This is a genomic window from Flavobacterium sp. SP2 (assembly GCF_057626655.1).
The window spans coordinates 1-57,671 of the sequence record NZ_JBVHBT010000002.1; the positions used below are offsets into that span (position 1 = coordinate 1).

Here is a 57,671-nt window from a genome sequence, read left to right on the forward strand (position 1 = left end):
CAATTCAATATGTCTAGGAACGTGTCTTCTATTGTTTTCGCTTGTCTCTCAAAGCGGGTGCAAAAGTACAACTATTTTTTAATCTCGCAAGTAAATCGAAAAAAATTTTATTTCTTTTTTTTTACTCTTTTAAACTAAATTTTCTTGAACGTTTTGCGGATGGCAAAGGTAAAACCTTTTTTATTATCTCGCAAAATTATTTTTAAAAAATTTTGTCTAAATTATCAAGCTTTATATGAACGTTGCCCTTAAATGCGAGTGCAAAAGTAATACTCTTTTTTAATCTCACAAGCCTTTTTTATCCCTTTTTTTAAAAGATTTTTTAAGAGCCTGAAATCAAGATATTTGAGAGAGAAAGTTTTTTTAGACATACTTAGAAAAGTTTAATAAACCTATTTAGAATAAAGCAAGATTACAAAATGACGCATCTATTTGTTGTAAAACATTAATGGCATTTAAACTTATATCCATAAAATCATATTTAAAAGTGTATTGGATTTAACTATTATAAAACTAAAACAATAATATCTTAAAAAAATAGCTCAATCAATTTTTTCTCACAGCAAAAGCAATAATAATATAATGTGAACCAACAGAATCATTTTTGAAATCAACGACTTTCATTTTAATATAATAATAAGTATAGTTTCAGCATTAATTACGTATCCTTTATATAGTCAAACTATTTGCTCTAATTTAACTTCAAATTGACATTCCTTAATCAATAAATAATCATACATGTTACTAATCTATGCATAAACCATACTGACTTTCTATCTTAATATTATACATGCACTTGTGAAGTAAAACAAAAGAACTACCTTTGCAAAATATTAAAAAAATCTTATGAACAACATTGTTGCTATCGTCGGAAGACCAAATGTAGGGAAATCAACTCTTTTTAACAGATTGATTCAGAGAAGAGAAGCTATTGTAGATTCTGTATCTGGCGTTACCCGTGACAGAAATTATGGTAAAAGTGAGTGGAATGGAAAAGAGTTTTCTGTGATAGATACTGGTGGATATGTTCGCGGTTCTGATGATGTTTTTGAAGGTGAAATTCGTAAACAAGTTGAATTAGCAATTGACGAAGCCGATGTTATCATATTTGTTGTAGATGTTGAAGAAGGCATTACACCTATGGATGACGCTGTAGCTAAATTATTACGAAAAGTCACAAAACCAGTATTATTAGCCGTTAATAAAGTTGACAATGCAATGCGCGAAAAGGACGCGGTTGAATTTTATAATTTAGGTCTTGGCGAATACTATACTTTCGCAAGTATATCTGGTAGTGGAACTGGTGAGTTACTTGATGCACTTATCGATGCTTTTCCTATAAAGCCAGAACCTACTCAAGAAGAAATTTTACTTCCGCGATTTGCAGTCGTAGGTCGACCAAACGCAGGGAAATCTAGTTTTATTAATGCTCTTATTGGGCAAGATAGATATATAGTAACTGATATTGCAGGTACAACTCGTGACGCTATCGATACTAAATTTGACCGTTTTGGGTTTGAATTCAACTTAGTGGACACAGCAGGAATTCGTCGTAAGGCAAAAGTTAAGGAGGATTTGGAATTTTATTCGGTAATGCGATCTGTAAGAGCTATTGAACATGCAGATGTGTGCATACTTATAATAGATGCAACACGCGGTTTTGAAGGACAAGATCAAAGTATTTTCTGGCTAGCCGAAAAGAACCGAAAAGGCGTAGTAATTCTAGTAAATAAATGGGACTTAGTAGAAAAAGACACCATGTCAACTCGTGACTATGAAACCAAAATTCGCGAACAATTGCAACCCTTTGTTGATGTTCCAATATTATTCATATCAGCTTTAACAAAACAACGACTACTAAAAGCCCTAGAAGCAACCGTTAAAGTTCATGAAAACAGAAGTCAACGAATTTCAACATCTAAATTTAACGATTACATGTTGAAAATAATCGAAAACCATCCGCCACCAGCACTTAAAGGTAAATATGTAAAAATTAAATATTGCATGCAATTGCCAACTCCTACACCGCAATTTGTGTTTTTTGCTAATCTTCCTCAATATGTTAAAGAAGCATACAAACGATTTTTAGAAAATAAAATACGAGAAAACTGGGATTTTTCTGGAGTTCCAATAGACATATATATAAGAGAAAAATAATTAAATTGTTAAATTTTGTAAGAAATTTTAACTATTTATAATATTTTAAAAAATTAGCTGTTATTATTGCAACCAATAAAAACAGCTAATTTTTTTTTATGAAAAAAACCCTCCTCACAATCCTTATTTTATTTTCATTTTCAACAGTATTTTCACAAAATATTGTTTCATTAAAAGGTAAAATCTTAGATGAAAGTACAAAATTACCTATCGAGTCAGCAACCGTTTACATCTCATCTGCAAAAGACTCTACCGTTATAGATTATACTATAACAAACAAATTAGGAGATTTCGACATCAAGATTAAAAAAAATAATCAACCCGTATTTTTAAAAGTTTCTTTTGTTGGTTTTGATAGCTATAAAATCGCACTCGAATCGATTTCAGAAAATAAAGATTTTAAAACTATAGAGCTAAAAGAAACGGTTAATAATCTTAACGAAGTTGTTGTTAAAAACGATGCGCCGCCAATAAGAATAAAAAAAGATACTCTCGAATTTAATGCCTCATCATTTAAAGTACGACCTGATGCTAATGTTGAAACGTTACTCAAACAGCTTCCAGGTGTAGAAATTGATGCCGAAGGAAAAATAACAGTCAATGGTAAAGAAGTAAATCAAATACTTGTAAACGGAAAACCATTTTTTGACAAAGACGGAAAAATTGCATTACAAAATTTACCATCAGACATAATTAATAAGGTACAGGTTACCGAAACCAAAACTAAAAAAGAAGAATTATCAGGACAAGCCGCTAGTTCCAACAACGCAAGTATAAATCTGACCATAGACGAGAAAAAGAATAAAGGCCTTTTCGGAAAATTTATGGCAGGAACTGGAACAGACAAACGGTATGAAAGTAGCGCTCTTGTAAATTACTTCAAAGACAAGCAAAAAATTAGTATCCTTGCTTCCTCCAATAACATTAATGCTACAGGATTTTCGATGGACGAAATTTTTGATAACATGCAAGGAAGTCGAAACAACTCCTTTTACACAAGTTCTGACGGTTCGTTTGGAATAAATGGAATGCGCTTTGGTGGTGGAAAAGGAATAACCCATTCAAATTTAATAGGTATAAATTATGCCGATGAATACGGAAAAAACTTTCAATCAACAGGAAGCTATTTCTTTGCAAGTGCAGATTCTAATAACACGAACAGAACGAATCAAACCAATTTATTACCTAGCGGAAATTTTACCACAAATTCTAATTCGACCACAGATGATCAAAAATACAGTCACAATTTAAATCTTGAATTTGAATATAAAATTGATTCAACTGCTACAATTTCTGTAATTCCAAAATTTTCAAAAGCTAATAACACTTCTCGAAGTAGCTCTTTCGAATCTTCATTTGATGAAAACAATCAGTTATTGAATGAAAGCACATCAACATCTTCTAACGATAATGATACTGGCAGCTTTAACAACAATGTAAATTTCAATAAATCATTTAAGAAAAAAGGTCGCAATTTATCGGCTTACTTTTCGAATAATAATAGTGTTTCTAAAACGACCAATTTAAGTAACTCAGCAACCGTTTTCTATCAAAGCACCGAACCTGATGATATTCGTAATCAGCTCCGGTCAAACAGAAATTTATCGGACAATTACAACGCTGGAGTAGAATATTCTGAACCAGTAACCGATTCATTAAATCTTAATTTTGAATTGAACATCAATCGTGATAGCAATTCTGAAGATAGAAAAACATTTGATTATGATGCTGTAACAGACAATTATACAATTGAAAATCCTTTTCTGACCAATTATCTAACTTCTACTACTAATACAGTAACTCCTAAGGTAGGAATTGCAACACGAAGAAGCAAGTACAACTTATACATGAACTTTGGTACTGCAATAACCTCTTTCAATAATCATTCTTTGTATTTAAACAATACGACCGATTTAAACAAAAATTATGTGCTTCCTGCGATTAACTTCTATGGTGGATATAATTTTACAAAATCAAAATCGATATGGATTAACTATAACTACAATGTAGATTTTCCATCGGCAAGTCAAGTACTACCAGTAGAAAATCTTGCCAATCCATTGAATACATTTATTGGAAACCCAAATCTCGATCCTAATAAATACCATCAAGGATATTTTAGCTTCAGAGATTATGACTATGCAACACGATCTGGATACAGTGTTTATCTTGGTGGAAGTTATTATGACAGCCAAATTGTTTCTTCAACCACATTCGATGACAACCGAAAAAGAACTACTACTTATGATAATATTTCGGGCACGTACGAAACTTGGTTTGGTGGAAACTGGAATCGATCTATAAAAAAAGGAGCTCACAATTTTAAATTTGGCTTCGGTTTTAATGCCAATTATGATTTATCAAGAGGTTTTACTGACGGTCAATTGTATGATGCCAAAGTGCTCGACCTTACACCGAGAGTAAACTTTACTTATGAATATGGTGAACTTTTTACAGTAAATCCTACTTATAGATACACCCTAAATAGTACCGACTTTACCAATTATACCGTAAACTCAGCTTCATCATTTGTACATAAATTCAATGTACAAACAACCAACTATTGGCCAAAGAATTGGGTTTTCGGAAACGACTTTGGTTATACTTACAACTCCAACATAGCAGATGGATTTAAGAAAGATTTCTATTTACTCAATACAAGTTTATCGTATAGTTTTTACAAGAAAAAGTTTACTGCTAAAGTGAAAGTGTATGACTTGCTTAATCAAAATCAAAATGCGACTAGAACGATAACACCAACTACCATTAGAGATGAAGAAAATATTGTACTTAAAAGGTATGCTATGTTTTCTTTAACTTACAAACTAGAAAAATTTGGTGCAAAAGAAAAACCAGCTAGAAACAGATTTAATATGTATTAATTTTTGGCTTTCAGAAACAGTCAAATAATATTTGTTGGTTTAAAAATTTATGCTATTTTTATAAAATATTTAACTCAAAAAAACTTATGAAAAAAATTATCTTAACATTAGGATTAGTTTTAGCGGCACAATTATCTTTTTCTCAAGTAGACGAAGCATTCAAAAAAGATGTTTTAAAAGTAATTGAAAATAGTGGATCTGCTAATCAAATGAAATCAGTAAAAAATCAAATTATTGGTCAAATACCTGAAGACAAACAAGCTGCTTTCAGTGTAGATTTCGATGCAACCTTACCAGCTTTATACGATAGCCTTGCCAAAGTTTATATGGAAACGTATACTAAAGAAGACATCAAAGCAATGTTGGCTTTTTACAACAGTCCAGTTGGAAAAAAAATGGCTGAAAAATCGGGAGAGATTCTTCAAAAATCACAAGCTGCAGGACAAGAATGGGGTCAAGGATTACAAAGCATCATGATGAAATACATGCCAGAATAATTTATGAAATTCAGGTTTTTACTACTTTTTTTTGCTTGTTTTCAAATAAGTTTTTCTCAAACGAAAGAAACTGAAGTAAATGAAAGTTCAGATAGTAAAATTTATAATTTAGCTGGATTAGAAATTAAACCCGAATTTCCGGGCGGAATGAGTGAATTTTACAAATTTATTGGTAAAAATTTTAATCTTACTAGTGATAAAAATTTTAAAGGAGGAAAACTTTTAGTAGCTTTTATTATTGATGTTGACGGAAGTATAACCAATATTGAGGTTGTGCGTCATGCAGGATTTAACACTGCCGATGAAGCAATAAGAATTCTAAAAAAATCACCGAAATGGATACCTGGAGAAAAAGAGGGTAAAAAAGTACGAGTATTATATACTTTACCTATTCAACTTTCATCATCTTAAAACTTAAACCACCAGAAAAACTGGTGGTTTTTTTACTTTCCACCATTTGCTTGTAAATCCAAAATACAATTAGCATCCAATTGTGGAATAGTTCCAGCAGTCATCATTCCTACCACATTATTGTTTTCTATTTGCCAAAACATCAAACAATCTGGATTTTCACAATGTTTTCCATGCGCTTCGTCAATATGATCATTTTGCATGTTAGAACCCAAATCAACCAAACCTAACAAGTGCGCAATTTCATGAGTAATAACTGTAGTTTCAAGGTCTACTCTATTTGGTTCTGTAAGTTGATCACTTAAACTTTGTATAGAATTTTCGAATAATACACACGATGTATTTCTGTAAGCAACACCAAGAGTTCTGGACGTAGTTGTATCTCCAGTAAAACTGCCATTCAAAAACAACAAATGAAGCGCAAGAACTCCAACATTGTTGTACTTAGTTCTAAATTGATCTTCAATTTTACTTATCTCTTGTATGGTAAATGGATCACCCGATTGACCCGCAATTTGTTGTTCTACAATTGTTATTCCGTTTGGCTTATTTAATCTAGCTTCTAGAAAATTTTTAAGATTAACCAATGTTTGAGGATTTGGACGCAAACTTTGTACATAAGTAACCTCGACCATAAGTGACTGGTATTTGGTTGCTGCTAAAAAGTCATTAGCACTTTTCCCAGTATTTTTTAAATTACCAGATCTATTTATTCCGTTCTCAGCAGAAGCATTTTCTTCATTTGAGCAACCCCAAAACAGCAAAAACAATAAACTGTAACTAACCACTTTTAGCATTTTCATAATCTACTTTTTAAGTATTAACGATTTTAGTCTAGTTTTAGTTTTTAATGTGGAGTAATTAATCAAAATATTTTGGCCAAATAATCATAATGATCTCCTTCTTGAAGCAATTCAATATTCATATCATGCGCTACAACTACATTTTGTAATGTATTATAATCCAAATACAACCACGGAAATGGACTTTCTGTTTCATTCTTATAACTAATTGTAAAGGTAAGTTCTCCATAGTACGTATCAGATGGAACCCATTTTCCACCGTCGTCACTTTCATCATACATATATATAATATCCGAAGAATCAATCAAAATCTGACCACCAGGATTCAATAAACTTTTTAACTTTAAAAGATATTTTGAAACTTCGGCAAGGGTTTGAAATATACCAGTACCATTCATTAATAACAAAATTGTATCAAAATTAGCGTTCTCTAAATCAAGAATATTCTTTACATAGGCGTTTTTAACTCCGCGTAAAATACAAGTTTCGATTGCTTTTTCTGAAATGTCAATTGCGGTAACGTCTAATTTTTTACTATTTTGAAGGTACAAACTATGGCTTCCTGCTCCACAACCAACGTCTAAAACTTTACCATAACTTCTATTTAAAGCAACTTGTTCTAAAATCGGCATGTCATCAAAATCTCTAAAAAGATACGAAACACTCATTTCGTCGGCTTCAGAAATCGATGTTTCGGTAATAATATCTTCTGGAGCATTGTTCGTTTGAAAATCAAACATGGCTTTTCCAAATAGGTCTTTCATAATTAAGTACGTATTATATGTGTAAAGTTGCTTAAATTTGCAATAGAAATAACAATTATGGTAAAGCCAAATTTAAACGAACTTGTAAAACTAGCCAAAGATAGTCATCTAGAGAACAAAAAGTATTTTGACAAGCTCAAAAAGAAAACTCCAAAAAATATTGACTACATAATGCAAGATTTACACGATGCAGAATTTAAAAAAACGGATTGTTTGTCTTGTGCCAATTGCTGTAAAACAACTGGTCCATTATTTACCTTGGCAGATATCGAGCGAATATCCAAACACTTTAAGCAAAAACCGCAGCAATTTATAGATCAGCATTTACGAATTGATGAAGACAAAGATTATGTTTTAAAATCGGTTCCCTGTACTTTTTTAGATTCAGAAAATTATTGTATGATTTATGATGTGCGTCCAAAAGCCTGTAGAGAATTTCCGCATACCGATCGTAAAAAATTTCAACAGATTTCAGATTTAACATTAAAAAACGTTGCTATTTGTCCAGCGGCTTACAATATTGTTGAGAAAATGAAAAACAAAATGCCCTTATAAAATGACTAAATTCAAATCGAAAATAGATTGGTGGTTGGTACTCATAGTCATTGCTATACTAGGATTTCCAGTGGTAGATGGAATTTTATCTAAAAAATATTGGCTATCACTTATACTACTAGCAATTGTGATTGCCCTTATTATTGTAGTCAAAAAATTAAAATATGCCATTCAAGACAATAGTTTAACAATCTTTTGGACTTGTAAAATCGACATTCACACGATCCGTAAAGTTTACAAAACTAGAAACCCAATTAGTTCGCCGGCACTTTCACTAGATCGACTGGCACTAGTTTACAATAAATATGACGAAATTCTAATTTCTCCTGAATTTCAAAAAGAATTTATAGATGAGTTATTGAAAATAAATCCGAATATCGAAGTTAAAAATTAAGGATAAATCAAATACTTTTTACGCATTTTTAAGAACTCTTGAATTCCTTTTTCCCAAGATTTTCTTATATCCTCTTCAGATATTCCGCTTTCTATTTGTTCTTGAAGTTTTTTGGTACCAGCTAATTTTGTAAAAAAAGGCGTGAAAAATTTAGATTTATCACCAGTTGTTGCATACGCTTTTATTAGCCATTTTAGTTCCAACTGCTCTACCTTAGGAATTTCTGATAAATCTTCGCCATAACACAAGATGTTTTTATTCATCGGTTCCTTTGAACCAGCATTAGGAATAGGAGTAAAACTAAAATTACTTGCTGGCAAAAATGGCGAACCATAAATTTGAAACTGCTTTTCAGTACCTCTTCCCGAACTAACATTGGTACCTTCAAACAAACAAAGACTTGCATAGAGATTTATAGCTTGATCGTTTGGTAAGTTGGGTGACGGTTTAATAGGCAAGCTATAACTCATAGCTCTTTTATAATTAAGGCAAGGAATTATTTTTAAATCGCAATGCAACTCATTTTTCAACCATTTTTCACCATTAATCATTTTTGCATATTCTCCTATTGTCATGCCATGCAGGATTGGTACAGCATGCATTCCTATAAAACTTGTGAATTCTTTTTCTAGGATTGGACCATCTACAATACTTCCGTTGGGGTTTGGTCTATCTAAAACAATAAGCGGAATATTATTTTCAGCACACGCTTCCATTACATAATGCAACGATGAAATATAGGTGTAAAAGCGTGCTCCAACATCTTGCAAATCAAAAACCAAAACTTCTATACCAGCAAGCTGCTCGGGTTTTGGTTTTTTGTTTTCGCCGTATAATGATATTATTGGCAATCCAGTTTTAGTATCTTTTCCATCAACAATAACTTCACCAGCATCAGCCGTTCCTCTAAAACCGTGTTCAGGAGCAAAAATAGTTTGCACATTTAAATCTAATTCGATGAATAAATCTACAATACTCTGCTGACTTTCAAACCAACCGCCGCTATCTTTAGAATTTGGCGGTACAATTTTCAACTTTTGAACACTACCAGTTTGGTTAGTTACAATTCCAATTTTTTTATCTTTTAAAAATGATACGTAGGCATTTATATTTTCAGCTCCAGTAAAATTGTTTTTCCCAAATGAATTTTTAAAAACTTCATTTTTAGATCTATTGTCCAAGCGTTTGGTCATTTTTGAATTTGCAACAGTTGTATTTGTACTATTTTTTTTAGCACTACCGCAAGAAAATAAAATTAGTGATACAAGAAAAAGAAAAGAAATAGTATAAAATGAATGTTTCATTGAAGTGTTAAATTAAATAATCTAAATTGGTGTAATTCGTGTATAAACTGTACTTTTGAAGATAATAACTCTATAACTAACGCTTTTGAAATTAGAATATTTTATTGCCAAACGTCTTATTACTTCTAAAAACAATAAAAGTAGTATATCTGCACCAATAATAAAAATTGCTATTGCAGCAATTGCACTTGGAATTATCATGATGATAGTTTCGGTAGCAACGGGTACCGGTTTACAACAAAAAATTAGACAGAAAATTGCAGCATTTAATGGGCATGTCATTATTTCTAATTACAACAACAATGAGTCGGATGTAAGTACCGAACCCATAAGTATAAACCAAAAATTTTATCCAAAATTCAAAAACATTGACGGCATCAAACACATTCAAGCCGTTGGTAGTAAAGCCGGCATGATTCGGACTGAAAATGCTTTTGAAGGAATCGTTTTTAAAGGTGTTGGAAAAGATTATCGTTGGGATGATATTGAGGAATATTTACTGTCTGGAAGAATCCCTGATCTTAAAAGCGACTTGAATCAGGAAATTGTAATTTCACAATATTTGTCCAACCGATTACAACTTAAATTAGGCGATTCTTTCAATACTTTTTTCATGAAAGAAGAGGCGAATAAAGTTCCCAATTCTCGAAGATTCAAAATTGTTGGGATATATAATTCGGGTTTTCAAGAATTTGACTCCAGCTACATTATTGGCGATATTAGACATTTGCAACGTATTAATAAATGGACACCCGATGAAGTTGGTTCTTTTGAAATCTTTATAAACGACTTTTCTAAAATTGAGGAAAAAGGTGCCGAAATATATGCTCAAACATCTTCTACATTAGATTCAAAAACAATCATCGAAAAGTATTATTATATTTTTGATTGGTTAAAACTTTTTGATTTCAACATCATCATCATATTAATTGTCATGATAACGGTCTCTACGATTAATATGGTAGTTGCCTTGTTGGTCCTAATTTTGGAACGTACTCAAATGATCGGAATTCTAAAATCTTTAGGTGCTAACAATTGGACCATAAGAAAAATATTTCTTTACAATGCTTTTTACTTAATTGTTCGCGGCCTTTTTTGGGGAAATTTAATCGGTATCGGATTGCTGGTATTGCAGAAATGCTTTGGTATTATAAAATTAAATCCCGAAAGTTATTATGTAAACCAAGCACCAGTAGAAATAAATTTATTCTATATTCTTGCTTTGAATTTAGGAACTATAGCAATTTGTATTATAATTTTGCTAATTCCATCATACATAATCACTAAAATATCTCCTTCAAAAACGATACGATTCGACTAACATAAGTTGAAAATCTTTCAGTGTTTCAAAATCAAACAAAATAATTATTGGTTGTATCCGAAACGCTTTAACATATTAGAATTACTGCGCCAATTTTTATTGACTTTTACGTACATTTCAATATGAATTTGTTTTCCGAAAAACTTTTCGAGATCAGCTCTAGATTCAATACCAACGCGCTTTAAAGCTTCGCCTTTATGGCCAATGATAATGCCTTTTTGAGTATCACGTTCCACCATAATTAATGCTCTTATCCTGATGATTTTCTCGTCTTCAATGAACTCTTCAGTTTCTATTTCGACTGAATACGGAATTTCCTTATTATAATGTAATAAGATTTTTTCGCGAATGGTTTCATTTACAAAAAATCGTTCTGGTTTATCAGTTAAGGTATCTTTAGGATAATAAGCAGGAGATTCAGGCAACAACTCAATAATTCTAGAAAACACCTCAGGAACATTAAAGTTTTTTAATGCCGATATTGGAAAAATCTCTGCATTAGGAACTTTCTCGGTCCAAAAAGCAACTTGCTCTTCTAGTTGTGCTTGATTGGAATTGTCAATTTTATTCAGTAATAATAACACCGGAATTTTAGCATGAATAATTTTATTAAAAAAAGATTCATCTTTTAATTCTTGCTCACCAATTTCTACCATATAAATAAGCACATCTGCATCTTCAAAAGCTGATTTTACAAAATTCATCATCGATTCCTGCATTTCATAAGCAGGCTTAATGATACCAGGAGTATCTGATAAAATCAATTGAAAATCTTCTCCATTCACAATCCCTAGAATACGATGACGAGTTGTTTGTGCTTTAGAAGTAATTATAGATAAACGTTCACCTACAAACGCATTCATCAATGTGGATTTCCCTACATTTGGATTACCAATAATATTTACAAAACCTGATTTGTGCGACATAATAATATAATAAAAAAGCCATTCATTGCTGAATGGCTTGTAATTAGTAGCGGGAACAGGACTCGAACCTGTGACCTTCGGGTTATGAGCCCGACGAGCTGCCTACTGCTCTATCCCGCGATGTTTCGAGTGCAAATATACAACCAATATCTATATAATCAAGTATTTTTTGGTAAAAAAATATATTTTTATTAACAGTCTAAAAAACAGTGAATTACATCAAAATACATAAAAAATAAAAAATGTTTTGTAGAAAACAATTTGTATTCATCTAAAAATACAACCCATTTATTCTAAAATAACTCCGTACATATCTTGAAAAAAGTATACTTTATGATTTATTTTTTCTCAGCAGTTTTATAATTCTGATTGTCAATAATCATTTTAGACAAAATTTCTTTTAAAATTTCAGAAGTTCCTCCGCCAATAGGTCCTAATCGACTGTCTCTTAACAATCGTGCTAATGGATATTCTTCCATATAACCATAACCACCAAGCATTTGCAAACAACTGTAGATAGTTTCGTCAGCAACTTTGGTCGACTTAAGTTTCGCCATTGTAGCTTCTTTAACCACATACTCGCCTTGGTTTAGTCTAGCAACAGCAGCGTAATTAAATATTTTACAGTGTTCTACATCGGTAGCATGCTCAACAATAGTATGTCTTAGTGCTTGAAATTTATCGATAGTTTTTCCGAAAGCTTCGCGTTGTGACATGTACTGAATAGTATATTCTAAAGCATATTCAGCTCTTGCATGTGCATTTATTGCCATAATTAAACGTTCCAAAGCAAAATGTTCCATGATGTATGGAAAGCCTTTACCTTCTAATCCCATTAGATTTTCTGCTGGAATTTCTACATTATCAAATGCAATTTCGGCAGTATCTGACGCTCTCCATCCTAATTTATCAAGTTTGGTTGCAGATATACCTTTAGTAGTGGTATCAACTAAAAATATACTTATTCCTTTATTTCCTAACTCTGGATTAGTTTTAGCCGCTACAACATAGTAATCAGCATAAACTCCGTTGGTAATGAATGTTTTGGAACCGTTAATTATATATTTGTCTCCATTTTTTACAGCAACAGTTTTCATTCCAGCAACATCGCTTCCTCCAAATGGTTCTGAGATACACAATGCACCTATTTTTTCACCCAAAATACTTGGCGCTAAATAATCTTGTTTAATGCGCTCATCTCCTTCTGAATTTAAATGCGTCATGGCAAGGTAAGAATGTGCCCACATTGCAGCTGCAAATCCTGAGGATTTAATTTTTTGAAGTTCTTCTAAGAAGATTACAGTATAAAATAAATCTAAATTTAAACCGCCATAAGCTTCGGGATAATTGATTCCGAAGAAACCCATTTCACCCATTTTTTTCCAAATAAATCGTTCGATAGTGCCCGTTTTTTCCCACTTTTCTATGTGTGGAACGACCTCCTTTTGTAAAAAATCTTGAAAGCTTTTTCTAAACGATTCGTGCTCTTCTGTAAAGTATATTGAATTCATATTTCTGTTGCAATTTTTTAAAAAAATAATAGTTTATTTTAGAATTCCAAATATAAGGCTATTATTTTTATTTTATCAACAGGAAATCCTTTAATATTTGTTAAATCCTCAATTTTTATATTTCCATTCATACTGCGATAGGTAACAATATTTTTAGATATGGGATATTTAAAAAGTGGAAACTGACCTAACTCCTTGATTGAAGCATTATTTATATCAATTTTTTTAAGATTTGATGGAACTGATGCCGTGAAATATTTATTCAAATTGGCAATAACTTCGGGTGATAATCCCCAAATATCATTCATTTGTTCCATCGATACAAAAGCACCATAAGATTGTTTTTGAGCTAAAATTCTATCTGAAATGGCATCGCCAATACCATATATTTTCATCAAATCTTCCTTACTAGCTTGATTAATATCTAAAACCTTTACTGCTTCTTTTTTAGGAAACTCTTTCCAATTGGATTTATAATTTTTATTGTTGTAGTTATTTTGATTTTTATTGGTAACCCAATCTGGAAATTTAAAATAAGGTGCTATTTTATCTAATAAAGAATCTGAAACACCAGTAACTTTTTGAAACTCTTCTGCAGAATTGGCAAATTTTCCTTGCTTTCTAAAAGCTAAAAGTCGGTCGATTTGCTCGGTGCTCATCCCTAATTTGTACCCTTTAAAATCAGTTATGAAGTTTGGATTAAAGGGATACATAGTATATTTCAGCTCTTTTTTCTCTAGTTTGAGCGTATCAATTGCACTTTGAAGTGACAGCCATTGTTGCTCTTCTTTTGTCGGTTTGTGTTTTACTGCAAAATCGGTAAAAAAATAAACAACTTGAATGGTAATGATGATCGCAAAAAGAAACAGCAGACCTTTCTTTTGATCTTTAGAGAAATACAGAATTGTTTTAAAAGGATTTTGCTCGTTCATCAAAAATATATTTATAAGTCAAAAACCGAGGTTCGCTTGGCTCGAATTAAATCTTTAAGTCGCATCCAAAATGCTATAGTTAAGTAAACCCCAAACCATAAACCTGCAGTGACAAATGATATGTATATAAAAAAAATCCGTACGCTATTGGCGCGCATCCCAAGCCGGTCGGCCAATCTTGAGGAAACATGAAAACCGTGTTTTTCAAAGAAATATTTTAAACGAATTATTGGACGCATTTTTTAAAATTTATAAATTAAAGATACAATTAATTTGCAAAAAAAATTACTTTTTCAACAAATCTATACCAATGGCACATTGCAAACATTTTTTATAATTACAATACTCATTTTTCAATTGTAGTAATGATTGCGAATCAAATGCGTTTTTCGATTTTACACCGAAAGACGCAAACCTATCCATAATTGAATTCTTCTCTGACGCTACTGATGTTACTAAATTGATCAAAGTTTCAGTATTTTCCTTTCCGATACTTTTAAAATAAGCAAATTGTATCGGAATGATTGTATTTATGAGCAACAAATCTAGGAACGATTTACTCATCGCTTTTTGTTTTTTTGGACTTTCTTTATCAAAATTGTAATGGGTTTTCCAATAATCGCTAACTGAGAAATTGAACAATTGATACAAAGTATCAACAGACTTTACTTCTACAATTTTAGAAAACAGATTTCTTTGCACATGATATAACATCGCTAATTGTGCTAATCTAATTGTCGGGAAATTATCTGGTCGGTGTTTAAAAAATTGAACTGGTTCAGTTACAGGCTTTGCCAATTTATATTTCAATGCCATATAATCATACCAAGATTTCAATTCTTTAACATAATTATCTTCAGCATTAAGAGGAATCATGTTGGCTTGACCAAAAAGTAAAGCTTCAAGATAATGAACATCTAAAGCTTCTTTTCTTATTAATGAAAAAGTTATCGACTGCGCAATTGTATAAAACACTTCGCCATTGGTATTAAGTCCAAAATTTTTAGCTAGTAATAGGAAAAGTACAGCTTCCCAATCGTTTTCCGATTGTTCCAATAAATCGAAAACTGCATGCGATTTTCGTTCTAATCGCTCAAAAAATAACCGCTCTTGCCAATTTTTAAACACAAACTCATCTACAAATTGTAGTTGTTTCTCGCAAAAAATCCAACTTTTAGGTGTTGTTAGTGCTTGATATTTATGAAGTTCATCAGTTGAAACATAATTCTTAAGTTCTAAAACTGGTAATTCTGAATTATCATTCCGAAAAATTGGAGTGTCGTTTTCCCAAACTACGTGAAGAATTACATTATCATAATTTTGATCTTTTTCGTGATGATGTAAATACCAATCTGAAGCTTTACAATGAATTTCTACATTTCCAGCCCACTTTTGATTTCCTATTATAAGTTGCGCATTAAAAAAATCTGGTCCAGCTTGTTGTGTATAAAATCCAGAATTGAGTAGTGTAATCGTTTCGCCTTGGGTTGTTTTTAAGTTAGAAAAATCAAACTTTTTAAATTTCCAGACGTAATGTAGAAAATCTTCTTTCATGGCATGTACTAATTTTGTTCTTGGCAAATAATTGAAAAACGAATATACTAAAATTATTGTAACAAATACAATTTTGCACAAGCTCTAGCATCTGATAATGCCTCATGATGAACCAATTGTATATTATTTAAATCTGCGCAATGCTTTAAATTGGCTGGTTTATACCCTTTTTTTCTGTAGATTTTACAGGTACATTCCCACATATCTGCAATTTCGAGTTCATCGTAATACAATCCGTAATATTTCATTGTGCTTTTCAAAACGCGTCGATCAAAAGCTTCATTATGCGCAACAATTTTTCTCCCAAATAAGCGCTTTTGAATTTCTGGAAAATGGCTGTCGAATGTTTTTTCATTAATGGTTTCAATTGGCTTTATACCATGAACCATAACGTTTCTGTGCCAGTACTCGTTGTTTGGTGGCTGAATTAGTGTATAAAATTCTTCTGTAATAATTCCGTTGTTAACGGTTACAATTCCTACTGCACATGCACTTTCTGGGCTTCCAGTTGCAGTTTCAAAATCTATTGCTGTGAATGTCATTTTGTGTTTTTAATATCTGCAATTTACAGATCTTAATTGCTAAAATCAAATTTTCAAATTACTATATTTGTTTAAAATTTATTCAAATGAAAAAATATCTTTGGCTTTTTATATTCTTTTTTATCGTTTCTGCAAATGCCCAAAAAAACAATGCCACTTTTAAGATTACCTATTTACGAACTTCGAACGGAAGTCTTATTGAAAATCAAGAACCGATTTTAGTGTATGCAAATCAAAAAGAAAGCGTTAATACGAATCAGAAAATCATCAATAAAACTGCCGAATTTCCATTTGAAACCTTTTCATTCACCAAAGACAAACCATCTCAATACGCAACCATTGCACAATTGAATTCGGCTAAAAGTATTGCCACAGTTGACAGTGTATCGTTGAAAAAGCAAACATTTGAGTTACTATCTGACAAGAAAACCATATTAGGATACGAATGTAAAAAAGCAAGAACAAGTATTAACTCGAATACTATCGAAATTTGGTATACCGATGCCTTAAAAATAAACGCTTCACCTAATACTTTAGGACAAACCCTAGGTCTTGTTTTGGAGATCAATAGAAATGGTAATTTTGTAATTTCGGCTACGAAAATTGAAAAACTAAAAGAATTTCCATCAAACGTACGAGCTGAAATCAAATCTAAAGATATCCTAGACATTCTAACCTATAAAGATTTAGTTTGGAAAAGCAGATTTACTACTATTCCAATTTTTAAAAATGAAGTTATCAATTTTTCAAGTGAATCAATATCCAACGACAGTATTATGCGATTTGCTAATGGAACTGTAATTTTGCGAAAAGTAAAAATTCCAGCAATTGCAAAAGGTAGTCAAGTTTTTATTGATGTTACCGAACATTCTAATGGTGATGCTTACGACAGAACTGGTTCGGTTTTTATGATTCCGATGGATAAAAAAACGTCATTTTTAAACGGATTACAAAATGGTGTAAAGTCACTTCCTGTTTATGAAAACGGAAATGGAAAACAATACCAAGGTATAATTTCAACTGATGATTATACGCCGCTACTCGAATTGATGCGCTTTTTCACTCCATTCGGGATTAAACATTTTAACACCATTGAATTGAAAGATAAAACTTGGGAAGAGCAAGTAAATTATAGACAAGATATTTCTGAATTAACTACTGCAATCGATAATAAAGAAGTTTATATTGGCACTTTTATTGGAAATTATGATAAAGGCGGGCATAAAGTTTCTGTAAATATTACTATTCATCCCGAAGAAAATGGTGTTTCAAAAGCTTCAAATGTGATTCCGCTATTTAATACGACCAATGTTATGGAAATGGCAGGACAGGAATATGGTACATTATTCAATTCAGACAAAGGATTATTTGTAAAATTTACTTTAGCGAAGGATTTGAAAAATGCGAAGATTCGTTACACCACAACGGGTCACGGTGGTTGGGAAAATGGAGATGAATTTGTTCCAAAGAAAAATACCTTGCTTTTAGACGAAAAAGAAGTATATCATTTTACACCTTGGCGCGAAGATTGTGGTTCGTATCGCTTGTACAATCCTGCCTCTGGAAATTTCCCTAACGGATTATCATCATCAGATTATAGCAGGTCTAATTGGTGTCCAGGAATAGTAACCAATCCTGTTTATGTTGAATTAGGCGATTTGAAATCTGGAACTCATACACTTCAAGTTAAAATTCCTCAAGGATCAAATGAAGGAACAAGTTTCAGCTCGTGGAATGTTTCTGGAGTTTTATTAGGAGAATAAAAAAACCTACAACTTTCATTGTAGGTTTTAGATTATTTTATCGAACCAATAATATCGTATTTGGTAATGATATGATGTTTTCCGTTTCCTAAATCAACTAGAACCGCCTGATTGTCTTTTGTAAATAACTTGGAAACTTCTTCGATTGGAGTTCCTAGTTTTACTATTGGATACGGTTTCCCCATAATTTCTTTAATCGGTTTTTCAGCTACATCTTTGTCTGTTACATAACTTTGAAACAAATCAGATTCGTCTACAGAACCAACAAATCCGGTGATATCAATTACTGGAATTTGAGAAATTTTGTATTTACGCATTCTTTCAATCGCGTGAGAAACCAGTTCTTCTGTACGAACAATAACAAGTGGTTTATCAATATGATCTTTAATTACGTCTTCAGCTTTTGTAATTTCTTCGTCTAAGAAACCACGTTCGCGCATCCAATCGTCGTTGAACATTTTACCTACGTATCGACTACCTGAATCGTGAAATAAAACAACAACTACATCATCTTTAGTGAAATGTTCTTTCAATTGATGCAATCCTTTTACACATGAACCGGCAGAATTTCCAACAAATATTCCTTCTTCTAATGCAATTTTACGCGTGTAAACTGCTGCATCTTTATCAGTAACTTTTGTGAATCCGTCGATAAGTGAAAAATCTACATTTTTTGGAAGAATGTCTTCACCAATTCCTTCGGTAATGTAGGAGTAGATTTCGTTTTCGTCAAAAATCCCAGTTTCATGGTATTTTTTGAAAACCGACCCATACGTATCAATTCCCCAGATTTTAATATTTGTATTTTTTTCTTTAAGGTATTTTCCAATTCCAGAAATAGTACCTCCCGTTCCTACTCCAACAACAAAATGAGTAATTTTTCCTTCAGTTTGTTCCCAAATTTCTGGACCAGTTTGTTCATAATGCGCTTGTGCATTGGATGGATTATCGTATTGGTTTACGTACCATGAATTTGGAATTTCAGTTCCCAATCTTTTAGAAACCGAATAATACGAACGTTCATCTGTTGGCTCCACATCGGTTGGGCAAACGATAACTTTGGCACCAACGGCACGAAGAATATCCATTTTTTCTTTGGATTGTTTATCAGTAATTACAAAAATACATTTGTAACCTTTTACAATTGCGGCAAGGGCTAAGCCCATTCCTGTATTTCCAGAAGTTCCTTCGATAATTGTTCCGCCTGGTTTTAAACGTCCATCGGCTTCGGCATCTTCAACCATTTTTAGAGCCATGCGGTCTTTGGTTGAATTTCCTGGGTTGAAGGTTTCTACTTTTGCAAGAACAAGAGCATCAATGCCTTCAACAACTTTGTTTAGTTTTACTAATGGTGTATTACCAATAGTTCCTAATATATTTTCTGAATAATTCATATGTGTAAATTCTATTTTTTTATGGTAACATAGGGTATCGCTTTTTTGATCATTGGTATTTGCCTACTAAACCAATTTTTATAGCGATTCCATAATTAAAATTTGTGAATACAAAGGTATTGATAATAAAGTGTTCTTGCAATGCCTTTATTTTATGTAAATGATAACTTAGCTAACCCTGATGGAAATGAAAAGCTTCCGATTTTTCATCGGAACTTGAAATGTACAGCAGGAATAGGGATTGCTAAAATGCCCAAACCATTTGTTCCAAAAATTTATTGAAACAGATTCCATACCAAACCGAAACGAACTATAAAATCACGGTAAGGCATATTGGGTGTTGAGTAGAACGAGTTTCCTGTAAAGCTAGAATTGAAATGTTCGGCTTTTATAAATATTCTTGTTTGACGAATTCTTCCGTTTACAAAAAAGTCTACTGTTGGGAAATCACCAATTTGCTTATTGGTTTGAACAAAAAATTCTGACAATATGGGATTAAAATCATCGGCATTATATTTCGTAAAGTAGTTGATGATAAAACCTGTTTGTACTTGTAGGTTTTTCTTAAAGAATTTATTGCCGTAATAAACTGTTGTTCTTCCTGTAAACTCAGGAAGATTCAAAATAGGGTCATTTTGATCCACTTTTTGATATAAGAACGTATTGTCTATACCAAAATTTCTGAATTTAAATTCACGACTTAATTGTACAGATAGATAATTAATTGTTTGACTGTATTGGAAAGGACGAACTAATTGTTGGTTATCTACTTCTGAAACATCTGTAAAGTAAAGATGATCATTTAATGAAGTTACTTGCGCAGAAGCCTTAAACCATTGAAGATTTGCATTTACAGTAATGTTATTTACTTTTTCGTTTTTAAATTCATTGCTCCAGTTATAATTTACATAACTACTTTGATGCAAGGCATAATTATTATTGGGAACTTTACTTATGTTTTCGTATTGAAAAGAAAGTGAATTTTTATCGTTTATTTTATACTCTAAATTGGCAGAAAGATTTCGTGTTGCTATTTTAGAAATAGAATTAGCATAAACGAACTTCCCTCTCCAATTATTTTTTCGGTATTCGTATTGCCCTGAAATCGAATTAATAGTATTGGACAATTTATTAGGAACAAAGTCTGAATCTAAGATTAGTACTCGGTCATAAAAATAATTGAATCTAAAGTCATCTATAAAAAAACCAAATTTTCCTAACGTCTTGTTTTCATAAATTGCACCCACTTTATTATACATGCTATTGTAGGTAACTTGATCGTTAATACGAGCGGTAAGGTATGATGTACCAAACCTATTAAAAAAATCTGTTGTACCATCAATAGATGAAGGAACGGTTACTTGATTGTACTCGAAAAACTTGTTTTCATAAACAAACTGATGATTGATATACAAATTATTCTGATTATTGCTCTTATTAATACGGAAACTATGATCGAGGAAAATTCTTTTACCTCTCATAAAAGTTTTAGCATCTCTTAAATAAACTTGTAATCTTGCTCTATTATCAAAATCTGTATCTTCGCCTTCAAAATCTTCAATTCTGGTTATTCCACCATTCTCACCATTTGAAAGATCTTGGCCAGTAAAATGAAAATTCGCAGAATACCTTTGATTACTTGTATTATAACTAGTTGTAAATCTAAAATTACCTGAACTAGTAAGTTGATTAATATATTTTCCTAGCGATCTAATTCCTCGATAAGCCACTGAGATATTTAGTCTTTTTGAGGTATTTAAAGCAACTAAAATATCTACATTCTGCCCTTGCTCCATTACCGTTTTAAAAAACATTTCAGTTAAAGGCGTAGCGACAGAATAATAATTAATTTCATTTATTTCAAGATAATTGATATGTTTCGCTGTAAATCCAAAACTAGGCAATACAGAATATTTTTTTAATCCAAAATTTAAAGTATTGTAATAATGACCTTCATTAGAAAATGGCAATAGCCCAAAAAGGTCCTTTCTTAAATAATTGTATTTGTACTCACTTTTAATTGACAAAGTAGTATCTACGTAAGTAGTATCTTTTTCTAGTGTGATTATTTTATACAAATCAATAGTTGCCTTTGTATTGCTATTATTTTTATTGGCTATCTGAAAAGAAGGTTTGTCTAAATTTTGTTGTGCACTTAATGTCAAACAGAATAACAAAAATAAAAGACTATATGTATATTTCATTGCTAAAAATTAGTAAGCAAAAGTAAACAAAACCATTAAAAGAAAACAGCTAACAAACAAAAAAAGACCGCTATAAATAGCGGTCTTCAAAATTTTAATAAAATTTTATAATATTAGTTTGACTTTAAACCTTTTTTTGATTTTTTAGCTTTCAAAGATTTAATAAAATTATTAATTTTTCCTTGAGCTAATACATCTCCTGTATTAAAGTCAGCAACAACATAATTAGTACCTGTTTTAGTTACAACAACAACAGGAATAAAAGCAGCATTGTTACCTTGAGCAATACCTCCAGAAGAATATTTAAAAGAACCTGTCATATCTTTTGTATAATTGAATACACCAGGTTTAGCAACAGTTAAAATTGCTGGAAAAATAATTTCATTTGTTTTTGGTAATCTATTAGCTTGTGCCGCCGGTAAAGCTCTACTATAAAATTGTGGTACAACAATATAATCACCATTAGGTGCACTTGCAGGGATCAATACTTCAGCAGGACAATTATCATAATCTACATTGAAAATATCAAAATTTTCATCATAAACTTCCATATCAAAATCATAGTTACAAAAACCCCAATTAGCATTATCAACACCAACATAAGTAGCTGTTCTGATTGTTCCATGTGAATCGGCAAAAGGAGCACTCCAATCAAGAGACGTAACTAAATCATTGGCAGTACCATTGTTTATAGTCAAATTGATAATCTCAGAACTTTCAGCAACAGTAGAGCTAGCATTCCCAACGCTAGACAATTTCAAAACCAAAGTTTCAGCTTGTTCAACGTTTAAATCAAGGACCGCATTAAGATCAAAAGTGAACGTTGTAGAATAAGCTGGTACGGCAAGTTTGTAACCAATTATACCGTAACCATCATCCACAGTAGTTTCAAGATCAATTGGCTCATTAGTCCCATAAGTAATAGTAAAATCTCTAAAAGTACCTGAACCAGAAAGAACTTCAATTTTCAAATCGCTTCTTTCGTTGTTTGCACGATCTAGAGTAACTGTTAAAGGTACAGATTGACCCTCGGTGATAGTCAAACTAGTTTGTGAAATAGTAGCAACAGACTTGATACTTTTTTCGAAACTAGCTTCATCGTCATTACATGATGCTAATGCAAGAAATGCAAAAGACAATGACATGATTTTGTAATTAAATATATTTTTCATTTTTAATATTTAGTTAAATTAATTTCTTGTGTACACTGACGTGTAAGTTCTATTACCAGCAGCAAATGTAACTTCATAAAAAACTCTGAATTGCGTAGGGCTTAAAACTTTTCCATCTTGACCAGTAGTACTTAAACCACGAACTAAGTTAGAATATGCACCTCCAAGATTCTGTGATTCTACAGAAATATCATCACATATGTCTGTGAAATAATAACCAGCATAAGGAGCAGGAGGAGCTAATTGAGCAACTGTAAACTCAGCAGTTGTAGTTGTACGGAAATAATTAATATCTTCTAAACTAACTACTTCATTCAATCGCGTATAAACTGACCCATCATTTCTAGTATGAACAACAGTATAAGTTCCTTCTAAAAGAGATAGACATCCAATAAAATTAATAGTGACCTTACCACTTTGAGATGAAATTACGAAACCATCTTTGTTTACAGCTGTAATTTTAAGTACTAAAGAAGTTTTTTGCGTGATATTAAAATTACCCGTAATTACGTCAAGTGGTAACAAACCAAAACTCGTACCCGCTGGTACAACTACAGTTTTAGAACTATCAACAAAATCATACTCAAACCCTTCAACAGCAGTAGAAGATGGATCGATCTCATAAGTGATTGTTAAATCCTCATTGAAAGGAGCTCCTGAACCACCGTTCATAATATCAAAAGGAAATTCACGTCTAATTGTTCCTAAATCTTCAAAATAAGGAACATTTTGTGTTGTTCTTAGAAAACCTACTACACGATCTGTGTTAGCGAAATCTTCATCAACCAAATTACTATCATCCTTATCACAAGCGATAAAGGAAGCAGCGATAAATAATAATGCAAGAATTTTTTTCATAATTTTTTTTAATTAAAAGGTTCAGCAACAGGTGGAGTAACATCCCAGAAAATAAAGGTACTGAATACATCAGCTAAAGTTTGTGGAGGAACATTTGCTGCATTACCACTAATTTCAGAAACTGGATACATTAATCTGTTAGGCTTAGATGGATACTGAGCTGTTAAAGCTCTAGGAGTTCTTGGGAAACCTGTACGCGTATATTCGATAAAAGATTCTATACCATTTATACCCATTAAAGCAACCCATTTTTGATACATAATTGCTTCAATCTTATTAGCAGAACCATCCCAACCTTTACCAGAAATACTGTTTATACCAGTATTGTAAGCAGTAGCATTAGCAGCAGTAACTCCTAGCAATAAGCAAGATTGTGTAATAGCACTTTGGAAAAGAGTTTTAGCATTACCAGCAAGGTAACCTCTTTGAACAGCTTCAGCTTGTAACAATAAACTTTCCGCAGAAGTTAAAATATAACCATTCATAGCAGAACCAGTTGCAGCAGTAGTAGCACCTGCAGCAGTACCTACACCAGTTGTTGGAGCAAGTCCAGGACCAATCGGAGTTAAGACAACAGGATTGGCACCAGCTGCAGCACCTTGTTTCACACCAGAAACAGTACTAGCAGTATTAAATAATCTTACACGTCTTGGATCTGGAAAATTAGAATTCAAATTCTGTGCAGCATGGTCAGTAGCTCTTACAAAATTATAACTTTGAGTTACAGCAGAACCATTTAAAGCTAATCCCCATCTATTGTAGAAAGGATTTTGCTGTGCAGCTCTAGCATTGGAGTAACCTGGATTGATTGTAACGTTCTCAGTTAATCCAGCACCAACAAATTGAGCATTACTTGCCACTAATTCAGCAAACTTTTCAGTCAAATACGTTTGTGTAGCACCATCTGTTTGAGCTAACTCCATCTGTCTAACAAGAATTTTAAGTTTCAAAGTATTAGCAACAATAACCCAACGATTCATATTACCATTTAAAATCACATCCTCAGCACCAACAGCAAAAGTAGTACTTGGAGCAGTCTGAATATCAACTATTGCCTCATCAAGTTTCTCGTACAAATCACGATAAATAGTTTGTGCATCGTCATAAGCTGGAAACAAATTACCAGTAGCTTTATGTGCTTCTGTATAAGGAACATCACCATACAAGTCAACTAAATATTGAAAATAGTACGACTTCATAATTTTAGCAATTGCTTTATGATTTTCATAGTTTGGCAAAGTACTATTAATAATGTTTGTGTAATTAGCAGTATTTAAATAGATATTATCCCAAATACCCGTGTAAAAACTGTTACTAATAGATAAAGAAAATTCATCAGCGTAACCACCTGTAAAAGAGTTAATGTTAGCACCCCAACTGTTCATCCAAACATTACCAAGTTCGTTAGCAGTTGTCGCCATTGTTCTGTAAGTATTAGCATGTGCAGCAGCTAAAATTAAATTTGGCGGTACATCCGTAGCATTATTTGGAGTTTCATTTACGTCCAAATAGTTATCACTACATGAGAATAGTGTTATAGCTAATAAGGGAATTAATAATTTTAATGTCTTCATGTTTAATTAATATTAAAATGTTGCGTTTAGGTTAAAACCGAAAGTTCTTGTCGTTGGATATTGACCTGTAACAGCAATACCTTGATCGTTTCCATTTGATCTTGATTGTTCTGGATCGTGGTAACCTCTATTAGACTTTGGTAATATTATAAATAAATTTCTTGCATTTAAACCAAATGTAATACCTTTAATACTAGTTTTTTCAAGCATTTTAGCAGGCAAAGAATATGACAATGCTAATTCTCTACATTTGAAAGCTGTAGCATCAAGCACATAGTTTTCAGCAACTCTTCTATATTCATTTGAAAAATAATTCAAATAATCAGTGTATGTTGTTCCTCCTGTGATTGTTCCTGTATTAGGAGCATAAACACCAGTTGTACCAGTTGTGATAACAGAATTTGGAAATACAAAACCTCTACGACCATTTTGTGCAGATTCAACTAAGTGACCTGACCATGATAAATCGTCTTTGGTACCTGCCCAAAATTTGTGACCAGTTCTGTAATCAAAAACTCCAGATAATCTGAAACCTTTATACTCTACAGAAGTATTGAAACCTAATATATAATCAGGAGTAACTTTACCTAAGATTCGGAAATCAGATGATACTACTGGATTACCAGTTGTAGCGTCGATAATAACTGAACCGTTTTCATCGCGCTCATAAGCAGTACCTTTAATTAAAGGGAACTCTTCACCTGCTGTAGCAAAGATACCTATACCACTACCAGGGAAACTAGCTAATGCAACTTCATTAGTATCATCAGTAACTTTATCTACAACCGTTTTAAATGTAGCATAACTTACATTTACATTCCATTTGAATGCGGCATCAGATTTAGAACTTAATCCTAAGTCAATTTCCATACCAGTCTTAGTAGTTGCACCAACGTTAATTCTAGCAGATGTTAAACCAGTTGCTCTTGATGGAGTTGTAGCAGTAATCAAATCAGTATTATCAGCAGTATAGAAAGACCCACCTAATGTAACTCTCTCTTTAAAGAAACCTAAACTTACGTTAAGCTCTTTTTGGAAAGAAAATTCTGGTTTGATTTTAGCATCGGTAACACCAGTGCTTTGTAAAAATGAGTTATTACTTCCAAATGGGAAACCTGTACCTTGAACATAAACTGGGGTAATATCGTAAGGATTAATACCATTAGCTCTACCTGTTTTAGTTAAATTAACCGCTATTTTTGAAGAAGATAAAAATGAATCTTTCAAACCCTCAATTGCCTTATTAGGAATAAATGATACTCCAGCAGAAGGATAAAAGAATGAATTGTTATCTGGATCTAGAGTAGAAATCCAATCATTTCTACCTGTCAAGTTTAAATATAAATAATCATCATATGCAAAATCAACGTTAGCTAAAAAAGCATAACTTCTGAATCTTGAATATCCACTTGATCTTCTAGGGTCACCTGTAATATTTGAAATATTATAAAAACCAGGAATTGTCAAGTTATCTCCTCCAACAGAAGTTAAATCAGAATACTGATCTGTGATGTTGTTACCAACATTCGCAGAAAAATCAAGTTTTTCAGCTAATTTGTACTTGAAATTAACAAAAAAGTCAGCATAAATATTTCTTGAAGATTGATTGTTTGTATCAAATGCAGAAATAACTGAGTGATCTCCACCACCTACACGTACTCTATCAACATAAGCATTAGTATATGATAACGCATTAGACGAACGAAGTTGAACACTAGGAGTGTAAGTAAAATTAATATTATCATTTACGGTATATTTAATATTTAAAACACCGCTCACAAATGAATTTCTGTTGAAGTTTCTAACATTCTTAGACAACCAATATGGACTTCTGTAATATGATGTCCAGTGGTATTGATTGAAAGGAGAGCTAAATTTTTCAACTGGAATATTCGAAGCCGTTTGCAACAAATCAGTAAATAAATTAGAAGAAGTAGTTTCAGACTTTGTATCAATATAGTTAATAGTACTTCCAATTTCCCATTTTCCTAAATTTTTTCCAGCTCTAAATAAAAATGTAGTTCTATTTAAATTATCACCATCTACAACAAACTCAGTTGTTTGTTTATTTGCCGAAAGAAACACAAATCCATCAGGACCTCCTAGAGAAGCACTAAGTGTATTTTGAAATATAGTACCGTTTTGAAAGAATGGCTTGATATTATCTTTAATAGGTGAGTATTTACCCATAACATAAGTACCGTCAGCTTGTAACAAACCGATTGGTCTTACAACACCGTCCATCTCTGCACCCCATCCACCATTTTCATAGCTGATGTGACCACCATTCCAACCTTGACCGTATTTAGTCTGTCTTTCTGGCAACATAGAAATTTCTTGGAAATCTATATTTGAAGAAAAAGTTACTACCGGCTTACCTTCTTTAGAACCTTTTTTAGTTGTAACAATCAAAACTCCATTTGCACCTTGAGAACCATAAAGCGCAGAACCTTGCGGTCCTTTAATTGTGTTAACAGACTCAATCATTTCTGGAGCAATTGTTGTAAGAACACCTGCAGTAGAAATAACATTATCAATAACAATTAACGCCTGGTTGTCACCAGTTAACGAACTAGAACCTCTAATAACGATTCTAGAAGTTGGGTTAACACTATTATTTGTAGTGTTAATTTGTAAACCAGAAACTTTACCTACTAACGCTTGAACCACGTTAGGGTTTCCAGCCTGTACAATTTCCTTTGCCTTCACTTGTTGACTGCTGTAAGTTACAGCTGCCGCTTTCTTACTAATACCCACAGCTCCAACAATTACTTCATCAAGAACTTGAGTAGCCTCTTTAACAGTTACACTGTAGTTGCTTGCAGCACCAACAGTAAAAGATTTATCCTCAAAACCTAATAAGGATACAATAATTTTGTCACCTGGCTTAGCTTTTAAAGCAAATTTACCATCAACATCAGTTGATACGCCAGACTGTTTTGCAGTACTTACATAAACTGTAGCACCCGGTAATGGTCCTAGTGCATCAGACACAGTACCAGTTACAGTTTTCTCTTGTGCAAACGAAAACTGCATTGTAAACGCTACTAATAGCGTGAAAATCCATTTGAACTTCGATCTCATATTTAATTTATTTGAGTTAGTTATTCCGCAAACTTCTTAATAATTTCTTAAATAAACAAATAATACTTCGGAATATTACAATTTATTTTTGTTAATTTTTTTGTGCGTAAAACTAACTTTGTCGTTAGAACTCTTCAATAAGATGCAGAATAATGCAAAAGGTTGCGTTAAAAAATGTATTTTTATCAAAATTAATTTTATGTTAAGTTTAAGATATTCAAACTTTAAATTAGAATGTGGAACAGACGAAGCCGGCAGAGGTTGCCTTGCCGGTCCTGTAACTGCAGCAGCTGTAGTGCTTCCAGTAGATTTTAAGTTACCATTATTAAATGACTCCAAACAACTGTCAGAAAAAATCAGAGAAACTTTAAAGCCATTGATAGAATCAAAAGCTATAACTTATGCCGTAAGCAATTTAGAACCTGTAGTCATTGATGATATTAATATTTTAAACGCATCAATATTGGCAATGCACGAAAGCATACTTGCCCTCAAAGTGGAACCAGAATTCATTATTGTAGATGGAAACCGATTTAAACCATTAGGCAATATCCCATTTGCGACAATTGTAAAAGGCGATAGTAAGTTTATGAGTATTGCGGCAGCTTCCGTTTTAGCTAAAACCTACAGGGATGAATATATGAATAAAATTCATGAAGAATTCCCTATGTACAATTGGAAAAAAAATAAAGGCTACCCTACTAAAGAACATAGAGACGCTATACGCAAATACGGAATAACACCCTATCACAGAATGTCCTTTCGCTTACTTACAGAACAATTGAAGTTAGAATTATAGCTATGTTACCAAATTGTTAAGTAAATTACAATGTAAATTAATTGTAAAATTCGGATTCGAATAAAAATGAAAAGTTTTTAAGCACTTTTTGCTTTACCTCATTTTCATCAACAGTAGCTAAACCGAGTTCGATATTTAGTGAGGTAACTGCTTTTCCTTTTATACCGCAAGGAACAATATTATCAAAATATCCTAAATCTGCGTTTACATTTAATGCAAACCCGTGCATGGTAACCCAGCGGCTAGCCCGAACACCCATAGCACAAATTTTTCTAGCAAATGGTGTGCCTACACCAAGCCATACACCTGTTTCACCTTCACTACGTGTACCTATTATATTATATTCAGCGAGAGTTAAAATTATTGCCTCTTCTAGAAAACGTAAATACTTATGAATATCCGTAAAAAAATTTTCTAAATCCAATATAGGATAACCCACTATTTGTCCAGGACCATGATAGGTAATATCGCCACCACGATTAATTTTATAAAAAGTAGCTCCTTTACTTTCAAGTTGTTTTTCAGATAATAATAGATTTGAAATAGCACCACTTTTACCTAAAGTATAAACGTGTGGATGGGTAACGTACAAAAAATAATTTGGCGTTTCAATTTGTGTCCCTTCTCGTCTATTCTGAATTTTTAAATCGACGATGTGTTTAAATAACTCTTCTTGATAATCCCAAGTAGTTTTATAATCTTGAACGCCTAAGTCTTGAAATTGAATTTTTTTATTCATAGTACAAAGTTACAAAGAATTCTAGATAAGTTCTGTTTTGAAATTCTACAAATAAAAAAGCAACATCTAACTTACTAAATGTTGCTTTACTATTTATCAAATATAAAATATTATTCGAACGTTACCTCAAAATTTAATTTATCTGGACTTTCCATGTAATCTTTCAAAGGATATTCTATGGTAACTGTTTTTCGATCTTCGCTGTAAAGAGCATTGTCTACCGAAACTTTTTTTACCGCTTTAGGAAATTGATATACAACTTTAAAACTCGATTGCTCATAAAACATATCAAATGATTGTTTTAAATTTAGTTCTTCCGATTCTTCTGCAACTTCTTCAACCGCTTCTTCCTTTTTCTTTTCAATTTTGGAAACCGTTTTTTTGAATGTTTTTCCGTCGTAAAAATAACTTGTTGAAGCATTATCATTTAATTCGTCTGGCGCCATACCTAATCCACCGGCTTTTTGACCAGCAGGAGACAATGACTTCATAGATTGCACAGGAGACATTACATCTTGCAGTTCCGAAACAGTTTTGAAATCGGTAAACATTGAATAATTCATAATTCCTTTCTCTTCATCGATAACAGTGCGAACACTGAAACGTTCCATCTTTTTTATTTTCTCTTGCTCTTCTACTGGCAATTTAGAAATACTATCTTGCTTAGAAGCAAATAATTCTTTGAAAGTAAAAGTTGAATCTAAAACTTTCTTTGATGCAACAACTTGATCGGCATTTTCCTCTTTGTTTTTTTTCTTCTTACTTTTTGATTTTTTTGAATCGTCGGCACCTAAATCTTTGAAAGCATCTCCCATCATAGACATCATTTTGGAGCCGTCTATATCATAAGAAAAAGTTCCTGATCCATTTTCATTAACAATCATTTTTTCGGTTATGGAACAACTTACTAAGGAAAGAATGGTAAGTGCTACAGCGAATAGTTTTAAAGTTTTCATTGGTTGGTTTTTTTTAAATGAATACAAATATACAAATAGTTTCTTTTTAGGAATAGTGCGAACTTTAATTTATCTATTTAGTTAATATTAGATTGTAATGAATAAAGAAGTTCAATTTTCAAGAGTACCACAACCCCACTTAAACAATGTCTTTAATATATTTTTGATATACCTTTTATATACATTAACTCTACACTTTAGCGGACATTATAATAACTTAATAAATAAATCCAATTTATAGTTATGCAAAAAACTCTTAAGACAATTTTTTAAAGTAGGCACATAGCAGCACTACGTTTGGTTGTTGTTTTGTTCGTAGTTCATTCGTATTTCGTTCGCAAAAAGACACTTTTTTTGCAAATACAATCGAATCGTTAACTAAGTTAGGGTACCACAACTAGGAACTAAATAGGAACAAAACCCGAACTAAGCTCGAAATAGAATAGAACTTATTCAAAATTTAGTAATTTGTAAATCATTGGTATTTCATAAAAAAATAAGCACTCAATCTGAACAGGTTTTATAAAAATCTTGTGTTTTAATTTTGCAATCTTTGTAGTATCTTTGCATCCTCAAAATACTTATATATATGCAACTTTCGGAACAAGAAATCATTAGACGAGAAAAACTTAACGGTTTACGCGAACTTGGAATAAACCCTTATCCTGCAGATTTATATCCTGTAAAGGACACTTCTAAACAGGTGAAGGAAAATTTTGAAGACGGTAAAAAGGTGGTTCTTGCTGGTAGATTGATGAGTGTTCGCGACCAAGGAAAAGCGTGTTTTGCCGAATTGCAAGATAGCGAAGGCAGAATGCAGTTGTATTTTAACAGAGATGTAATTTGCGAAGGCGAAGATAAAACGCTTTACAATCAGGTTTTTAAAAAACTAACTGATTTAGGTGATTTTATTGGTGTTGAAGGCGAACTTTTTACTACTAAAGTTGGTGCTCAATGTGTAATGGTTAAAAATTTCACTTTTCTAAGTAAAACACTTAGACCTTTGCCTCTTCCAAGAGTAGATGTAGAAGGAAAAGTACACGATGCTTTTACCGATACTGAATTGCGTTACAGAATGCGTTATGTTGATTTGGTGGTAAACCCAAATGTGAAAGAAGTTTTTGTAAAAAGAACAAGACTTTTTTCTGCGATGCGAAATTTCTTTAACGATGCTGGCTATATGGAAGTTGAAACTCCAATTTTACAAGCCATTCCTGGTGGCGCTGCCGCACGACCATTTATTTCGCACCATAATGCTTTGGATATTCCCTTGTATTTGAGAATTGCGAATGAATTGTACTTGAAACGATTGATTGTTGGTGGATTTGACGGAGTGTATGAGTTCTCGAAAAACTTTAGAAATGAAGGAATGGACCGAACGCATAATCCTGAATTTACTGCTATGGAAATATATGTAGCTTACAAAGACTACAACTGGATGATGGAGTTTACCGAAAATTTATTGGAACATTGTGCCAATGCGGTAAACGGAACTACAGATGCAACTTTTGGCGAGCATAAAGTAAGTTTTAAAGCGCCTTATGCACGAGTTACGATGACTGATGCTATCAAAAACTTTACTGGTTTTGATATTTCAGGTAAAACCGAATCCGAACTTTTTGAAGCCGCAAAATCAATGGGAATTGAAGTGGATGAAACCATGGGTAAAGGAAAATTAATTGATGAAATTTTTGGAGCGAAATGCGAAGGAAATTTTATTCAGCCTACTTTTATTACTGATTATCCTAAGGAGATGTCTCCATTGTGTAAATCACACAGAGACAATCCTGAATTGACCGAGCGTTTTGAGTTGATGGTTTGCGGTAAAGAAATTGCCAATGCCTACTCCGAGTTGAATGATCCAATTGACCAACGTGAACGATTTGAAGCTCAAATGGCACTTTCTGAAAAAGGTGACGATGAAGCTAACGGAATTATAGACGAAGACTTCTTGAGAGCTTTAGAATATGGAATGCCACCAACATCGGGATTAGGAATTGGAATGGATCGATTGATCATGTTCTTAACTAACAATCCTTCTATCCAAGAAGTGTTGTTTTTCCCGCAAATGCGTCCAGAGAAAAAACAACTTGACCTTACCGAAGATGAAAAGTGGATTATCGAAATCTTGAAAGCCAACGAAGGAATTTCGATTGGAGATTTAAAAGAAAAATCGGCTTTAAGTGGTAAAAAATGGGATGCAGCAAGTAAAGGAATCAGTAAACACGGCTTGATGAAAGTAGTGGTTGATGGCGATGCTAAAATTGTGGAATATTTAGGGAAGTAAATCATTTCTGTAAAGAACATAGTTTAATTATATAATTTAAAATCCGTTTTTAATTCAAACGGATTTTTTTGTTTATACCAAAACATATTGATAATCTACTTACAATTACTGTAAGTAAGACTATCAACTGCTAATTACAATATTGAGCCTTACAGAAAGACAAATTGAGCCTTAAAGCAAAATATTTCATGAATAAAAAGTCTAATTTTGTATGTTGAAAAGTAGCTGCAATTATGGAAGTACCAGAAGACAATAAACTAAAAACTATAAGCTATTCAGGCCTATTTCTCTCCTGCTTTGCTGATTATAGCGAAAAGTGTATTCACGCAACGCCCGAACACGTTCTGGTCTACTTGTATTCTGGTGAACAAGTAATAGAAGACCGAAATAAAAAAATAAAATTACAAGCTGGAGAATGTGCATTTATCCGTCGCGATCACCGTTTGAAAATGTACAAAAACAGTAAGGGTGACGATTTGTACAAAGGAATTTCGTTGACATTTCAACGTTCAGTTTTACGCGATTTTTTCAGTAAAATGAACAAATCCGAAATCCCAAAGCAGGTTAAAATTTCGGACCAAACCGTTTTTAAATTGGAGTCAAGTCCAGCAATAGAAAGTCTGTTTCAATCACTTACTCCTTACTTTGAGAGTAACGTTAAACCCAATGATGGCGTTGTTAAATTAAAATTACTAGAAGGAATTTTTGCTTTATTAGATAGTAATGAACTACTCTATCCGATACTGTTTGACTTTGCAGAACCTTGGAAAATCGACCTCTTAGAATTTTTAAACCACAATTACATGGAGTCGCTTTCAATGGAACAGATCGCTTCATTTACAGGTAGAAGTTTGGCCACTTTTAAAAGAGATTTTAAAAAAATAAGCAACATCACACCACAAAAATGGTTGATAAAAAAACGCTTAGAAATGGCATACATTAAACTGAAAGAGGAAAATAAAAAAGTACAAGATGTGTATGTCGAAGTTGGTTTTAAAAACGCCTCTCATTTTTCAACAACATTCAAAAATCACTACGGATTTTCGCCTACCGAAATTTAAAAATTGAGCTTTAGAGAAAAGCAATTTGAGCCTCGCAGTAATCCCACTGCGAGGCTTTCTTTTTAATTTTGTTTCATTAATAAAAAAAGTAAAATCGATGGAAGAAGTAACAAAAAATATATTTGACAGATTAAAAGCGGGTGCAACTATAGTGCAAAACGATCCAGAAGCCTACAAAATGAGAGAAGCCGCTTTTACCACTAAAAAGTTACTGCTTTCGATGAATAACTCCTCCAATCCAAATGAAATTCGGCACTTTTTAAGTGAAATTACAGCACATGAAATTGACGACAGTGTTACCATATTTACACCGCTACACATTAACTATGGAAAACATACCAAAATAGGCAAAAATGTATTCATCAACTTCGATTGTGTATTTCTGGATTTAGGCGGAATTATCATCGACGACAATGTGCAAATAGCGCCAAAAGTGAGTTTGCTATCCGAAGGACACCCTATTTCAAAAGAAAACAGACACTCCTTGACGGTTGGACAAATTCACCTCAAAAAAAATGCTTGGATAGGCGCAAATGCTACCATTTTACAAGGCGTAACTGTTGGAGAAAACGCAATTGTAGCAGCAGGCTCGGTGGTTTCCAAAGATGTTCCTGACAATACCATTGTTGGAGGAATACCGGCAAAAATCATTAAAAAAATTTAAAATACAATAAACATGAAAAGACGATCGATTTTATTAGTTACAACGCTATTGTTTTTGGTGCAATCCTGCACTCAAAATGCCGATAAAAAAAATATAGAAAAAAGGAATACTACAGAAAATTACACTTTTAAACTCAGCGATAAAGTAACACGTCAAAAAGTAACCTTTAAAAATCGTTATGGCATTACCCTTTCTGGCGATTTGTATCTTCCAAAAAACACAGGAACTAAAAAATTAGCAGCTTTGGTTATTAGCGGACCATTTGGAGCTGTTAAAGAACAATCCTCAGGATTGTATGCCAATGAAATGGCAGCACGTGGTTTTGCTGTTGTGGCATTTGATCCCTCTTACACAGGTGAAAGTAATGGCGAACCAAGAAATGTAGCTTCACCCGATATCAATACCGAAGATTTTAGTGCTGCTGTTGATTTTTTAGGTTTACACAAAAATGTTGATCGTTCTAAAATTGGAATTATCGGAATTTGTGGCTTTGGTGGCTTTGCGTTGAACGCAGCGGCTGTAGACAAGCGCATCAAAGCAGTTGCCGCATCAACAATGTATGATATGACTAGAGTGCTATCGAAGGGTTATAACGACGCAACCACATTAGAGCAACGTACGCAAATCTTAGCACAATTGAGCGAACAACGCTGGAAAGATGCTGAAGTAGGAAAATTTTCATATGGTGACAAACTGAATGGCGATTTAAAAGGCAACGAACCCCAATTTGTAAAAGAGTATTTTGATTATTACCGCACAGCACGAGGCTATCATGCGCGCTCGGTAAATTCTACTGGTTCTTGGACAACCACCAACGCTTTATCGTTTATGAACATGCCTATTCTAAGCTACATCAAAGAAATATCACCTAGACCTTTATTGGTAATTGCTGGCGAAAAAGCACATTCCAGATATTTTAGCGAAGATGCTTTCAAAATGGCTTCTGAGCCTAAAGAATTAATTGTCATTCCTAACGCTGTTCACACCGATTTTTATGACCAAATAGACATCATCCCTTTTAGTAAATTAGAAGACTTTTTTACCAAAAATTTATAATTAAGTGAAACCTTTGTACATTATTTTAATTGCAGTACTCTTGGCTATCACAAGTACAGCATTTACTTACTATAAAGTTGACGGCAACACTAACCCAGAAAATAGAAGTTCCATGGAGCAAGAAAAAATCAAAATAACGGTAAATTCTCAAATATTCACAGCCACACTTTCAGACCAAGCAGCAGCAAAAGCGTTGAAGGAACTATTACCAATTACAATACCGATGATTGAACTAAATGGAAACGAAAAATACTATGAATTCACAAACAGTTTTCCTATGAATTCTTCAAAAGTTGAAACTATACAATGTGGCGATTTGATGTTGTATGGTTCTAAAACGTTGGTGCTTTTTTATCAATCTTTTTCAACTCCGTATCGCTACACAAAACTGGGAACTATCAATGACACCAAAGGATTAGCAGCAGCCTTAGGTTCTGGAACTGTTACTGTTACTTTTGAATTGGAAAACGCAAATTAATACTTTGAACCATCAAATTTGCAGGTCAGGAGCTATTATTTTTTGTACAAATTCAATCTGAATACGTAAACTCATCTGAAAAAGATGAAGAAATAAATCATCAAAATCTTGAAATTAATAAAGGTATTTCGATTGGATATTTAAAGAAAATTGGCCATAAGTGACAAATTAATAAACCGCTACAACCAACGAAATACCTAAAACTACATTGATTAAATGATTGGTTCATCGTATTATTATCATCATTAACTATATAGAAAATAAAACATTTTAGTTAAATTTTCGAATTGATTTAAAAAAATAAGTATTTTAGCAACTCAATAATTGGATTTTTTATGAAAAAAATAGTAGTTATATTCCTTTTTCTTACTTTTTGTTCGATTGGAATGAGTCAAGAAAATAAAACAGCGCAAGCTATCAGTGCTACTAAGACTAGTGATTTGCAAGAAATTTCACAAACAGTATCTTTAGATGAAAATCTAAAAAAAGATTACGTTACTTTGATGAATATGCGTGATGAAGCTATCGCAAATGCGAATACTACTGAAGAAAAAAAAGTAATTTTTGAGCGTATTGCAGCTAAATTTTTATCGGCTCTTACACCAAAACAATTGGAAGCACTAAAAGCTAAACCAGAATTATATAAAAAACTGACAGAATACTCAGGAAAATAAAAAAGGAACTCAATTTGAACATGCCCCAAAAAGTTATACACTATTTGGGGCATTTTTTATTACAAAGTATAGTTCAAATTAAGACTCAATCGGTATTTCGCCTCTACTCTTTCACTAGCCAAATTTTGATTGATAGGCAACATCGCATTAGCACCAAAAGAGAATTTGTCTTTACCTATTTCAAAGCCCAACTTACTAAATATAATATCTCCTGAAGATTTTCGCACTCTTTGATTGTATTGGTAATTACTGTCATATACTTCGCCGGCGAAACCCAATTGCGGTGCCAAGGACACTTTCTTTATTTTATGCAAATAGAACAATGTTCCAGCATAGTTGAGTTGGTTTCCAAAACGGTAGTCTTTTTGATTTTCGGTTTTAATCGTGTAGTTTACTTGTGCATTTAGACCTAAATTCTTTCTCTTGATGATGTATTCAGTTGCTAAAAGATAATCCCAACTACCGGTTCCAACTTGAAAACTCGGATTAACTAAACCTGCGTTGGCTTGATCGAATTTACCCGTTGGCGCTTTAATTCCGCCGCCAACTTGTAGCGAATGCGTTAAAATCGTACTGTCTTTTTTAGTTTCATACAACTTGTACATTGCCAAAACCGTAAGGTCGCCCATACCATTTATGCTTTGACTTCCTGATTGGGTATCGCGATTGTGAAAATGATACGGAATTAAAGCCGAAATTTGTATTTTTTTGGATACTGGAATTCGTGACCAAATCTGAATCGTGTTGAAATCTTCAGTATACCAAGGTGAGTTGGTGTACAATCCATCAGTGCTTCGGTATCGTTGATTAAAATACCGAATTCCTATAAAGTCTGAATTTAGCATCGAGGCAAAACCCATACTGCCGCCACTTGCCGAGCAACCACAGGCGTCGCAATCGTCAAAAAAAGATGCCTCATCAAAAAAAGTGTACTGTTCTTTGAAACTAAATTTAGGCACAGAATCTTTTACAGTAGCATTTGCCAACTGAAAAGCAATTGTAAAAAGTAAAATGTATTTTTTCATTTATTATTTATTCAGAAAATCGAGTATCGTTTAAGAACTGATTATCGGTTAATGTTTTTAAGAACGCAATGATTTTAGCTTTTTCAGAACTCGTTAATGGAATCCCAAGTGCTCCCGAATTGTTTAGACTTGCGTCTAATGAAGGCGAATTTACAACGCCATTGGAATAATGGTTTAAAACATCATTCAGAGTTGAAAAGCGTCCGTCGTGCATATAGGGCGCCGTAACTTCTACATTTCTCAATGTAGGTGTTTTAAATTTACCCAAATCAGATGAATTATTGGTAACTCGAAATCTACCTTGCAACATTCCTTCAAATGAAGTGTCAGAAAAATCACTATCCAAACCATTATTGTGGTACAAATTATCCGTAAACAAAGGCGATTTATGACATGAAAAACAAAATTGTTCAGCCAAATCTAATCCATCAAGTTCCTCTTCGGTCATTGTTCCATCCGATTCGTTTCTGATGAATTTATCGTATTTGGAATTGGATGAAATTAAAGTTCTTTGAAATTGAGCCAAAGCTTTAACAATACCCGATTGAGTCACTTCTTGTTTAAACGCTTTTTCAAACATCGAAACGTACGTGGGATTCGATTTTAATTCTTGAACTAATTGATTCAAGTTTTGAAACATTTCGTCGGGATGTGCCAATGGTGCAAAAGCTTGAGATTCTAGATTAGTAGAACCACCATCCCAAAAAAGTCCATTATTTGCCCAAGCTAAATTTACCAATGTTGGAGAATTTCTATGCAAAGTGTTGCCCGATATTCCTAAATTAGAAAAGGCTAAACCATCTGTAAAACCTTTCTGCGGCAAATGGCAACTTGCACAAGAAACCGTATTATTTCCTGACAAGGTGGTGTCAAAAAACAACTTTTTGCCTAGTGCAATTCCGTCTCTAGACAGTGGATTAGTCTGACTATCAACAAAAGGAGGGAAATTATCAGGAACACGTACTGAAGGTTGTAGTTCCTGATAATCATCTGTACCAGAACAACTTATTTGAACAAAAGTCAGTGCGACTACTAGTCCTGTAATAAAAATTTTGTACTGGTTATTTTTCATTACTCAACAGTTTTTTGAGTAAAAACTTTATCTCTAAAATTATTAGCTACAGAAGACATTACCGTTGGTGTTGAAGCAGAAACCGTTGGTGTTGCAACTAAATCAATACCATCAATAATTTTAGCAACATCAACATTCAAACTGAGTGCATTTGCCTGATTTGCTTTTACTTCGAATGGTGTTGCCAATGTAATTTCAACTGTTCTGTAATTAGCATTCAAACCCGTTTCAACAACAATAGCTTGATTGTTTGCTGTATTTTTACCAACTAATGAAGAGAAAATATAACTTGTATGCCACATCCACGAAATGTTAGTCATCCCGTTAAGTTGTGAAAGTTCGCCAGCTTGAAGACTTAAATTATCATTATATAAAGCATCAACACCAACTGAAAAGCGAATCTTAGTGTAGGTTCCTGTTGGCAAACCAGCAACATTAATTGTTTCTCTCTTTTTTGCAGGATAGGTAAAATCACCTTCTTGAACTGCAACTGCTTTAGTCTCCTCTAAAAGAAAATAACTATTGTTTAGAGGTGTAGTTTCGTTGTTGTCGTTTACCAACTCAATATTACTAACCCAATATCTCAAATTATCAAATTGATAGGTTGCATCATTGATTGTGAAAGGAGTATCCAAAGCAAAATCTGAAGCACCAACTCTCGCATCAAAAGTAATTGAAGCATTATTAGAAACTAAATTATTAGAAGTTGTATCATCATCATTCGAGCATGAGAAAAATACAGTTGAAGATAAAATTAGTAGAGCTATGTTTTTGATTGTTTTCATTTTATGTTAAATTTAATTTTGTTATTATTCTGAAAATTTTGGATTATTTAAAAAATCCTCGTCTGTTAATGTTTTTAAAAAGGCAATAATTTTTGTTTTTTCTTGTTCCGTAAGCGGAATTCCTGTTGTAGTTCCTTGTTTTAGTATAGGATCTAATGTTGGCATATCTACTACTTGAGCGTCATAATGGTCTAAAACGGCTTCTAGTGTAAACAATCTACCGTCGTGCATGTACGGCTTGGTTTTAGCAATATTTCTTAAACTAGGCACTTTAAACTTGTACTTATCCGTTTCAGAATTGGTTACATTAAACCTACCTTTATCGTTTATTGCTGGATTGGGTTGCAATCCGTTATTTCTAAAAGAATTATCGGTAAACAAATCGGTTGCATGACATGAAGCACATTTTTGATTGAACAATTGATATCCATCAAGTTCCTCATTGGTTAAAGTTCCACCGCTTTCATTTCGTCTGAATTTATCAAATTTAGAATTGGCCGAAACCATAGTAACCATAAATTGACCTAATGCTTTAAGCAGGTGTTCGGTATCTATGGGTTTGTTTGGGAAAGCACGTTCAAACATTTTTCGATACTTGGCATCGCTATTTAGCATTTGAACTATTGAATTCAAACTTCCATTCATTTCGATTGGACTGCTAATTGGAATGAGCGATAGTGCATTTAAATCATCTGTTGCACCATCCCACATAAAATTATTTTGGAATGCCATATTTTGAACTGCAGGCGCATTTCTAGTTCCAATACTTTCACCAACACCATGACTAAAGGTATGTCCATGATGTGTAAAAGCATCTTTTTGAATGTGACAAAATCCACAAGAAATTATTCCATCACTCGATAAACGTCCTTCGTAAAAAAGCTCTTTTCCTAAAGCTATTCCTGCTTCTGTAAGCGGATAACCATCAAGGTTGTACATGACATCAGGAAAATTGGAAGGTTTTACAAATGCAACCGGAATTTCTTGGTATTGATCATCACTATTGTTACATGAAATGAACAGAAAACCTATGACAAAACTGAAAAAAAACAATTTGAATATGTTTTTCATTTTTGAAATTTTAGTCATTGTGTACGTGATCTACTGCGAACATGTTACTTAGATTTTGCGTCATAAGTGACATTTTTACACCACCATGAATCGAAGCACCTTCAGATAAATTGATTTTATTAGTTCCGTCTAAAATATGAGACAAATCGGCCATAATATGAACTTGAGGTAAGTTAGTTCCTCTTACCAAAGCGTTTCCTCCTTCTTCAAATGAAAGCGTAACCTCAGTATAATTATAGTTATCCGCAGCACGACCAGTGTGTGCCTGAAATTGCGCTGCAGTTGTATTTGATGGTGTAGTAAAAGTACCTTCAAAATTTACATATTTGTAGCCTGCGGTCCATCCCCATTCCATTTCAGCTGCTTGTGCTTCGGCCCAAAAATTAGCTTGAGCATCAACACCTTGCTCCCATTTTGCTTGGTCCACTCCAATTCCGAACTTTATTGCTTTATAATCTCCTACCGGTATGTTACTCAATAAAAGTTCAGTACTTTCTGGATTAGATTCATCTACAATAAAATAGCTGTCATTTTTTGGGTAAACGAAAGTTGTACCATCACTTTTAGTTAAAACAATATTACTAATGATGTATTTTGCAGTTGAGACTTTGATTTTTTCACCATTTGAGTTGGTATACTCTGTGTTGAACGCTAAATTGGCTCCGTTATATATGTTGTCAAATTCTACTACAAGATTACCATTTGATTGCGAGGTATCGTCATCACTTGAACATGACGTGAATACAATAGTTATAGCTAGAACAGCTACTATTTTTTTTAATTGAAATTTCATTATTTTATAATTATTTATTTAAAGTATATAAAAATTGTGCTTGAAAAAGATTTTTTTCAAACAAGTTGGCACATAAATGGCCTATCATTTCAAAAAATTGAAACAATAATAAAATAGTACTTTAAGCAATAATTGCGGGTGGATGAAATTCTGAAGAGGTATTTAAATACTGATATAAATCAGTGTAGTGCGTTGTGATTTTTGGTCGAAAAACACTAACTACTTTATTGAAACTAGGGTATTCAATTTCTTGACAATACAATACTTCAATTTGTTTTACCTCGATTTTTTTATCCGAAAGCGGTTTTTGAGCATCGGTATCAGTAGCTTTGGCCAACTCACTCATAAGGTAACATTTTCCGTTACAGGCTAAAACTGGCTGTTCTTTATTGACACAGAGCTCTTTTGCAATATAATCATAATTAACAACGTATTCTACCAATGGAAAAAATGGTTTGGTAAGAATAAAAAGTGCTAGTATGACAATTGCTTTTTTCACGTTGCAAAGGTACTCGACAAAAATAGATTCGCCAAACTTTTGTTAAACAATTAAACCATTTACACGTGTTAAAGTCTTATGAATGTAACAATTTTTAAAAACATATAAAATGAAAAAAGTATTTTTAGTAGCCCTAATGTTAATTGGAATCACAACATTTGCTCAAGAGAAACCCGGAAGAAAACCACGACCAGAAAGAGAAAAACTAACAGCTGAACAAAAAGTAGAAAAACAAGTTGAGCATTTGAAAACTGACTTAAATTTGAATGAAAAACAAACTGCCGAAGTAAAAGCATTAGTTTCAAAACAAGTTGCAAAAAGAGAAGCGAAAAAAGCAGAAATGGATGCTCAAAAAGAAAAAAATAGAGCTGAAATGAAAGCTAAAATGCTAGAAGAGCAAAATGCTACAAAAGCAGAAATGAAAAAAATTCTTACAGCAGAGCAATATACTAAGTGGGAAGCTGGACGAGCAGATAAGAAAGAAAAAGTGATTGAGAGAATGAAAGACAGAAAGAAAAAACGTTAAAAGTAAAAGATAATGCCTATTTTTTTTGAGTATTAAGTTATTTTTTCTATTTTTGAGTTCTATTAAACTTTAATAACAACTGAAGAAAATGAAAAAATTATTACTTATTCTTACTTTAATATGTGCGTTTTCGATAACAGCAAGTGCTCAAGATAAAAAAGTAAAACCACAAGATGCTGCAAAAGCAGACGCTACTGAATTAGCTGATTTAGTTGGTTTAAACGCTACTCAAACTCAAGATTTTTACAATTTATTTGAAATGAAATATCAATATAAGGAAGTAGAAAACTTATCTGATGAAAGAAAGCAAATTCTTACTCAAACGATGGAAGCTAAAATAAGAGCTACATTGAATGAAAAACAAATGGCTACATTAGAATCTAAGCCACAGCTTTTTGAAAGATTAATTAAGTAATTATTTTTATCTTAAATAAAAAAAAGTCCCGAAAATTTCGGGACTTTTTTTGTGATTAAAATTCTTTAGAAACTTTATCAATTGCATTAATTGTAAAGTCAAGATCTTCGTAGGTTAACGCATCGGTAATGAACCAAGATTCATATGCTGATGGTGCAATATAGACACCTTCTTTAAGCAGGCCATGAAAGAATTTTTTGAATGTTTCGTTATCGCCATTTTTTGCTGTTGCAAAATCAACTACAGGATTTTCATCAAAATGCACTGATATCATTGACCCAACTCTATTAATAGTAAACGTTACATTATTAGCGCTTAACACTTTATGAATTCCGTTTTCAAGGTACTCTGTTTTTTCGGCAAGTCTTTTAAAAACCGCTGCATCATTATTCAAAGCTGTTAGCATAGTTAAACCAGCTTCCATCGCCAACGGATTTCCAGATAGTGTTCCTGCTTGATATACTGGACCAAGTGGTGCCAGGTAATTCATTATTTCGTTCCGAGCTGCAAATGCGCCAACTGGCAAACCGCCACCTATAACTTTTCCGAAGCAAACTATATCAGCTTTGATGTTGTATAATTCTTGCACACCACCTTTAGCAAGACGAAATCCTGTCATTACTTCATCGAAAATTAACAATGTACCGTGCTCTGAACAAAGTGACCTTAAACCTTCTAAAAAACCACTTTTTGGAGGGATACAACCCATATTTCCAGCTACAGGCTCAACTATTAAAGCTGCAATTTGACCTTGATTGGCTTCAAACAAAGCTTTTACATTTTCTAAATCGTTATAAGTAGCCAATAAAGTATCTTTAGCAGTGCCTTCCGTCACACCAGGACTATTTGGCGCACCAAAAGTAATCGCACCGCTTCCGGCCTGAATTAGAAAAGAATCAGAGTGTCCGTGGTAGCAACCAGCAAACTTTATTATTTTGTCTCTATTAGTAAATCCTCTAGCCAATCTAATTGCGCTCATACAAGCCTCGGTTCCAGAATTTACAAATCGGATTTTATCGATATTTGGAACCATAGAAACTGCAAGAGCAGCAATCTTGGTTTCTAATTCGGTAGGCATACCAAACGAAGTTCCTTTTTTAGCTCTTTCGGTTATGGCATCAATTACAGGTTGGTATGCGTGCCCAAGAATCATTGGTCCCCATGAATTTATATAGTCGATTAATTGATTTCCATCCTCATCGATTAAATAGGCACCTTTGGCACTTTTTACAAATATTGGAGTACCACCAACAGCTTTGAAAGCCCTTACTGGCGAATTGACACCTCCTGGAATTACTTTTTCTGCTTCAGCAAAAAGCTGACTACTTCTTTGATATAGCATGATTCTTTTTAGTTTAAAATTAAGTTCTGACCAATTGAAATACCGGTATCAGAAATGTTATTTATTTTCTTTAATTCTTCAATTGAAATGTTGTATTTTTTTGAAAGCGAATACAGCGTATCTCCTTTCACCACTTGATGGGTTTTAGTACCACTAGTAGCACTATTATTAACGCCATTGCCTTTCGTTTCCACATAGGCAGTACCCAAAACCTCAGCGTCGTACTTTTGTAAATTATATCTTTCAATGAGACTGATTAATTTTGCTGGATAATTTGGGTCGGTAGCATAACCTGCAGCTTTCAAGCCTTTTGCCCAAGATTTATAATCGTTTTTAGCAAGTTTAAACAAACTAGAATACCTAGTTCTGCTGGTCAAAAACATGGAATGATCACGATAGGATTCTTCAGGATTTGTATATTTTCTAAAACATTCTTGTTCGGTATCGTCGTCGTATTTTACGCTCGGACCGTTCCATTCTAAATGGCATTTGATTCCGAAATGATTGTTTGCTTGTTCGCTTAATGGACCTGTTCCTGCACCCGATTCGAGAATTCCTTGCCCTAATGTTATACTAGCTGGAATTCCGTAGGCTACCATATCTTGTTTGGCAATATCTTTATAGGTATCAATGTAATTTAAGACCAGTTCGGTTGTTACCTTCACACGAGTAGTTGCTTCTAATATTTCTGTTTTTTGAGTAGCATCGGTTTGTTTGGTGTTGCTTTCTGTTTTTACAACTGGCTTGTTCACTGGTTTTTTAACCACTCTTGCAACTGGTTTTGATGTTGTAATGACAGGTTTCGAACTTCCGCACGCTACAAGTAGTAGGATAGTAAAGCAAAGTACTATTTTCTTAATCATTGATTTTGATAATTGGTATTTTTTTGTTCTTTAATTTTAGATTCATACCTGCAACACCTTGGATTCCTCCAGTGTGAATGAGTAGTATTTTAGCATTATCTGGAAAATAATTCTTATTTATTAAATCGATAACGCCAAAAACCATCTTTCCAGTATAAATTGGATCGAGAGGAATTTTATATTGCGCATAGAATTTATTAATAAATTCTATTAACTCTATAGAAACTTTAGCATATCCACCAAAATGGTAATCCAAAATTAATTCCCAATTTTTATTTTTGACAAATTTACAAATATCTTTTTGCAAAAAATCACCTTTTAAAGCAGGAAATCCTAGAATTTTTTGATCCAGTGCTGCACCGTTTATCAATCCTGAAATCGTACCACCAGTTCCAACCGCTACAGCTACATAATCGTACTCTAATTCTTTTTCACCGATAACTTCAACACAACCTTTTACTGCTAATTCATTTGTACCACCTTCAGGAATTAGGTAGAAATCGCCGTATTTTTGTGTCAACTCCTCTAAAAAAAAACTGGTATCTTTTACTCTGTATTGTTCTCTTGAAATGAATTCCAATTGCATACCACATTCTTGAGCAAACTTCAGCGTAGGATTTTCATCAATCTTTGAACCTAACTCTTCACCTCTAATAATTCCAATTGTCTTAAAGTTATTTTCTTTTCCTGCATATGCTGTAGCAGCAATATGATTGGAAAAAGCACCACCAAAAGTTAGTATAGTATTTTTGTTGCGCTTGCGTGCTTCAATCAAATTATATTTTAACTTTCTAAATTTATTTCCCGATACCAATGGATGAATAAGGTCTTCACGTTTGATAAACAAACGCACATTAGTATTCTCTAACTGTATTTCCTCGGTGATAACTTGCAAAAATGAATTTTTATCAAAGGTAACATTCTCTAACAACATTTCATAAAAAAAGGCACGACTAGCGTACCTTTTTAACTACTGTTTATAAGTATTATTTTGAGTTACCTACAATAATTTTTTGAGATAACGTTTGATTATTTGTAGTCTGTAATTTCACCACATACACACCATCACTTAAAGATCCTGTTGGGAATTCATAAACACTTTTAGCTCCCAAACCAGATTTGTTCATGATCATTTTTCCAGAAATATCGTAAACTACAACTGACTTAACATCTAACACATTAGGATTGGAGATTGAAAGTAGCTGGTTGTTGTTATTCTGTACTACAATAAAGTCGTTCTTGGTAATTGTTGGAGTTGATAATAACGAATTTTGAAATGTAACTTCAAAGCGATTAGCATAAGTTCCTGCAGGAAGTGTAATCTCGAAAGTATTGTTTAAAATATCATGATACAATCCGGTTGCTCCATCATATAAAAAAACCTCATTAGAACCAGTAAAATTAATTAGTGCTCCAACTTTAACTTTTAGCAAGTCTTGTGCGTCTGCTTTTAATGTAACAGGAATTCTTTTAGTAATATCAAAAGGTAATGTTGATATTACATAAGGAGTATTATTTAAAGGAAAAAAGATGTCTTTACCTAGTGCGCCACCTACTTGTAAGGCATCCATCGACAAATCATATCCGTCAGTTGTATTTGGATTAAAAGCCAAGGTAATTTCTTTGGTAAACGTTTCATTAAATGTAGTGTGCAATTTAATTTGTGGCACTTCACCTCTTGAGAATTGCGTATAGTCAATACCCGCAGCATTTGGAATTTCATCCCAATTTTCTGAAACTGTATTTACAGTCTGAGTAGCGCTATTTTTATTAAATGTAGATTCGTTAGCAACAGATTCCGTTCTGTAAACTCTATAACGGTTTCTCATTACAGCATTACCAACCGCAGTTCCTTGCACCATAAAACCTTGCCCTACAGGACTAAACATTCTTGAATACACAGAACCTAATCCAGCTGCTGGGTTGTTAACCGACCCATCACCGTTGTAGGTTTTCCAAGTTGCCACATTATAAGTACCGACACTTGCAGCTGTCAATCCATTTGGCACATAACTACCGTAACCTCCTAAATATTGCGTAAGGTTGTGTGAAGTTGCAGGTTTTTCATGCTCCCAAAAATAAGCTGTACCATTTATAACACCACCAGAAGGCAAACCAGGATTTGCAACAGTTCCTGACGGATAATTAATGACATAACCACTATTTTCAAGTAAAAACAAATTTAAGTTTATTGCAGACGGGTAAGGATTACCGGTTAGGGTATTGTTAGTCACCAATGGTACCGTTGTAGCACCAACGTTACTCACGCTAATAGAAATATCACCATCATTAGGACGTCCTCTAAAATCGTAACGCTGTCCGCTTGGAACTCCAGGAAATGGTGGTATTGTTGTGCTTGGAACGTAAGGATTATTCTGTGCCACCTCGCCTGCTGTTGTAGTATCACTACCTGAAGTACCTTTCATTGAAAAACCTAAACCTGTAGGAATAGGATGAGCTGTTGCTGAACCCGAATTGATCCAAGAAGTATAGGTTGTTCCGTTAGGATATCTGTTAATCCAATACGGTGCAATAGATAACGTTCCTGCGCCTGAAACACCATTGTAGTTGTTCATTGGCAATATTACGGCTGCTGTACTTGCTGATGGTGATGTAGGAACTGCTAGCATATCGACACCAAAACCAGTATTTCCAACAGTAGCATCTGGAAAACCTACTGGCGAACACCAGTAATTATAACCGAATTGATTGGAAGTACCTTCTTGAAATATAGAAATTTTTCCCAATCCTGCATTTGTAGAAGATCCTGTTTTTCCTTGAACCAGTTGCGCTTCGTTTCTTAATAATATCTTTCCTTCAGTTCCAGCAGTAACGCTAGCCGTAGTTCCTTCCAAATTGATATTATCTTGTGTATAAAGCACTGTACTCTTGACAAAAACAGTACTTCCATCTTTTACAAATAACTGTGCAACGCTTAGTTGAGCAGATAATACCGCGATTAAAGAGAGTATAATTTTTTTCATAATTTGGGAATTTATAACAAAATAACAAATTAAACTATTGAAAACCAACAGAAAAACAGAATAATCGATAAAATGCATACTTTATCGGATTTTTATTCTATTCAACGAGTTTATTTTTCTAACTATATCGCACTATGTACTTTTATTTCAGAAATTTAACCAAATTATGAAAAAGATTACTTATTCCCTATTATTATTGTTAACTTCCTTATCATTTGCTCAAGTTGGGATTGGAAATGTTGATCCTAAAACCACTCTTGATGTAAATGGAGCTATTTCATTAAGAGACGGTGTAGCTTTAAATTTAAATAATGGAAACAACAACAATGTTTCACTTGGAGCCACTCCTAATTCATTTTATAGAATTACGGGACCAACAGCAAATTTTAATCTGTCAGGCATTGTTCCAGCAACTAATTCTAATGGACAAATTGTTACAATTGAAAACACTACAGCACAAAATTTCAGTATAATTCACGATGCTTCAAGTACTGCCGCAAATAGAATATATTGTCCTGGCGCAACAAACTTGAATCTATCTGGTCAATTTTCGACAGTTACCCTCTCGTACAATTCCACACAATTAAGATGGATAGTTATTGGTAGTACAGACAATCCGTATGGAAAAAACATCCAATCAGTAACTGGTAACTCGAACACCAACGCAACAACTAATGCTTTTCAGGACATGGCAGACATGTCAATTACTTTTACTCCTAAGCACAATGTTGTCTACCTTAATTTTAGTGCTTCAGGAGATATGCAAACATCATCTAGAGGAAGTTATGTAGAATTTAGGATTGTAAATGTTACCGCTGGAACTAATTTAGCAGGCACAGTATCATTAGGAACAGATCATGATGATATAGTTGGTACCGCAACAGCATGGAATGCACAATTTGTAATGTATCCTGTAACAGTAACCGCAGGAACTCCTACAACCCTAAAAATACAATGGCTTAGAGATGGGATAACACCAGGAAATGCTAGAAATCAAGTAGCAGGTAGTCCTGATTTTTCTCATAGAAATTTAACCATTTTTGATTAATAACTTACAATTAATACCTTTTGAATTTAAATTAAAAAAAAAATAATAGTAACAACAAATTATAATTTTTACTCGAACTCAAAAATCAAAATAGTTACAAACAAAAAAAAACTCTCAACAAATGTTGAGAGTTTTTTTATATCCAAAATCAAGACTTATTCGTTTGGTCTAATCTTCGGCTTGCGTAAAAACTTCATGATTACTGGGAATGTAGTAAACACTACAATTCCGATGATGATGAATTCAATGTAATGTTTTAGATCGATATTGAATTGGTTTAAAAACAATTCATACAAGTAATGTCCTGCGAAAATCAACGTAAACGACCATAGTATAGAACCTACGACGTTGTAAAACATAAACTTCTTTTTATCCATTTCTACAATACCAGCAATAACAGGCGCAAACGTTCTTAAAACTGGTAAAAACCTAGCAAAAACAATCGCTTTGGTTCCGTATTTATCAAAGAATTCTTTGGATTGGTACAAATATTTCTTCTTGAAGAAAAATGTATCTTCTTTTTTAAACAAATAGCTACCGCTTTTTACTCCAACCCAATACCCGAGCATGTTGCCTACAATTCCCATAATGGTTACGAAAGCAGACAATAATGTAACATTTAAAAAATCATTTCCTAAATTGAATTCTGTCATTAGTGATTGGCTGTATATTCCGCATAGAAAAAGCAAACTATCACCAGGAAGAAAGAAACCAGCCAACAAGCCCGTCTCGGCAAATATTATAAAAAGTACTACGTACAATCCAATCTTAACACCAGCGAATTCAAGAAGTATATAAAATTCTGGATTAAAAAGTTGTTTCCAGTCGAAATCAGACATAAAGTATGTATTAGGGTTTAATTTAAGTGCGTGAAAATAACATTTATTTATCGATTTTGATGACAAAAATATGTTATAAAATAAAAAACTCTTTAAAAATTACTTCTTAAAGAGTTTCTCGCTTTATTTTCTTTCGTACAAACAACAGCTGTGCAGGTTTTTATACACCTCATCGGTTGCTTTAACTTCGTCGGTGTCGTGACCTACTTTTGCAATTGCTTTTTTTACATCTAAAGCAGATGTTTTTTCTTCATTTAAAATTAAATGCAACGTATGATCGTCGATATGCCAATCGGCACTTTTGACTCCAGCCACCGAATAAGCCGCTTTCTCAATACGCTTTTTACATTGATCACAATTGCCGTTTACTTCAATATTGTATTTTGCGTTTTTATTTTTTTTCTCTTGTGCTTGTACGGTAAATGATACTAAAAGCACCATCAAACCAATTATTATATTTTTCATTTTATGTGTTTCAAATTATTATTTTATTTTAAATCGCAATCCGGCATAATACATTTGCCCAAAAACTGGAGCATAAACAATAGATGTATCAAAATTTGGACCAAACGGATTGTCTGAGCCCAAAACCGCTTTATTCTGACGGTAGTTCCCAATATTTTCACCTCCAAGATACATTTCGAAAGTACTTGAAAACGTTCGGGTAATCTGCGCATTCATAACTGCAAATGACGGTGAAAAATTTGGCAATCGATCGGCTTCTGGGTTGGTTGCTGTTGTAGGCAATTGTTGTTTACCGAGCCAGTTTACTGTATAATCAAACTTCCATTGTTTGCCTTTCTCCTTGATGTGTGTTTCGTATTCTAAATTTCCAAACAAGCGGTGTTTTGCCTGTAACGGACGCTGAAAATTTCCCGACAAATAATCGGTTCCAATGTCGTAATATTTATAGGCTGTCCGTAAATTGAAATGTTTGATTAGTTCAATATTAAAATCCAATTGTACGCTGTTGGCAAAAGAGTTTCCTTTTAAATCATAAAACAAAACCTGTTGCGGACTTTGCATCACGTCTACGACAGCTTGGTTTTGAAAATCGGTTCTGTAGAAATCTACAGTTGCGTCGGCAGATTTTCCAAATAATTTAAAATTTTGAGTGAAACTCATTCCATAATTCCATGCTATTTCTGGATTTAAGCCATAAATCTTTCCGTTGGCATCCAATACATTGAAACCTCTTAAACTAGCAAAAAGCTGTTGATTTTCGGCAAAAATATTGGCAGCACGTTTTCCTCTTCCAGCTGAAAAACGCAACACTCCTTTTTCCCATGGATTGTATCTGGCATGCAATCTTGGCGTTACAAATGCACCTAATCTGTTGTGGTAATCCAATCGTCCACCAAGAATTAAACTAAATTTATCGTTATTATCGTAAGTATATTCAAAAAAAGCACCAACCGAATTATCAATTCTACTCACATCAAATGTGTTTACAAATTCGGAGTATTTATCGTAGGTAAAATTCAATCCTGTAGCAAACTTATTCTTAGTATTATCGATAATCGAATTGAAAATTACATTAGAATAATAACTCTGTTGCTTTATATTATAGGAATTCAAACCAAAATACGATTGTTGGTTGTGGTTACTAAACGCATTTTGAAATCCGATACTTTGGTAAGGCATGTCTTTGAAAACATAGCCAATTTTGGAAGCAAAATCAAAGCGCTCGGTGTTGATTTCTGAACCCCAAAAATTGGTAGTTCCTTTATCTCTGTTTTTATCAAAATCAATTTCGCCTGTTTGTTTTTCATCATTCATGTATCTGAAATTGATGAAAGAAACCCAGCCTGTTTCAGGATTTGTATACTGCCAGCGGTTTACTAAATTTAGCTGTTTGCCTAATGGATTATCAAGAAATCCGTCGTCGTTCATGTCGTTTTTAGAAACCCTAGTATTGCCATGAACGTATAAACTTGTTGCCCATTTATCGGAAATTTTTTTGTTGAAATGTGTGTTTAATTCGAATCTAGAATCGGTCGAACCGTATGCATTTAAGAAAAACGGAATGTCTTTCATGGGTTTGATTAACTCGGTATTAATTTGACCCGAAATACTTTCATAGCCGTTAACTACACTTCCTGCACCTTTTGTAATTTGGATACTTTCAACCCAAGTTCCCGGAGTAAAAGACAATCCGTAGGCTTGTGATGCACCACGAACAGATGGAATGTTTTCTTCGGTAATCATTAAATACGGGCTAGTTAAACCCAACATTTTTATTTGTTTGGTTCCCGTTAAGGCATCAGAGAAATTAACGTCGATAGACGGATTGGTTTCGAAACTTTCGGCCAAATTACAGCAAGCCGCTTTGAGCAATTCTTTGCTAGAAACAACTGTAGTATTTGTTGTTTTAGTGAGTGATTTTTGTAATCCTTTTTTCTTGGTTTCTACTTTTACTTCTTCTAATTTCTCTTGAGAAAAAGCACCTATGGAGAAAACCAACCATAGGAATACTATAGTTTTTTTCATTGTACGTTGATTTGATTTTTAAAATTTTGAAGATTAAAATTTAAAAATAAAATCAGGCGTAAAAAGTTAGTTGGCAATAAAGTTGATATAAAGGTGGCGCATTGGCATCACAATAAAAAACTAAATTTTGTGGATGATGTAATGGAGCACTATAAGAAGCAAAAGAAGCACTTACTTGTGGAATATAAAATAGTGAATCTAAATCGAAAGAAATACTTTTTATAGTTATTTTCTCTGCCTTACTTTTAAGATTAACTTCTTTGTCAGAACAACATTTTTTATGCGTTTGTTGTGGTTTGGCACAGCATGATTTTTCAACTGGTTCAACTGGCATCACACAAATTTCTTCATCAGAAAAAACAGAAGAAATCGATGCAATCTTACCTTCGCAATAATGCACATTGAAAGCCAATCCCGAATTGGAAACCAACAGGAAAAAGGCGATTAACAAACATATTTGCTTTTTAACTTGCATGAGGCAAAGATATTAGAAAAGAATTTATGATTTCATAAAATGTTGTTATTTAATAATTTTCTTTTGATAATAAAAGGCAGGAATAAAAACCAATAAAAACAGCGGTTGAATAATAAATCGACGAATGTAAAAAAGTGCCATCTTATTTTCTTCACCAAAAAAATGCAACGTAAACACAAAACTTATTAAAAGAACTGAACCTAAAATAATAAACAATAGAGTCGAGAATTTTACTATTTTGAAATCTTTAAAAATCACATAGATTATGGCTAGAGAAAGCATCGAATTAAGATAATATCGAAACCCCAAACTTAAAAACAGCATTATCTGATTCATTTCTGGAAGCTTGTTATTGCTAAATTCACCTTTAAAGAAATCCAACAAAGGATCGTAAAACAAGCTATCTTCGAATGCTCTAATCAAGATTAGCAACAAAACCAAAACGGTTACAACAACAACTCTAACTTTGTTTTTTAGTAGTACTTTTAGCATAAAAAGAATATTTATTAACCCAGACAATCCATAATAAAAAGACAATTCCGTAAATAAAAAGTGGAAAAATCACGCCGTGCAATACTTCTTTATATTTAGGATAATGATATATTGAAATACTTAACAGTACAATTCTAAGAATATTTGAAACATGAATAATCAGTGATCCAATTAGAACAAAAAGCACTGTTTGCTTAAATTTTCCGGTAAATGCTACTACAAAACTTATAAATAAAATGATTACACTTACAGCGTTACAACCTTCAACAATGCGGGCAACCCATAAATTATTATAATATAAATTAACACAAGACTCTTTCAAGTTAGGCCTAGTATAGGAATCAGCATTAAACCACGTCAATATATAACTTGACTGTTTAGCAACTGATTCAGTAATGCCATCAACTTCAAATTTCTTTTCGTCAAATTCCGATAAATAACTTTGATAGGCAAAAGTCAGTACTAGATAGGCAATAAAGAACTTACCTAGAAAAAGTAAAAACGGCTTGTATTCTAATAAGTATTTTTTCAAACTAAAATTTTTAACAAATTTATATAAAACTAAGAAAATGCAATCATTACTTTTGCATAAAAATTACAATAATGAACTTTGATACTTTAAAGCCAGAAGTTACTGCTATTTTATCTGAAGAAAACGCTTCACGAGACGAAAAACTTAAAAATTTATGCCAATTTCTATCCGATAGTGTAAGTTATTACAACTGGGTAGGTTTTTATTTTGCCAATCACGAAGCCAAAACGTTGCATCTTGGTCCCTACGTTGGTGCAGAAACTGACCATACCGTGATACCATTTGGTAAAGGAATATGCGGACAAGTAGCAGAATCGAATAAAAATTTTGTTGTTCCCGATGTTGCAGCGCAAGATAATTATATTGCATGTAGTTTCACGGTTAAGTCGGAAATTGTGGTACCGTTATTTGTAAATGGAGAAAACATTGGACAAATCGATATTGATTCTCATGTTATCGATCCGTTTACCGAAGCTGACGAACGTTTCTTGGAATTTGTAAATCAAGAAGTTGCAAAACTTTTTTAAAAAAAATTTACAATTCATAATTGCTTCGCCAATTCTCAAAATAAATTAAATTTATTTTGCTCGGGTCGCAATTATTTTTACCTTTGCACACGAATTAGGAAAACCTTAATTCATACATAATAATCATTTAAAATAATATTAGCATGTACTTAACTAAAGAAGTTAAAACAGACATCTTCGCTAAACACGGAGGAAAAGCAGAAAACACTGGTTCTACAGAAGGACAAGTAGCTTTATTTACATTCAGAATTGCACACTTAACTGAGCACTTGAAAAGAAATCGTCATGATTACAATACAGAGCGTTCATTAGTACTTTTGGTAGGAAAAAGAAGAAGTCTTCTTGATTACTTGAAAAAGAAAGATGTTGTAAAATATCGTGAGCTTATCAAGGAATTAGGTATTAGAAAATAATACAATATTAAGAGGCGCTTTTGCGCCTCTTTTTTTTAGCTTTTATATTAAAAAAGTTTGGTTTTTCATTGGAATACAACAACTACAATCCGACTTACTATCGGGACACAAAACAACACAACGCTGCTGACAGGCAGAAAACCAATGTAAAATTAAATTAGGAAATTTATGATTCCACAATTATTTGTAGAAAGCATCGATTTAGGTGATGGCAGAAGCATCACAATCGAGACAGGTCGTTTGGCCAAACAAGCCGACGGTTCTGTAGTAGTAAGAATTGGTAACACTGTAATCTTAGGAACAGTAGTATCATCAAGAAAAGCAAGTCCAGGTATCGACTTTTTACCGTTAACGGTAGATTACAGAGAAAAATTTGCAGCAGCAGGTCGTTTCCCTGGTGGTTTCTTCAAAAGAGAAGCACGTCCAAGTGACAGCGAAGTATTAACAATGAGATTAGTTGACCGTGTTTTGCGTCCGCTTTTCCCATCAGATTATCATGCAGAAGTTCAAGTTATGATTCAGTTGATGTCTCATGATGAAAACGTTATGCCAGATGCATTAGCAGGTTTAGCAGCTTCGGCAGCACTTGCATTGTCTGACATTCCTTTTGAAACTTTGATTTCTGAAGCTAGAGTTGGAAGAATTGACGGTAAATTCGTTATCAATCCATCTCGTGCACAATTAGAATTGTCGGATATCGATATGATGATTGGAGCTTCGACTGATTCTATCGCAATGGTAGAAGGTGAAATGAAAGAAATTTCAGAAGCAGAAATGGTAGAAGCAATTAAATTTGCGCACGAACATATTAAAGTACAAATTGCTGCTCAAGAAAGATTGGCGCAAGCATTTGGAAAAAAAGAAGTTCGTACTTACGAAGGAGAAAAATCTGACGAAGCTATTTACGCTAAAGTAAAAGCTGCAGCTTATGATAAAATTTACGCAATTGCTAGCAAAGGTTCGGCTAAACATGAACGTTCGGCTGCATTTGACGCTGTAAAAGAAGAAGTAAAAGCATTATTTACTGAAGAAGAATTGGCAGAAAACGGAGATTTAGTTTCTAAATACTTCTACAAAACCAATAAAGAAGCAGTTCGTAACGTAACTTTAGATTTAGGAACTCGTTTAGACGGTAGAAAAACTACAGAAATTCGTCCAATTTGGAGTGAAGTAAATTATTTACCATCAGTTCACGGTTCAGCATTATTTACACGTGGAGAAACTCAAGCTTTGGCTACAGCAACTTTAGGAACTTCTAGAGAAGCTAACCAAATTGATTCACCATCTGAACAAGGAGAAGAAAAATTCTATTTACATTATAACTTCCCACCATTTTCAACAGGAGAAGCTCGTCCGTTGAGAGGAACTTCAAGAAGAGAAGTTGGTCACGGAAACTTGGCACAACGTGCTTTGAAAAATATGATTCCTGCTGATTGTCCTTATACAATCCGTGTAGTTTCTGAAGTATTAGAATCTAACGGTTCGTCTTCAATGGCTACCGTTTGTGCTGGAACATTATCATTAATGGATGCTGGTATTCAAATGATTCGTCCAGTTTCTGGAATCGCGATGGGATTGATTACAGACGGAGAACGTTTTGCTGTTTTATCTGATATTTTAGGTGATGAAGATCATTTAGGAGATATGGATTTCAAGGTAACTGGAACTTCTGAAGGAATTACGGCTTGTCAAATGGACATCAAAATTGACGGATTGAAATATGAAATCATGGAACAAGCATTAGCTCAAGCTCGTGATGGACGTTTACATATCTTAGGGAAATTGATGGAAACTCTTGACAAACCAAATGCTGACGTTAAAGTTCATGCTCCAAAAATTATCATGAGAACTATTCCTGGTAACTTCATTGGTGCCTTAATCGGACCAGGTGGAAAAGTGATTCAAGAATTACAAAAAGCTACTGGAACAACAATCGTTATCAACGAAGTTGACGAGCAAGGTGTTGTTGAAATTCTTGGAACTGATCCAGACGGAATTGCAGCAGTATTGGCAAAAATTGACTCTATCATTTTCAAACCAGCAATGGGCGAAGCTTATGAAGTGAAAGTAATTAAAATGTTAGATTTTGGTGCCGTTGTAGAATATACCTCAGCTCCAGGAAACGAAGTTTTATTACACGTATCTGAATTGGCTTGGGAACGAA

Annotated in this window: 54 protein-coding genes and 1 tRNA gene (1 of these 55 running past the window's edge); 21 read left to right on the forward strand and 34 right to left on the reverse strand. The window is 33.2% G+C overall.

From position 1 onward, the window contains the following. The first annotated feature begins 846 nt into the window (after positions 1-846). From der to ACZ098_RS04450, 4 genes are all read left to right on the forward strand, one after another. Positions 847-2,157, forward strand: coding sequence for a ribosome biogenesis GTPase Der (gene der / locus ACZ098_RS04435; RefSeq protein WP_487310534.1), 1,311 nt, complete (start codon positions 847-849; stop codon positions 2,155-2,157). A 98-nt stretch (positions 2,158-2,255) separates the two neighbouring features. After that, entirely contained in the window at positions 2,256-5,039 is a 2,784-nt protein-coding gene (locus tag ACZ098_RS04440) for an outer membrane beta-barrel protein (protein ID WP_487310535.1), read from the forward strand. An 86-nt stretch (positions 5,040-5,125) separates the two neighbouring features. Then, positions 5,126-5,536, forward strand: a complete 411-nt coding sequence (locus tag ACZ098_RS04445; RefSeq protein WP_487310536.1) for a DUF2059 domain-containing protein — start codon at positions 5,126-5,128, stop codon at positions 5,534-5,536. A 3-nt stretch (positions 5,537-5,539) separates the two neighbouring features. Then, positions 5,540-5,947, forward strand: coding sequence for an energy transducer TonB (locus tag ACZ098_RS04450; RefSeq protein WP_487310537.1), 408 nt, complete (start codon positions 5,540-5,542; stop codon positions 5,945-5,947). Positions 5,948-5,979: 32 nt separating this feature from the next. Here the strand turns inward: ACZ098_RS04450 and ACZ098_RS04455 are convergent, their stop codons facing one another. After that, complete coding sequence (locus ACZ098_RS04455; RefSeq protein WP_487310538.1) at positions 5,980-6,750, reverse strand: membrane metalloprotease; 771 nt, start codon at positions 6,748-6,750, stop codon at positions 5,980-5,982. 62 nt (positions 6,751-6,812) lie between these two features. After that, positions 6,813-7,514: a class I SAM-dependent methyltransferase gene (locus ACZ098_RS04460; protein ID WP_487310539.1), complete on the reverse strand. Its 702-nt coding sequence runs from the start codon at positions 7,512-7,514 to the stop codon at positions 6,813-6,815. Between the two features lie 57 nt (positions 7,515-7,571). On the opposite strand from ACZ098_RS04460, the gene ACZ098_RS04465 reads away from it, so the two are divergent. After that, complete coding sequence (locus ACZ098_RS04465; RefSeq protein WP_487310540.1) at positions 7,572-8,069, forward strand: YkgJ family cysteine cluster protein; 498 nt, start codon at positions 7,572-7,574, stop codon at positions 8,067-8,069. A gap of 1 nt (position 8,070) precedes the next feature. After that, positions 8,071-8,463: a PH domain-containing protein gene (locus tag ACZ098_RS04470; RefSeq protein WP_487310541.1), complete on the forward strand. Its 393-nt coding sequence runs from the start codon at positions 8,071-8,073 to the stop codon at positions 8,461-8,463. Here the strand turns inward: ACZ098_RS04470 and ACZ098_RS04475 are convergent. After that, positions 8,460-9,767 (reverse strand): exo-beta-N-acetylmuramidase NamZ family protein, encoded by a 1,308-nt coding sequence (locus ACZ098_RS04475; RefSeq protein WP_487310542.1) that lies wholly within the window; start codon positions 9,765-9,767, stop codon positions 8,460-8,462. The genes ACZ098_RS04470 and ACZ098_RS04475 overlap by 4 nt on opposite strands. Before the next feature lie 85 nt (positions 9,768-9,852). Between ACZ098_RS04475 and ACZ098_RS04480 the strand changes: the two genes are divergently transcribed. Next, positions 9,853-11,088, forward strand: a complete 1,236-nt coding sequence (locus ACZ098_RS04480; RefSeq protein WP_487310543.1) for an ABC transporter permease — start codon at positions 9,853-9,855, stop codon at positions 11,086-11,088. 44 nt (positions 11,089-11,132) lie between these two features. Here the strand turns inward: ACZ098_RS04480 and era are convergent, their stop codons facing one another. From era to ACZ098_RS04515, 7 genes are all read right to left on the reverse strand, one after another. Further along, a complete protein-coding gene (gene era / locus ACZ098_RS04485) occupies positions 11,133-12,014 on the reverse strand; it encodes a GTPase Era (protein ID WP_487310544.1) in 882 nt (293 codons plus the stop codon). A gap of 47 nt (positions 12,015-12,061) precedes the next feature. Beyond that, positions 12,062-12,134, reverse strand: a tRNA-Met gene (locus ACZ098_RS04490). Between the two features lie 218 nt (positions 12,135-12,352). After that, on the reverse strand, positions 12,353-13,525 hold the full coding sequence (locus tag ACZ098_RS04495; protein ID WP_487310545.1) for an acyl-CoA dehydrogenase family protein: 1,173 nt from the start codon (positions 13,523-13,525) through the stop codon (positions 12,353-12,355). Positions 13,526-13,563: 38 nt separating this feature from the next. Continuing rightward, positions 13,564-14,457, reverse strand: a complete 894-nt coding sequence (locus tag ACZ098_RS04500; protein WP_487310546.1) for a helix-hairpin-helix domain-containing protein — start codon at positions 14,455-14,457, stop codon at positions 13,564-13,566. An 11-nt stretch (positions 14,458-14,468) separates the two neighbouring features. Then, positions 14,469-14,696, reverse strand: a complete 228-nt coding sequence (locus tag ACZ098_RS04505) for a PspC domain-containing protein (RefSeq protein ID WP_487310547.1) — start codon at positions 14,694-14,696, stop codon at positions 14,469-14,471. 46 nt (positions 14,697-14,742) lie between these two features. Then, positions 14,743-16,011 carry a DUF2851 family protein gene (locus ACZ098_RS04510; protein WP_487310548.1) on the reverse strand — a complete coding sequence of 423 codons (1,269 nt, stop codon included), beginning with the start codon at positions 16,009-16,011 and terminating at the stop codon, positions 14,743-14,745. A 53-nt stretch (positions 16,012-16,064) separates the two neighbouring features. Further along, positions 16,065-16,553 (reverse strand): 3'-5' exonuclease, encoded by a 489-nt coding sequence (locus tag ACZ098_RS04515; protein ID WP_487310549.1) that lies wholly within the window; start codon positions 16,551-16,553, stop codon positions 16,065-16,067. Between the two features lie 86 nt (positions 16,554-16,639). Here ACZ098_RS04515 and ACZ098_RS04520 point away from each other — a divergent pair, with 86 nt between their 5' ends. Continuing rightward, complete coding sequence (locus tag ACZ098_RS04520) at positions 16,640-18,316, forward strand: GLPGLI family protein (protein ID WP_487310550.1); 1,677 nt, start codon at positions 16,640-16,642, stop codon at positions 18,314-18,316. Between the two features lie 32 nt (positions 18,317-18,348). Here ACZ098_RS04520 and ACZ098_RS04525 read toward each other — a convergent pair whose 3' ends face one another. From ACZ098_RS04525 to ACZ098_RS04550, 6 genes are all read right to left on the reverse strand, one after another. Continuing rightward, on the reverse strand, positions 18,349-19,710 hold the full coding sequence (locus tag ACZ098_RS04525; RefSeq protein ID WP_487310551.1) for a pyridoxal-phosphate dependent enzyme: 1,362 nt from the start codon (positions 19,708-19,710) through the stop codon (positions 18,349-18,351). 275 nt (positions 19,711-19,985) lie between these two features. Further along, entirely contained in the window at positions 19,986-21,914 is a 1,929-nt protein-coding gene (locus ACZ098_RS04530) for a putative porin (RefSeq protein WP_487310552.1), read from the reverse strand. A gap of 113 nt (positions 21,915-22,027) precedes the next feature. After that, positions 22,028-23,086 (reverse strand): hypothetical protein, encoded by a 1,059-nt coding sequence (locus ACZ098_RS04535; protein ID WP_487310553.1) that lies wholly within the window; start codon positions 23,084-23,086, stop codon positions 22,028-22,030. Between the two features lie 18 nt (positions 23,087-23,104). Continuing rightward, positions 23,105-23,944 (reverse strand): hypothetical protein, encoded by an 840-nt coding sequence (locus ACZ098_RS04540; RefSeq protein ID WP_487310554.1) that lies wholly within the window; start codon positions 23,942-23,944, stop codon positions 23,105-23,107. 8 nt (positions 23,945-23,952) lie between these two features. Then, on the reverse strand, positions 23,953-25,518 hold the full coding sequence (locus ACZ098_RS04545; RefSeq protein ID WP_487310555.1) for a SusD/RagB family nutrient-binding outer membrane lipoprotein: 1,566 nt from the start codon (positions 25,516-25,518) through the stop codon (positions 23,953-23,955). A 12-nt stretch (positions 25,519-25,530) separates the two neighbouring features. Continuing rightward, positions 25,531-28,602, reverse strand: coding sequence for a SusC/RagA family TonB-linked outer membrane protein (locus tag ACZ098_RS04550; RefSeq protein WP_487310556.1), 3,072 nt, complete (start codon positions 28,600-28,602; stop codon positions 25,531-25,533). Positions 28,603-28,801: 199 nt separating this feature from the next. Here ACZ098_RS04550 and rnhB point away from each other — a divergent pair, with 199 nt between their 5' ends. Then, positions 28,802-29,401, forward strand: a complete 600-nt coding sequence (rnhB, locus tag ACZ098_RS04555) for a ribonuclease HII (protein ID WP_487311204.1) — start codon at positions 28,802-28,804, stop codon at positions 29,399-29,401. A gap of 37 nt (positions 29,402-29,438) precedes the next feature. On the opposite strand, the gene lipB is transcribed toward rnhB, so the two are convergent. Then, complete coding sequence (gene lipB, locus ACZ098_RS04560) at positions 29,439-30,140, reverse strand: lipoyl(octanoyl) transferase LipB (RefSeq protein WP_487310557.1); 702 nt, start codon at positions 30,138-30,140, stop codon at positions 29,439-29,441. Positions 30,141-30,250: 110 nt separating this feature from the next. Continuing rightward, the gene (locus tag ACZ098_RS04565) at positions 30,251-31,096 is read right to left on the reverse strand and encodes a hypothetical protein (RefSeq protein WP_487310558.1); all 846 of its coding nucleotides are present in this window, start codon (positions 31,094-31,096) and stop codon (positions 30,251-30,253) included. Between the two features lie 589 nt (positions 31,097-31,685). Between ACZ098_RS04565 and lysS the strand changes: the two genes are divergently transcribed. The 6 genes from lysS (at position 31,686) to ACZ098_RS04595 (ending at position 37,316) form a co-directional block, all read left to right on the forward strand. Beyond that, positions 31,686-33,383, forward strand: coding sequence for a lysine--tRNA ligase (gene lysS / locus ACZ098_RS04570; protein WP_487310559.1), 1,698 nt, complete (start codon positions 31,686-31,688; stop codon positions 33,381-33,383). Positions 33,384-33,616: 233 nt separating this feature from the next. Further along, the gene (locus ACZ098_RS04575; RefSeq protein WP_487310560.1) at positions 33,617-34,444 is read left to right on the forward strand and encodes a helix-turn-helix domain-containing protein; all 828 of its coding nucleotides are present in this window, start codon (positions 33,617-33,619) and stop codon (positions 34,442-34,444) included. 97 nt (positions 34,445-34,541) lie between these two features. After that, on the forward strand, positions 34,542-35,108 hold the full coding sequence (locus tag ACZ098_RS04580) for a DapH/DapD/GlmU-related protein (RefSeq protein WP_487310561.1): 567 nt from the start codon (positions 34,542-34,544) through the stop codon (positions 35,106-35,108). Positions 35,109-35,120: 12 nt separating this feature from the next. Continuing rightward, positions 35,121-36,164, forward strand: a complete 1,044-nt coding sequence (locus tag ACZ098_RS04585) for an alpha/beta hydrolase (RefSeq protein ID WP_487310562.1) — start codon at positions 35,121-35,123, stop codon at positions 36,162-36,164. 4 nt (positions 36,165-36,168) lie between these two features. Further along, on the forward strand, positions 36,169-36,642 hold the full coding sequence (locus ACZ098_RS04590) for a cyclophilin-like fold protein (RefSeq protein ID WP_487310563.1): 474 nt from the start codon (positions 36,169-36,171) through the stop codon (positions 36,640-36,642). 335 nt (positions 36,643-36,977) lie between these two features. Further along, positions 36,978-37,316: a hypothetical protein gene (locus ACZ098_RS04595; RefSeq protein WP_487310564.1), complete on the forward strand. Its 339-nt coding sequence runs from the start codon at positions 36,978-36,980 to the stop codon at positions 37,314-37,316. 59 nt (positions 37,317-37,375) lie between these two features. Here ACZ098_RS04595 and ACZ098_RS04600 read toward each other — a convergent pair whose 3' ends face one another. From ACZ098_RS04600 to ACZ098_RS04625, 6 genes are all read right to left on the reverse strand, one after another. Next, a complete protein-coding gene (locus ACZ098_RS04600) occupies positions 37,376-38,341 on the reverse strand; it encodes a transporter (protein ID WP_487310565.1) in 966 nt (321 codons plus the stop codon). A 7-nt stretch (positions 38,342-38,348) separates the two neighbouring features. Continuing rightward, on the reverse strand, positions 38,349-39,413 hold the full coding sequence (locus ACZ098_RS04605; protein ID WP_487310566.1) for a cytochrome-c peroxidase: 1,065 nt from the start codon (positions 39,411-39,413) through the stop codon (positions 38,349-38,351). Then, positions 39,413-40,198 carry an MbnP family protein gene (locus ACZ098_RS04610; protein WP_487310567.1) on the reverse strand — a complete coding sequence of 262 codons (786 nt, stop codon included), beginning with the start codon at positions 40,196-40,198 and terminating at the stop codon, positions 39,413-39,415. The genes ACZ098_RS04605 and ACZ098_RS04610 overlap by 1 nt, the downstream gene beginning before the upstream one ends. A 24-nt stretch (positions 40,199-40,222) precedes the next feature. Further along, the gene (locus tag ACZ098_RS04615; RefSeq protein WP_487310568.1) at positions 40,223-41,269 is read right to left on the reverse strand and encodes a cytochrome-c peroxidase; all 1,047 of its coding nucleotides are present in this window, start codon (positions 41,267-41,269) and stop codon (positions 40,223-40,225) included. 10 nt (positions 41,270-41,279) lie between these two features. Further along, positions 41,280-42,062: an MbnP family protein gene (locus ACZ098_RS04620; protein ID WP_487310569.1), complete on the reverse strand. Its 783-nt coding sequence runs from the start codon at positions 42,060-42,062 to the stop codon at positions 41,280-41,282. A gap of 121 nt (positions 42,063-42,183) precedes the next feature. Then, complete coding sequence (locus ACZ098_RS04625) at positions 42,184-42,561, reverse strand: hypothetical protein (RefSeq protein WP_487310570.1); 378 nt, start codon at positions 42,559-42,561, stop codon at positions 42,184-42,186. 109 nt (positions 42,562-42,670) lie between these two features. Between ACZ098_RS04625 and ACZ098_RS04630 the strand changes: the two genes are divergently transcribed. Both ACZ098_RS04630 and ACZ098_RS04635 read left to right on the forward strand, forming a co-directional pair. Beyond that, positions 42,671-43,087 carry a DUF4890 domain-containing protein gene (locus ACZ098_RS04630; RefSeq protein ID WP_487310571.1) on the forward strand — a complete coding sequence of 139 codons (417 nt, stop codon included), beginning with the start codon at positions 42,671-42,673 and terminating at the stop codon, positions 43,085-43,087. Between the two features lie 88 nt (positions 43,088-43,175). Then, positions 43,176-43,502: a hypothetical protein gene (locus tag ACZ098_RS04635; protein WP_487310572.1), complete on the forward strand. Its 327-nt coding sequence runs from the start codon at positions 43,176-43,178 to the stop codon at positions 43,500-43,502. Positions 43,503-43,557: 55 nt separating this feature from the next. Here the strand turns inward: ACZ098_RS04635 and hemL are convergent, their stop codons facing one another. From hemL to ACZ098_RS04655, 4 genes are read right to left on the reverse strand one after another with little or no spacing between them, the layout of a single operon-like run. Continuing rightward, on the reverse strand, positions 43,558-44,844 hold the full coding sequence (hemL, locus tag ACZ098_RS04640; protein ID WP_487310573.1) for a glutamate-1-semialdehyde 2,1-aminomutase: 1,287 nt from the start codon (positions 44,842-44,844) through the stop codon (positions 43,558-43,560). A gap of 8 nt (positions 44,845-44,852) precedes the next feature. Continuing rightward, positions 44,853-45,707, reverse strand: coding sequence for a glucosaminidase domain-containing protein (locus ACZ098_RS04645; RefSeq protein ID WP_487310574.1), 855 nt, complete (start codon positions 45,705-45,707; stop codon positions 44,853-44,855). Next, positions 45,700-46,641, reverse strand: a complete 942-nt coding sequence (locus ACZ098_RS04650) for a 1-aminocyclopropane-1-carboxylate deaminase/D-cysteine desulfhydrase (RefSeq protein ID WP_487310575.1) — start codon at positions 46,639-46,641, stop codon at positions 45,700-45,702. Before ACZ098_RS04650 ends, ACZ098_RS04645 begins: the two co-directional genes overlap by 8 nt. A 52-nt stretch (positions 46,642-46,693) precedes the next feature. Further along, positions 46,694-48,691 carry a T9SS type A sorting domain-containing protein gene (locus tag ACZ098_RS04655; RefSeq protein ID WP_487310576.1) on the reverse strand — a complete coding sequence of 666 codons (1,998 nt, stop codon included), beginning with the start codon at positions 48,689-48,691 and terminating at the stop codon, positions 46,694-46,696. A 166-nt stretch (positions 48,692-48,857) separates the two neighbouring features. On the opposite strand from ACZ098_RS04655, the gene ACZ098_RS04660 reads away from it, so the two are divergent. After that, entirely contained in the window at positions 48,858-49,739 is an 882-nt protein-coding gene (locus ACZ098_RS04660; protein WP_487310577.1) for a hypothetical protein, read from the forward strand. Between the two features lie 155 nt (positions 49,740-49,894). On the opposite strand, the gene ACZ098_RS04665 is transcribed toward ACZ098_RS04660, so the two are convergent. The 6 genes from ACZ098_RS04665 to xrtF form a co-directional block, all read right to left on the reverse strand. Next, a complete protein-coding gene (locus tag ACZ098_RS04665; protein ID WP_487310578.1) occupies positions 49,895-50,578 on the reverse strand; it encodes a DedA family protein in 684 nt (227 codons plus the stop codon). Positions 50,579-50,701: 123 nt separating this feature from the next. Continuing rightward, complete coding sequence (locus ACZ098_RS04670; protein ID WP_487310579.1) at positions 50,702-51,043, reverse strand: heavy-metal-associated domain-containing protein; 342 nt, start codon at positions 51,041-51,043, stop codon at positions 50,702-50,704. An 18-nt stretch (positions 51,044-51,061) separates the two neighbouring features. Beyond that, positions 51,062-53,068, reverse strand: a complete 2,007-nt coding sequence (locus ACZ098_RS04675) for a TonB-dependent receptor plug domain-containing protein (RefSeq protein ID WP_487310580.1) — start codon at positions 53,066-53,068, stop codon at positions 51,062-51,064. Between the two features lie 52 nt (positions 53,069-53,120). Continuing rightward, entirely contained in the window at positions 53,121-53,543 is a 423-nt protein-coding gene (locus ACZ098_RS04680) for an HYC_CC_PP family protein (RefSeq protein WP_487310581.1), read from the reverse strand. Between the two features lie 45 nt (positions 53,544-53,588). Continuing rightward, positions 53,589-54,035, reverse strand: a complete 447-nt coding sequence (locus ACZ098_RS04685) for an exosortase F system-associated membrane protein (protein WP_487310582.1) — start codon at positions 54,033-54,035, stop codon at positions 53,589-53,591. Then, positions 54,004-54,567, reverse strand: coding sequence for an exosortase family protein XrtF (gene xrtF / locus ACZ098_RS04690; protein ID WP_487310583.1), 564 nt, complete (start codon positions 54,565-54,567; stop codon positions 54,004-54,006). The genes ACZ098_RS04685 and xrtF overlap by 32 nt, the downstream gene beginning before the upstream one ends. A gap of 71 nt (positions 54,568-54,638) precedes the next feature. Here xrtF and ACZ098_RS04695 point away from each other — a divergent pair, with 71 nt between their 5' ends. From ACZ098_RS04695 to ACZ098_RS04705, 3 genes are all read left to right on the forward strand, one after another. Next, a complete protein-coding gene (locus ACZ098_RS04695; RefSeq protein ID WP_487310584.1) occupies positions 54,639-55,094 on the forward strand; it encodes a GAF domain-containing protein in 456 nt (151 codons plus the stop codon). A gap of 143 nt (positions 55,095-55,237) precedes the next feature. After that, a complete protein-coding gene (gene rpsO, locus ACZ098_RS04700) occupies positions 55,238-55,507 on the forward strand; it encodes a 30S ribosomal protein S15 (protein WP_487310585.1) in 270 nt (89 codons plus the stop codon). 168 nt (positions 55,508-55,675) lie between these two features. After that, on the forward strand, positions 55,676-57,671 hold the 5' portion of the coding sequence (locus ACZ098_RS04705) for a polyribonucleotide nucleotidyltransferase (RefSeq protein ID WP_487310586.1). 155 nt of this gene lie beyond the right edge of the window; only the first 1,996 of its 2,151 coding nucleotides appear in the window; its start codon is at positions 55,676-55,678; the stop codon falls past the right edge of the window.

Bases quoted from the DNA above. Each gene is read 5' to 3' on its own strand.
- der (WP_487310534.1), top strand. From the start codon at position 847: ATGAACAACATTGTTGCTATCGTCGGAAGACCAAATGTAGGGAAATCA.
- ACZ098_RS04440 (WP_487310535.1), top strand. From the start codon at position 2,256: ATGAAAAAAACCCTCCTCACAATCCTTATTTTATTTTCATTTTCAACA.
- ACZ098_RS04445 (WP_487310536.1), top strand. From the start codon at position 5,126: ATGAAAAAAATTATCTTAACATTAGGATTAGTTTTAGCGGCACAATTA.
- ACZ098_RS04450 (WP_487310537.1), top strand. From the start codon at position 5,540: ATGAAATTCAGGTTTTTACTACTTTTTTTTGCTTGTTTTCAAATAAGT.
- ACZ098_RS04455 (WP_487310538.1), bottom strand. From the start codon at position 6,750: ATGAAAATGCTAAAAGTGGTTAGTTACAGTTTATTGTTTTTGCTGTTT.
- ACZ098_RS04460 (WP_487310539.1), bottom strand. From the start codon at position 7,514: ATGAAAGACCTATTTGGAAAAGCCATGTTTGATTTTCAAACGAACAAT.
- ACZ098_RS04465 (WP_487310540.1), top strand. From the start codon at position 7,572: ATGGTAAAGCCAAATTTAAACGAACTTGTAAAACTAGCCAAAGATAGT.
- ACZ098_RS04470 (WP_487310541.1), top strand. From the start codon at position 8,071: ATGACTAAATTCAAATCGAAAATAGATTGGTGGTTGGTACTCATAGTC.
- ACZ098_RS04475 (WP_487310542.1), bottom strand. From the start codon at position 9,767: ATGAAACATTCATTTTATACTATTTCTTTTCTTTTTCTTGTATCACTA.
- era (WP_487310544.1), bottom strand. From the start codon at position 12,014: ATGTCGCACAAATCAGGTTTTGTAAATATTATTGGTAATCCAAATGTA.
- ACZ098_RS04495 (WP_487310545.1), bottom strand. From the start codon at position 13,525: ATGAATTCAATATACTTTACAGAAGAGCACGAATCGTTTAGAAAAAGC.
- ACZ098_RS04500 (WP_487310546.1), bottom strand. From the start codon at position 14,457: ATGAACGAGCAAAATCCTTTTAAAACAATTCTGTATTTCTCTAAAGAT.
- ACZ098_RS04505 (WP_487310547.1), bottom strand. From the start codon at position 14,696: ATGCGTCCAATAATTCGTTTAAAATATTTCTTTGAAAAACACGGTTTT.
- ACZ098_RS04510 (WP_487310548.1), bottom strand. From the start codon at position 16,011: ATGAAAGAAGATTTTCTACATTACGTCTGGAAATTTAAAAAGTTTGAT.
- ACZ098_RS04515 (WP_487310549.1), bottom strand. From the start codon at position 16,553: ATGACATTCACAGCAATAGATTTTGAAACTGCAACTGGAAGCCCAGAA.
- ACZ098_RS04520 (WP_487310550.1), top strand. From the start codon at position 16,640: ATGAAAAAATATCTTTGGCTTTTTATATTCTTTTTTATCGTTTCTGCA.
- ACZ098_RS04525 (WP_487310551.1), bottom strand. From the start codon at position 19,710: ATGAATTATTCAGAAAATATATTAGGAACTATTGGTAATACACCATTA.
- ACZ098_RS04530 (WP_487310552.1), bottom strand. From the start codon at position 21,914: ATGAAATATACATATAGTCTTTTATTTTTGTTATTCTGTTTGACATTA.
- ACZ098_RS04535 (WP_487310553.1), bottom strand. From the start codon at position 23,086: ATGAAAAATATATTTAATTACAAAATCATGTCATTGTCTTTTGCATTT.
- ACZ098_RS04540 (WP_487310554.1), bottom strand. From the start codon at position 23,944: ATGAAAAAAATTCTTGCATTATTATTTATCGCTGCTTCCTTTATCGCT.
- ACZ098_RS04545 (WP_487310555.1), bottom strand. From the start codon at position 25,518: ATGAAGACATTAAAATTATTAATTCCCTTATTAGCTATAACACTATTC.
- ACZ098_RS04550 (WP_487310556.1), bottom strand. From the start codon at position 28,602: ATGAGATCGAAGTTCAAATGGATTTTCACGCTATTAGTAGCGTTTACA.
- rnhB (WP_487311204.1), top strand. From the start codon at position 28,802: ATGTTAAGTTTAAGATATTCAAACTTTAAATTAGAATGTGGAACAGAC.
- lipB (WP_487310557.1), bottom strand. From the start codon at position 30,140: ATGAATAAAAAAATTCAATTTCAAGACTTAGGCGTTCAAGATTATAAA.
- ACZ098_RS04565 (WP_487310558.1), bottom strand. From the start codon at position 31,096: ATGAAAACTTTAAAACTATTCGCTGTAGCACTTACCATTCTTTCCTTA.
- lysS (WP_487310559.1), top strand. From the start codon at position 31,686: ATGCAACTTTCGGAACAAGAAATCATTAGACGAGAAAAACTTAACGGT.
- ACZ098_RS04575 (WP_487310560.1), top strand. From the start codon at position 33,617: ATGGAAGTACCAGAAGACAATAAACTAAAAACTATAAGCTATTCAGGC.
- ACZ098_RS04580 (WP_487310561.1), top strand. From the start codon at position 34,542: ATGGAAGAAGTAACAAAAAATATATTTGACAGATTAAAAGCGGGTGCA.
- ACZ098_RS04585 (WP_487310562.1), top strand. From the start codon at position 35,121: ATGAAAAGACGATCGATTTTATTAGTTACAACGCTATTGTTTTTGGTG.
- ACZ098_RS04595 (WP_487310564.1), top strand. From the start codon at position 36,978: ATGAAAAAAATAGTAGTTATATTCCTTTTTCTTACTTTTTGTTCGATT.
- ACZ098_RS04600 (WP_487310565.1), bottom strand. From the start codon at position 38,341: ATGAAAAAATACATTTTACTTTTTACAATTGCTTTTCAGTTGGCAAAT.
- ACZ098_RS04605 (WP_487310566.1), bottom strand. From the start codon at position 39,413: ATGAAAAATAACCAGTACAAAATTTTTATTACAGGACTAGTAGTCGCA.
- ACZ098_RS04610 (WP_487310567.1), bottom strand. From the start codon at position 40,198: ATGAAAACAATCAAAAACATAGCTCTACTAATTTTATCTTCAACTGTA.
- ACZ098_RS04615 (WP_487310568.1), bottom strand. From the start codon at position 41,269: ATGAAAAACATATTCAAATTGTTTTTTTTCAGTTTTGTCATAGGTTTT.
- ACZ098_RS04620 (WP_487310569.1), bottom strand. From the start codon at position 42,062: ATGAAATTTCAATTAAAAAAAATAGTAGCTGTTCTAGCTATAACTATT.
- ACZ098_RS04630 (WP_487310571.1), top strand. From the start codon at position 42,671: ATGAAAAAAGTATTTTTAGTAGCCCTAATGTTAATTGGAATCACAACA.
- ACZ098_RS04635 (WP_487310572.1), top strand. From the start codon at position 43,176: ATGAAAAAATTATTACTTATTCTTACTTTAATATGTGCGTTTTCGATA.
- hemL (WP_487310573.1), bottom strand. From the start codon at position 44,844: ATGCTATATCAAAGAAGTAGTCAGCTTTTTGCTGAAGCAGAAAAAGTA.
- ACZ098_RS04645 (WP_487310574.1), bottom strand. From the start codon at position 45,707: ATGATTAAGAAAATAGTACTTTGCTTTACTATCCTACTACTTGTAGCG.
- ACZ098_RS04650 (WP_487310575.1), bottom strand. From the start codon at position 46,641: ATGTTGTTAGAGAATGTTACCTTTGATAAAAATTCATTTTTGCAAGTT.
- ACZ098_RS04655 (WP_487310576.1), bottom strand. From the start codon at position 48,691: ATGAAAAAAATTATACTCTCTTTAATCGCGGTATTATCTGCTCAACTA.
- ACZ098_RS04660 (WP_487310577.1), top strand. From the start codon at position 48,858: ATGAAAAAGATTACTTATTCCCTATTATTATTGTTAACTTCCTTATCA.
- ACZ098_RS04665 (WP_487310578.1), bottom strand. From the start codon at position 50,578: ATGTCTGATTTCGACTGGAAACAACTTTTTAATCCAGAATTTTATATA.
- ACZ098_RS04670 (WP_487310579.1), bottom strand. From the start codon at position 51,043: ATGAAAAATATAATAATTGGTTTGATGGTGCTTTTAGTATCATTTACC.
- ACZ098_RS04675 (WP_487310580.1), bottom strand. From the start codon at position 53,068: ATGAAAAAAACTATAGTATTCCTATGGTTGGTTTTCTCCATAGGTGCT.
- ACZ098_RS04680 (WP_487310581.1), bottom strand. From the start codon at position 53,543: ATGCAAGTTAAAAAGCAAATATGTTTGTTAATCGCCTTTTTCCTGTTG.
- ACZ098_RS04685 (WP_487310582.1), bottom strand. From the start codon at position 54,035: ATGCTAAAAGTACTACTAAAAAACAAAGTTAGAGTTGTTGTTGTAACC.
- ACZ098_RS04695 (WP_487310584.1), top strand. From the start codon at position 54,639: ATGAACTTTGATACTTTAAAGCCAGAAGTTACTGCTATTTTATCTGAA.
- rpsO (WP_487310585.1), top strand. From the start codon at position 55,238: ATGTACTTAACTAAAGAAGTTAAAACAGACATCTTCGCTAAACACGGA.